The sequence below is a fragment of the Picosynechococcus sp. PCC 73109 genome, from assembly GCF_001521855.1.
In the GTDB taxonomy this organism is placed as follows: Bacteria; Cyanobacteriota; Cyanobacteriia; order Cyanobacteriales; family MRBY01; genus MRBY01.
Genome location: NZ_CP013998.1, coordinates 168,071 through 225,741, shown reverse-complemented (window position 1 = coordinate 225,741; position 57,671 = coordinate 168,071). Strand labels below are relative to the sequence as shown.

49 protein-coding genes and 1 tRNA gene (1 of these 50 cut by a window edge) are annotated in these 57,671 nt (G+C 48.2%); 24 read left to right on the top strand and 26 right to left on the bottom strand.

Annotated features, from left to right (window positions below):
• The 5 genes from AWQ23_RS01115 to AWQ23_RS01090 form a co-directional block, all read left to right on the top strand.
• On the top strand, positions 1 to 663 hold the 3' portion of the coding sequence (locus AWQ23_RS01115; RefSeq protein WP_062431807.1) for a PRC-barrel domain-containing protein. The gene continues 282 nt to the left of window position 1, outside the view; 663 of the gene's 945 nt are visible here — the last part of the coding sequence; its start codon lies off the left edge, out of view; its stop codon occupies positions 661 to 663.
• A gap of 235 nt (positions 664 to 898) precedes the next feature.
• On the top strand, positions 899 to 1,036 hold the full coding sequence (locus AWQ23_RS01110; RefSeq protein WP_012305823.1) for a chlorophyll a/b-binding protein: 138 nt from the start codon (positions 899 to 901) through the stop codon (positions 1,034 to 1,036).
• Between the two features lie 625 nt (positions 1,037 to 1,661).
• Positions 1,662 to 2,006 carry a hypothetical protein gene (locus AWQ23_RS01100; RefSeq protein WP_012305821.1) on the top strand — a complete coding sequence of 115 codons (345 nt, stop codon included), beginning with the start codon at positions 1,662 to 1,664 and terminating at the stop codon, positions 2,004 to 2,006.
• 187 nt (positions 2,007 to 2,193) lie between these two features.
• Complete coding sequence (locus AWQ23_RS01095; RefSeq protein WP_083500736.1) at positions 2,194 to 3,390, top strand: glycosyltransferase; 1,197 nt, start codon at positions 2,194 to 2,196, stop codon at positions 3,388 to 3,390.
• A 60-nt stretch (positions 3,391 to 3,450) separates the two neighbouring features.
• Positions 3,451 to 3,523, top strand: a tRNA-Thr gene (locus tag AWQ23_RS01090).
• A 44-nt stretch (positions 3,524 to 3,567) separates the two neighbouring features.
• Here AWQ23_RS01090 and AWQ23_RS01085 read toward each other — a convergent pair.
• Positions 3,568 to 5,151, bottom strand: coding sequence for a S8 family serine peptidase (locus tag AWQ23_RS01085; protein ID WP_062431803.1), 1,584 nt, complete (start codon positions 5,149 to 5,151; stop codon positions 3,568 to 3,570).
• Between the two features lie 95 nt (positions 5,152 to 5,246).
• On the opposite strand from AWQ23_RS01085, the gene AWQ23_RS01080 reads away from it, so the two are divergent.
• Positions 5,247 to 5,783: a hypothetical protein gene (locus tag AWQ23_RS01080; protein ID WP_012305818.1), complete on the top strand. Its 537-nt coding sequence runs from the start codon at positions 5,247 to 5,249 to the stop codon at positions 5,781 to 5,783.
• 117 nt (positions 5,784 to 5,900) lie between these two features.
• Here the strand turns inward: AWQ23_RS01080 and AWQ23_RS01075 are convergent, their stop codons facing one another.
• Positions 5,901 to 6,095 carry a hypothetical protein gene (locus tag AWQ23_RS01075; RefSeq protein ID WP_030007897.1) on the bottom strand — a complete coding sequence of 65 codons (195 nt, stop codon included), beginning with the start codon at positions 6,093 to 6,095 and terminating at the stop codon, positions 5,901 to 5,903.
• A gap of 209 nt (positions 6,096 to 6,304) precedes the next feature.
• Between AWQ23_RS01075 and AWQ23_RS01070 the strand changes: the two genes are divergently transcribed.
• The 4 genes from AWQ23_RS01070 (at position 6,305) to AWQ23_RS01055 (ending at position 11,417) form a co-directional block, all read left to right on the top strand.
• The gene (locus AWQ23_RS01070) at positions 6,305 to 6,565 is read left to right on the top strand and encodes a glutaredoxin family protein (protein ID WP_062431801.1); all 261 of its coding nucleotides are present in this window, start codon (positions 6,305 to 6,307) and stop codon (positions 6,563 to 6,565) included.
• Between the two features lie 103 nt (positions 6,566 to 6,668).
• Entirely contained in the window at positions 6,669 to 9,314 is a 2,646-nt protein-coding gene (gene mutS / locus AWQ23_RS01065) for a DNA mismatch repair protein MutS (RefSeq protein ID WP_062431799.1), read from the top strand.
• Between the two features lie 104 nt (positions 9,315 to 9,418).
• A complete protein-coding gene (locus tag AWQ23_RS01060) occupies positions 9,419 to 10,567 on the top strand; it encodes an alanine--glyoxylate aminotransferase family protein (protein ID WP_062431797.1) in 1,149 nt (382 codons plus the stop codon).
• 76 nt (positions 10,568 to 10,643) lie between these two features.
• Positions 10,644 to 11,417: a thioredoxin domain-containing protein gene (locus AWQ23_RS01055; protein WP_232308932.1), complete on the top strand. Its 774-nt coding sequence runs from the start codon at positions 10,644 to 10,646 to the stop codon at positions 11,415 to 11,417.
• An 81-nt stretch (positions 11,418 to 11,498) separates the two neighbouring features.
• Here the strand turns inward: AWQ23_RS01055 and AWQ23_RS01050 are convergent, their stop codons facing one another.
• The 5 genes from AWQ23_RS01050 to AWQ23_RS01030 all read right to left on the bottom strand — a co-directional run bounded on the left by AWQ23_RS01050 (position 11,499) and on the right by AWQ23_RS01030 (position 17,751).
• A complete protein-coding gene (locus tag AWQ23_RS01050; protein WP_062431793.1) occupies positions 11,499 to 11,900 on the bottom strand; it encodes a fasciclin domain-containing protein in 402 nt (133 codons plus the stop codon).
• 42 nt (positions 11,901 to 11,942) lie between these two features.
• On the bottom strand, positions 11,943 to 13,226 hold the full coding sequence (locus tag AWQ23_RS01045) for a CO2 hydration protein (RefSeq protein ID WP_012305812.1): 1,284 nt from the start codon (positions 13,224 to 13,226) through the stop codon (positions 11,943 to 11,945).
• A 59-nt stretch (positions 13,227 to 13,285) separates the two neighbouring features.
• Positions 13,286 to 14,782: an NADH-quinone oxidoreductase subunit M gene (locus AWQ23_RS01040; protein ID WP_012305811.1), complete on the bottom strand. Its 1,497-nt coding sequence runs from the start codon at positions 14,780 to 14,782 to the stop codon at positions 13,286 to 13,288.
• A 55-nt stretch (positions 14,783 to 14,837) separates the two neighbouring features.
• A complete protein-coding gene (locus AWQ23_RS01035) occupies positions 14,838 to 16,688 on the bottom strand; it encodes an NAD(P)H-quinone oxidoreductase subunit F (RefSeq protein WP_012305810.1) in 1,851 nt (616 codons plus the stop codon).
• 127 nt (positions 16,689 to 16,815) lie between these two features.
• Positions 16,816 to 17,751 (bottom strand): LysR family transcriptional regulator, encoded by a 936-nt coding sequence (locus AWQ23_RS01030; protein WP_062431791.1) that lies wholly within the window; start codon positions 17,749 to 17,751, stop codon positions 16,816 to 16,818.
• A 240-nt stretch (positions 17,752 to 17,991) separates the two neighbouring features.
• Here AWQ23_RS01030 and AWQ23_RS01025 point away from each other — a divergent pair, with 240 nt between their 5' ends.
• Positions 17,992 to 19,371, top strand: coding sequence for a cytochrome P450 (locus tag AWQ23_RS01025; RefSeq protein ID WP_062431789.1), 1,380 nt, complete (start codon positions 17,992 to 17,994; stop codon positions 19,369 to 19,371).
• Here AWQ23_RS01025 and aroA read toward each other — a convergent pair.
• Positions 19,359 to 20,699: a 3-phosphoshikimate 1-carboxyvinyltransferase gene (aroA, locus tag AWQ23_RS01020; RefSeq protein ID WP_062431787.1), complete on the bottom strand. Its 1,341-nt coding sequence runs from the start codon at positions 20,697 to 20,699 to the stop codon at positions 19,359 to 19,361. The two genes, AWQ23_RS01025 and aroA, sit on opposite strands and share 13 nt — an antisense overlap.
• A 320-nt stretch (positions 20,700 to 21,019) precedes the next feature.
• Between aroA and AWQ23_RS01015 the strand changes: the two genes are divergently transcribed.
• Entirely contained in the window at positions 21,020 to 22,321 is a 1,302-nt protein-coding gene (locus AWQ23_RS01015; protein WP_062436433.1) for a DUF4912 domain-containing protein, read from the top strand.
• A gap of 195 nt (positions 22,322 to 22,516) precedes the next feature.
• Here the strand turns inward: AWQ23_RS01015 and AWQ23_RS01010 are convergent, their stop codons facing one another.
• On the bottom strand, positions 22,517 to 22,870 hold the full coding sequence (locus AWQ23_RS01010; protein ID WP_012305805.1) for a c-type cytochrome: 354 nt from the start codon (positions 22,868 to 22,870) through the stop codon (positions 22,517 to 22,519).
• Positions 22,871 to 23,022: 152 nt separating this feature from the next.
• Here AWQ23_RS01010 and AWQ23_RS01005 point away from each other — a divergent pair, with 152 nt between their 5' ends.
• Positions 23,023 to 24,009: an ABC transporter ATP-binding protein gene (locus AWQ23_RS01005; RefSeq protein ID WP_062431785.1), complete on the top strand. Its 987-nt coding sequence runs from the start codon at positions 23,023 to 23,025 to the stop codon at positions 24,007 to 24,009.
• A gap of 13 nt (positions 24,010 to 24,022) precedes the next feature.
• On the opposite strand, the gene AWQ23_RS01000 is transcribed toward AWQ23_RS01005, so the two are convergent.
• Both AWQ23_RS01000 and AWQ23_RS00995 read right to left on the bottom strand, forming a co-directional pair.
• Entirely contained in the window at positions 24,023 to 25,483 is a 1,461-nt protein-coding gene (locus AWQ23_RS01000; RefSeq protein ID WP_062431783.1) for a GIY-YIG nuclease family protein, read from the bottom strand.
• A gap of 97 nt (positions 25,484 to 25,580) precedes the next feature.
• A complete protein-coding gene (locus AWQ23_RS00995; RefSeq protein WP_062431781.1) occupies positions 25,581 to 27,014 on the bottom strand; it encodes a phosphoglucomutase/phosphomannomutase family protein in 1,434 nt (477 codons plus the stop codon).
• Between the two features lie 270 nt (positions 27,015 to 27,284).
• On the opposite strand from AWQ23_RS00995, the gene AWQ23_RS00990 reads away from it, so the two are divergent.
• From AWQ23_RS00990 to AWQ23_RS00980, 3 genes are all read left to right on the top strand, one after another.
• Positions 27,285 to 27,827, top strand: a complete 543-nt coding sequence (locus AWQ23_RS00990; RefSeq protein ID WP_062431779.1) for an Npun_F5560 family protein — start codon at positions 27,285 to 27,287, stop codon at positions 27,825 to 27,827.
• Positions 27,793 to 28,521 carry a hypothetical protein gene (locus AWQ23_RS00985; protein ID WP_030007882.1) on the top strand — a complete coding sequence of 243 codons (729 nt, stop codon included), beginning with the start codon at positions 27,793 to 27,795 and terminating at the stop codon, positions 28,519 to 28,521. The genes AWQ23_RS00990 and AWQ23_RS00985 overlap by 35 nt, the downstream gene beginning before the upstream one ends.
• 184 nt (positions 28,522 to 28,705) lie before the next feature.
• Entirely contained in the window at positions 28,706 to 29,803 is a 1,098-nt protein-coding gene (locus AWQ23_RS00980) for an ATP-dependent 6-phosphofructokinase (RefSeq protein ID WP_062431777.1), read from the top strand.
• Positions 29,804 to 29,816: 13 nt separating this feature from the next.
• Here the strand turns inward: AWQ23_RS00980 and AWQ23_RS00975 are convergent, their stop codons facing one another.
• Entirely contained in the window at positions 29,817 to 30,371 is a 555-nt protein-coding gene (locus tag AWQ23_RS00975) for a COP23 domain-containing protein (protein WP_062431775.1), read from the bottom strand.
• A gap of 102 nt (positions 30,372 to 30,473) precedes the next feature.
• Positions 30,474 to 30,941: a Tic20 family protein gene (locus tag AWQ23_RS00970; protein ID WP_012305798.1), complete on the bottom strand. Its 468-nt coding sequence runs from the start codon at positions 30,939 to 30,941 to the stop codon at positions 30,474 to 30,476.
• Positions 30,942 to 31,127: 186 nt separating this feature from the next.
• Between AWQ23_RS00970 and AWQ23_RS00965 the strand changes: the two genes are divergently transcribed.
• The 3 genes from AWQ23_RS00965 to psbA all read left to right on the top strand — a co-directional run bounded on the left by AWQ23_RS00965 (position 31,128) and on the right by psbA (position 35,735).
• Positions 31,128 to 32,180, top strand: coding sequence for a fatty acid desaturase (locus AWQ23_RS00965; RefSeq protein ID WP_030006707.1), 1,053 nt, complete (start codon positions 31,128 to 31,130; stop codon positions 32,178 to 32,180).
• A 145-nt stretch (positions 32,181 to 32,325) separates the two neighbouring features.
• Complete coding sequence (locus tag AWQ23_RS00960) at positions 32,326 to 34,479, top strand: transglycosylase SLT domain-containing protein (protein ID WP_062431773.1); 2,154 nt, start codon at positions 32,326 to 32,328, stop codon at positions 34,477 to 34,479.
• Between the two features lie 173 nt (positions 34,480 to 34,652).
• Positions 34,653 to 35,735: a photosystem II q(b) protein gene (gene psbA, locus AWQ23_RS00955; RefSeq protein ID WP_012307032.1), complete on the top strand. Its 1,083-nt coding sequence runs from the start codon at positions 34,653 to 34,655 to the stop codon at positions 35,733 to 35,735.
• Between the two features lie 183 nt (positions 35,736 to 35,918).
• Here the strand turns inward: psbA and AWQ23_RS00950 are convergent, their stop codons facing one another.
• The 5 genes from AWQ23_RS00950 to AWQ23_RS00930 all read right to left on the bottom strand — a co-directional run bounded on the left by AWQ23_RS00950 (position 35,919) and on the right by AWQ23_RS00930 (position 38,803).
• Positions 35,919 to 36,767 (bottom strand): hypothetical protein, encoded by an 849-nt coding sequence (locus AWQ23_RS00950; RefSeq protein WP_062431771.1) that lies wholly within the window; start codon positions 36,765 to 36,767, stop codon positions 35,919 to 35,921.
• Between the two features lie 61 nt (positions 36,768 to 36,828).
• Positions 36,829 to 37,257 carry a dUTP diphosphatase gene (dut, locus tag AWQ23_RS00945; RefSeq protein WP_030006710.1) on the bottom strand — a complete coding sequence of 143 codons (429 nt, stop codon included), beginning with the start codon at positions 37,255 to 37,257 and terminating at the stop codon, positions 36,829 to 36,831.
• Positions 37,258 to 37,263: 6 nt separating this feature from the next.
• Positions 37,264 to 37,932: an energy-coupling factor ABC transporter ATP-binding protein gene (locus tag AWQ23_RS00940; protein WP_062431770.1), complete on the bottom strand. Its 669-nt coding sequence runs from the start codon at positions 37,930 to 37,932 to the stop codon at positions 37,264 to 37,266.
• Positions 37,933 to 38,035: 103 nt separating this feature from the next.
• On the bottom strand, positions 38,036 to 38,308 hold the full coding sequence (locus AWQ23_RS00935; protein WP_030006712.1) for a hypothetical protein: 273 nt from the start codon (positions 38,306 to 38,308) through the stop codon (positions 38,036 to 38,038).
• Between the two features lie 51 nt (positions 38,309 to 38,359).
• On the bottom strand, positions 38,360 to 38,803 hold the full coding sequence (locus AWQ23_RS00930; protein ID WP_030006713.1) for an SRPBCC family protein: 444 nt from the start codon (positions 38,801 to 38,803) through the stop codon (positions 38,360 to 38,362).
• A 191-nt stretch (positions 38,804 to 38,994) separates the two neighbouring features.
• On the opposite strand from AWQ23_RS00930, the gene AWQ23_RS00925 reads away from it, so the two are divergent.
• From AWQ23_RS00925 to AWQ23_RS00905, 5 genes are all read left to right on the top strand, one after another.
• Positions 38,995 to 40,614, top strand: a complete 1,620-nt coding sequence (locus tag AWQ23_RS00925; RefSeq protein ID WP_062431768.1) for a mechanosensitive ion channel — start codon at positions 38,995 to 38,997, stop codon at positions 40,612 to 40,614.
• Positions 40,615 to 40,889: 275 nt separating this feature from the next.
• Positions 40,890 to 42,641, top strand: coding sequence for a bifunctional UDP-sugar hydrolase/5'-nucleotidase (locus tag AWQ23_RS00920; RefSeq protein ID WP_232308931.1), 1,752 nt, complete (start codon positions 40,890 to 40,892; stop codon positions 42,639 to 42,641).
• 135 nt (positions 42,642 to 42,776) lie between these two features.
• The gene (locus tag AWQ23_RS00915) at positions 42,777 to 44,036 is read left to right on the top strand and encodes a hypothetical protein (protein WP_062431765.1); all 1,260 of its coding nucleotides are present in this window, start codon (positions 42,777 to 42,779) and stop codon (positions 44,034 to 44,036) included.
• 234 nt (positions 44,037 to 44,270) lie between these two features.
• Complete coding sequence (locus tag AWQ23_RS00910; RefSeq protein WP_083500672.1) at positions 44,271 to 45,671, top strand: glycosyltransferase family 4 protein; 1,401 nt, start codon at positions 44,271 to 44,273, stop codon at positions 45,669 to 45,671.
• A gap of 351 nt (positions 45,672 to 46,022) precedes the next feature.
• The gene (locus tag AWQ23_RS00905; RefSeq protein ID WP_083500671.1) at positions 46,023 to 49,253 is read left to right on the top strand and encodes a PAS domain-containing protein; all 3,231 of its coding nucleotides are present in this window, start codon (positions 46,023 to 46,025) and stop codon (positions 49,251 to 49,253) included.
• A gap of 91 nt (positions 49,254 to 49,344) precedes the next feature.
• Here the strand turns inward: AWQ23_RS00905 and groL are convergent, their stop codons facing one another.
• The 8 genes from groL to AWQ23_RS15935 form a co-directional block, all read right to left on the bottom strand.
• Positions 49,345 to 51,012 (bottom strand): chaperonin GroEL, encoded by a 1,668-nt coding sequence (gene groL, locus AWQ23_RS00900; protein WP_062431760.1) that lies wholly within the window; start codon positions 51,010 to 51,012, stop codon positions 49,345 to 49,347.
• 461 nt (positions 51,013 to 51,473) lie between these two features.
• Entirely contained in the window at positions 51,474 to 52,034 is a 561-nt protein-coding gene (locus AWQ23_RS15950; protein ID WP_157072177.1) for an SH3 domain-containing protein, read from the bottom strand.
• A 75-nt stretch (positions 52,035 to 52,109) separates the two neighbouring features.
• A complete protein-coding gene (locus AWQ23_RS15945; protein WP_157072176.1) occupies positions 52,110 to 52,583 on the bottom strand; it encodes a hypothetical protein in 474 nt (157 codons plus the stop codon).
• A gap of 63 nt (positions 52,584 to 52,646) precedes the next feature.
• The gene (locus AWQ23_RS00890) at positions 52,647 to 53,681 is read right to left on the bottom strand and encodes a hypothetical protein (RefSeq protein ID WP_062431756.1); all 1,035 of its coding nucleotides are present in this window, start codon (positions 53,679 to 53,681) and stop codon (positions 52,647 to 52,649) included.
• Between the two features lie 101 nt (positions 53,682 to 53,782).
• Positions 53,783 to 55,492: a hypothetical protein gene (locus tag AWQ23_RS00885; protein WP_157072175.1), complete on the bottom strand. Its 1,710-nt coding sequence runs from the start codon at positions 55,490 to 55,492 to the stop codon at positions 53,783 to 53,785.
• Between the two features lie 50 nt (positions 55,493 to 55,542).
• Positions 55,543 to 56,139, bottom strand: coding sequence for a hypothetical protein (locus AWQ23_RS00880; protein WP_157072174.1), 597 nt, complete (start codon positions 56,137 to 56,139; stop codon positions 55,543 to 55,545).
• A gap of 289 nt (positions 56,140 to 56,428) precedes the next feature.
• Positions 56,429 to 57,022: a hypothetical protein gene (locus tag AWQ23_RS15940; protein ID WP_157072173.1), complete on the bottom strand. Its 594-nt coding sequence runs from the start codon at positions 57,020 to 57,022 to the stop codon at positions 56,429 to 56,431.
• Positions 57,023 to 57,055: 33 nt separating this feature from the next.
• A complete protein-coding gene (locus AWQ23_RS15935) occupies positions 57,056 to 57,568 on the bottom strand; it encodes a hypothetical protein (RefSeq protein WP_157072172.1) in 513 nt (170 codons plus the stop codon).
• Positions 57,569 to 57,671 lie beyond the last annotated feature (103 nt).

Here is a 57,671-nt window from a genome sequence, read left to right as displayed (position 1 = left end):
GAAGTGATTACGGAAGCGGGTGAACCCCTAGGCCGGGTGCGTGATTTTCAGTTTGACCTCGAAAGCGGCACCGTCTCTTCGATCATTATCGCTTCCATTGGCTTACCCCAAATTCCAGAACAGGTGATCAGCACCTACGAACTCCCCATTGAAGAAGTCGTGAGCAGCGGCCCCAACCGGCTCATTGTTTTTGAAGGGGCCGAAGAGCGCCTCAGTCAAATTAGTGTGGGTTTCCTCGAACGCCTAGGCATTGGTCGTCCTCCCTGGGAACGGGAACAGGAAGATATCTACTACGCGCCCACTGCCCGCCCGGAAAATCAACTGGGTACTGGGGTGCCCCTCCAGCAGCCGATTTCTCGTCCTGTGGAAACGCGCCAACCGATTAATACCTGGGAAGATGAATGGGAAGAAGAGGCGATCGCCCCACCCCCACCCCAACGCCAGCAGGCCCGCGCCATGAGCTATGACGACTACGACGAAAGTAGCAACTGGGGCGACGACACAGCCTACGAGTACGAAGAATCAGCCCCTAGCTATCCCCAAGACGTCGCCGGTGACGTTTGGGACGACGACACCCTTGACGAAACTCCCTACCAACCTCCGGCGGTTAACATTCCGGAGAAAAAGAAAGAATACGAATACGAAGAAGAATCTGGCTATTAACCGCCAAACATGATTGTCCCTTGACTGAAAAGGCCGTAGCTTTAAGCCTACGGCTACTTTTTTGTCTGTTTGGCTCTCCTGCTTCACGGTTACCTAGGTCGAAATATAATTTTTGCTTATAAATTTCAAAACTTAAATCAAACAATCATGGCCCTAGAGTTGTGGCGGATCAACGTAACAGTTTGTTAAGCTGATACCAGCAAGCAATTTTATTTTCTTCACATAGGTACCCATCATGGACGACAAGAAATTTGGTTTCACCGCTTCTGCTGAAAACCTCAACGGCCGCATGGCAATGATCGGTTTCATCGCAGCGATCATTCTCGAAGTAGCAACAGGTCAAGGGGTACTCCACTTCTTCGGTCTCCTCTAAGTCTTTGCACTAACCTCTTCAATTTTCATTGTCAATCTCCGAGGGCTGGATACTATAGTTGGTATTCGGCTTTTTTTTGTTTAGGGCAGCATGGGGCGCGTTATTTGTTTTGTTATTTTGATCGGGCTTTGTTGGTGGGCAGCACCAGCCTACGGTGAGTTGTGCCGTGTTTATGGGGAACAACAAATTTGTTTGGTATCTCTGAAGCGCAGTGCAAAATATTATTGGGAGTATCGCGCTGTACTACGCATTAATGGCAAAAAAATTCCGGTACAAAAGTTTGATTGCCTCCACAACCTCGACTTGGCAAATGATCGACGAAAGTTTGTTTGTAGCTTGATTCCACGACGGTAACTACCGGATTAAGGTTAGTGAAAGTCAGTTATTTGAGTCATTTAAATCAAGCCTAAGAATTATTTAAACAAACCAAGGTAACTCTTCTTAAAAGAGAAAAAAGCAAAACAATAAATATTATTGATTGGCATTAATCTCTTACGTTCGATAGATGATGGCCTGTTATTGAATTGTTATAATGAAAGTGTTGATTAAAATTGAAATAAGCTTCAAAGCTTTGGGAAATCGTCAATTTTAATCTTTATTGCAAGAAAGCGAGGTATTTCATTTTATGGATAAGGATACCCAAAATATTTCTGTTCCTGAAAACCTAAAACCTGAAGATATTAGTAGTGGTGAAGAGCTTGTGCCGGCAGAAGTCGCAGCAAGGAAAGCGCGGGAAGGCGAATTCACCCCAGACCCGAAACAAGAAACAGATAAAAGCGTTGATACAACGGCAGGTTATACAGTCAGTGAGCAGGGTTTAGTCAATAATTACGCGGTAACGCCTGAGGTTTACGAAGAGGAAAAGTCCTCGGCGCAGAGACGACTGGATTACACGATGCTAGGGGTAATTGCCTTAGCTGTGGGAGTCCTATTAATCGGTGCGGCCATTACGGTGAATCTCTTAGCTTAAAGATTTTACAGGCGTAGCGCTGAGCAGTTGATTGACTAACTAGCTTTTGCTGAATAATTTCAAGATTCGCCTAGGGGAGGTAACTCCCTTATTTTTTTGTCTAGCGATTGGAAAAGAGAGTGAAGCACTTTCCGGTACAATTTGCCTGAATGTTGTATTGAGTTTGGGATGTAAACCAGTGGCCGCCATAAAAGATCGCTTAAGTTTGTGCATGATCGTTAAGAATGAAGCGGATGCCCTGGGGGATTGTCTCAAGAGTGTGCAGGATCTCGTGGGGGAAATCGCGATTCTCGATACGGGGTCAACGGATGAAACGGTGGCGATCGCCAAGGGATTTGGCGCGACGGTGGGCCATTTCGACTGGAATCAAGATTTTGCGGCGGCCCGGAACGAAGCCCTTAAGCTGGTGACGAAAGAATGGGTCTTGGTTTTGGATGCGGATGAGACCTTAAACCCGAAGGTAATTCCGGCCATCGAAGCGGCGATCGCCAAGCCGGATACTTTGGTTGTCAATTTGCTCCGCTATGAAATTGGTGCGAGTCAATCCCCCTACTCCCTGGTGTCTCGGTTATTTCGCCGTCACCCCTCCCTAGAATTTTCGCGGCCCTACCACGCGATGATCGATGACAGCGTGCAAACATTGTTGGCCACAGAACCTCAATGGCAGATCACAGAGTTACCCCAGGTGGCCATTTTCCATACGGGCTATCAACGGACGGCGATCGCCAAATTAGAAAAGAGCACCCGGGCCAAATTGGCGATGGAGACCTATTACGAAGGCCATCCCAATGACCCCTATGTCTGCAGTAAATTAGGGGGTATTTACTTGGGTGAAGGGTTACCCAAACAAGCCCTCAAGATTCTCAAGCAGGGTTTGAAATACAGCGCGAACGAAAGCGCCAACCTTCGTTATGAGTTGCATTACCACCTGGGTAATGCTTTCCGCCAAAACCACGAACCCGAAAAAGCGATCAAGCATTATCAACTCGCCAGGGAGCAACCCCTCCAAGACAAACTAAAAATTGGGGCTTACCACAACCTCGGCGCGCTTTTACAGACCCTCGGCAAACCCGACGCGGCGATCGCCCAACATCAGATCACCTTAAAAATTGATCCGACCTTTGCCCCTGGCTACTACAATCTCGGTTTGGCCTACAAAGCTCTGGGTCGGGTGGGCGAAGCCATTGACGCCTACGAAAAATCCTTAAAATTAAATCCCCTCAATCCCTGGGCGCATCAAAATCTCGCCGCGCTCCTGTTCCGCATTGGTCAAATCGCCGAAAGCCAGAAATTCTTTAAGCAGGCGATCGCCCTCCATGAGACCCAAAATCCCGCCGAAGCCAAACGCCTCAAGCAAAAGCTGGCCCAACTCATGCACCAATAACCGAAAAAATTTTCCCCAAGCGCCGCAGAAAAATGTAGTACAATAAATTCTCGCAAAAGCGCCAACATAGCTCAGTCGGTAGAGCAACGCATTCGTAATGCGTAGGTCGTGGGTTCAAGTCCCATTGTTGGCTTTTACATTAATCGACGGCCAAAATAGTTAATGCCTGTTGTTCTGTCAGTCCGGCTGATTTCCCTGGGCTAAGGTAACTGCTGCCAAGGCATTCACGCGGCCATAACCAAACCATGGGGAATGGCCCTGGGCGTCATAGGTGCCCAAGGTTAACTGCAATTGGCGATCGCCGCTTAAATCGACAATTTTTTCGGCTGTGGTTTGTAAAATCTCCCGCACGGCCCACCCCGTCAGCTTCGGATGCACTGACCAAACCAACGCCGCGACTCCCGCCACTAAAGTAGCAGCTTCTAAGGTGCTACCCTGCTGATTTAAAGCTTCAACCGGATCTATCTCGGCCCCCAAGTCATCACTAATTTCCGGTGGGACTGCGACCATCCCTTGTTCTGGTAGCCAAAGGGTTGGTGTACCTGGATTTGTTGGCCCACAAAGGCTGACCGCCTCTCCCCAGTTGCTATGGCTGGCTTTTTTATTCGCCTCAGTACAACCACTAACGGTCACAACTGCCGGATGATTACCTTTCCCGTCTAGCCAAGCGGTCGGCCCCTGAAAAAGTTGATTCGGCCAGTGGCGTTCGTAAATTATTCCGGCGAGGGGGCGATTGGCATCCCCGGCTCCCGTTACCAAAAGACAACCTTGACCCCGGTTTCCCTGGGTGGCAGCCCGGTGGAGAGCTAAACTTTGCCGCAGGGAGAGAGGCCCGTTGATCGTCGCCAGTTGCCAAGCCAAAAGAATCACTGCGGCCCCCTGGGCGATCGCCGCTTCGATGACTTTTTCGAGGAGTGCATCATCTAAGTACTGGGGCAGTTGCAGGAGCAATAGGGTGCATTCTGGGGCCACATCGATCGCTAACTGGGCAATGGTATTACCCCAGGTCGTGGGTCGAATTTCGGGAATGGCACTATAGGGAGTTTCGCTTGTTTCAGCGGTTGGCTCGGCAGAATTTTCTAGATCGAGGTCAGGGGCCAACACGGCAATGGTCGTCTGGCGATCGCCTTTGGTCATTTGCCAAGCTTGGGGGATTTGAATGGCGTCTAGGTACCAGTGGCGGCCTTGGGGATTTGTCGCCAAAGACATTTCTCGCACCGCGAGGGGCAATAAAACATTGGGTTCAGCGAGGGCGATCGCCGGATCTTGCTGGAGGATCTGGGTTAACCGGAGAGGATCGCAGTCAGTTTGCGCTGTTAGTTCATAAATAAACGTTTGATCGGCCCCCAGAAGCGGACGAATTTTTTTAAGGTGGTGGCGATCGCCAATCGCTTTTTGGGCTGCTGGGGAAACCTCCGGGGCGAATTGGAGGGTGATTTGCTGGGTCAGATAGACAAACCCCTCAGCCGAGTCTGCTAGCTGATAAACCGGGTAAGCAAAGAGAATATCGGGATGTTGGCGCGCGGCCCTCAAGGAGGTGGCGAAATCCTCTGGCGGTACAAGAATTTCTTCGAATAAAATATCTGGCTGCCCCGATGGTAAGGGACGATACATTAATCCTGGAACAATATCGAGAAGATCCACATCAGAACTGCGAAATGCCACCAGGAGGCGATCCTCTAACTGATGAAGTAAAAGTTCCGTATGTCCCCGTTGTAAAATAAGACCTTGTTGCTGTGGTGTCCCCCCTGGGCGTGCCATAGGCCTAAGCTCTCCTTGTCTGTTCCCACTGTGGGATCAAGATGTACAACATAATCAGTACTGTTATTGTGTCAAAACAAGACTTGACGAACATTATGAATTTTATCGACCGTTTGATTCCACTCGCTAGTTTGGCAATGGGGTGTTCCTTGGCCATGATGCCATCCGTTTCGGCGCAGCCTGAGGCTGTCCAAGGGAGTAGCAGCGAACTCCGCCCCCTCCAGAGCAGCATCCTCAGTATGTCCGGGGCTTCCCAGGTGATGGATGAGGCGATCGCCGCCATTTCTGCCAAAGATTACGAGGTTGCCGTCTCTAAACTCCAGGAAGCGCGTCAAGTTTATAATCAGCTTTCTAATTTTCACCTAGATCTAGCCAATAGTTTCCAAGGTTTAGACAATTCTGTTTATGATACAGAGCGACGTTCGGCGATCGCCGCTGGGGAAATGCGCGACACCGCCACCTACCGTTTGGCCCTCGTCCACCGTGTCCAGGAAAAACCCGAATTGGCAGTGCCCCTCCTGATCCAGGTGATTCGCTCCCAAAGTCCCACCAGCGACCTCGGCGAAAAGGCCTACCAACAACTGCTAGAAATTGGCTTTGTCAGTCGCGAATTTACCCGGCCTAACTTCTAAAAAACGACGTTTAGATCGCCGCTTGACCCGGGCTCTCTCTTTTTGCCCGTTTGCTTGGGTGGCGATCGCCTCGACACGACGGTTTTGTAATTGATGCAATCGTACTGTTTTAGTTTCTTAGGTACCAAGTACGGCGATATAACCCGCTTCGATGCCTTGCAACAACTGGTCTAACGCTTGATACAGAGCATCACTCATGGGAGTTTTCCAGAGCCATTGATTGATCACCCTTGCATCCTGCTTGGTTAAAGTACCTGAAGAAAATACATGATCAATGGTTTCTAATAAAGGGTTCATTTGCTGACATTCCATACTTCTCGCTTTAGCTTTGCCACCCGATTTCCCATGGAAACAAGGCCACAATTTCCTTAGATGTAAGATCAATTCAGTTTGTCAATAAGCTGAAATACTAAAAAAATTATCAAGGATAGCCAGGAACAATAATGTAATCACCCCCTAAATTCTCTACATTTCTCATCGGATCTTTACTTTTCTTAAACGTTTTTGTTACCGATCGTACTGTGAAGCAAATTATTTTTTACACAAAACCCGGTTGTCATCTCTGTGAGGGCCTCGCCGAAAAATTGGCCCAGGTGACCCAGGTAGAATTCCAACTCGAAATGCGCGACATTACGATAAATCCCCAGTGGTTTACACGCTACCAGTACGAAATTCCGGTTTTGTGTCTGCTCGAAAATGGACAAGAAAAAGAATTGCCCCGTTTTCCGCCCCGCATGGCCGTGGCTAAACTCGAAGAAAAATTAGCTGGATATCTGACTTAAAATTTATTGCCCAGGTTTTTGGGGCAATCTCCCAGGAGACTCCTAAGGAAAAAGGCGATCGCCGCTAAGATAGAATACTTGTCCGTGACTGAAGCCAAGTTTCATGCCTGCTGCCAACCGTAACCCCAGCGCCGAAGACATTCCCAACGCAGATTATCGCCAGCTCAATCGGGAACTCCTCACACCGATGATGCAGCACTACGCAGACCTTAAGGATAAGTATCCCAACAATATCTTGCTCTACCGGGTCGGCGACTTTTTCGAGTGTTTTTTCATGGATGCGATCACCGTTTCTCGCGAATTGGAGTTGGTCTGCACCAGCAAAGAATCCGGCAAAGGTATTGGTCGCGTCCCCATGACAGGGGTGCCCCACCATGCCCTCGAACGTTACAGCACTCAGCTTTTAGAAAAAGGCTATGGGGTCGTCATTTGTGACCAAGTAGAAGACGCCGCCACCGCCCACGCGGAAAAACGAATGGTGCGGCGGGAAGTGCAAAAGGTTTTGACCCCAGGCACCCTCACCGATGATGGGATGTTGCGGGCGCGGCAAAATAACTATCTTGCGGCAGTGGTGATCGCCGGCAACCATTGGGGGTTGGCCTATGCCGACATTTCTACGGGGGAATTTTGTACCACCCAGGCCCAGGATTTGGCAGCCTTAAATCTGGAACTCCTGCGTTTGCAGCCTTCGGAGGTGCTCTATCCTAGCGATGCACCGGATTTAAATCGTTTGATGCGTCCCAGTGATCGCCAAACATTATTACAAAACCATCTGCCTGATTGTTTGCCGTCGGACTTTTGTTATGCGTTGCGATCGCCCAGGGAATTTGACCTCAATGAGGCGAAACCCAAGCTTTTGATGACTTTCCAGTGGCGTTCCCTGGAGGGGGTTGGCTGCGAACATTTACCCCTGGCGGTGCGGGCGGCGGGGGGACTCTTGGCCTATGTGGAGGAAACCCAGCAAGCCTACAAGGTGCCCTTTGAAAGCCTCAAAACCTACAGCATCGACGCCTTTTTGCAACTGGATCACCAGACGAGGCGCAACCTCGAAATTACCCAGACGGTGCGGGATGGCAGTTTTTACGGTTCCCTACTCTGGGCGCTGGATGTGACCTGTACAAATATGGGGGGCCGCGCCCTCCGCCGTTGGTTGTTGCAACCTTTATTAGATCCAAAGGCGATCGCCAAGCGATTAGATTCCGTCGCAGAACTGGTAGAAAATACAAATCTCCGTCAAGATATCCGGCAGTTGCTGAAGCAAATTTACGATTTAGAGCGGATTGCTGGGAGAATTGGCTCTGGTAGTGCGAATGCCCGCGATTTATACGCTTTAGCGGAATCTTTAACGAAATTAACCTATCTCGCGGAATTGGCCACCGAGGGGCGATCGCCTTATCTCCAGGCAGTGAAAGATTTTCCGCCGGAATTAGAAGCCCTGGGACAGCACGTTTTGCAATACCTCGTAGATTCGCCGCCGATCCACATCAAAGAAGGGGGTTTAATTCGGGATGGGGTTGATGAAAACCTCGATTTTCTGCGGCGCTCCCAAGTGGAAGACCGGGAATGGCTGGCGAATTTAGAAGTTACCGAACGGGAACGGACGGGGGTCAGTAAGCTCAAAGTCGGCTATAACAAAACCTTCGGCTATTACATTAGTTTGCCCCGCTCCCAGGCGGACAAGGCCCCCGACGAATATCTGCGCAAACAGACCCTCGCTAACGAGGAACGTTATATTACGCCGGAGTTAAAGGAGCGAGAAAGTCGCATCCTCACTGCTAAGGACGACATTTGCAGCTTGGAATACGAAATTTTCACGACCCTCCGCGCCAAGGTCGCTGAACATACCGACCAAATTCGCACCACCGCCAAGGCGATCGCCGCCCTGGATGTATTGACGAGCTTCGCGGAAACCGCCGTGTACCAAGGGTATTGCCGTCCGGAGATTACCACCGAAAAAACCCTAGAAATTGAAGCTGGTCGTCACCCCGTCGTCGAAAAGTCCCTGGGTATGGGCCTGTTTGTGCCCAACTCCACTTACCTCGGTCGCACTCAGAATTCCTATCCTGATTTGATTATCCTTACTGGCCCCAATGCCAGCGGCAAAAGTTGTTATCTCCGGCAAACGGGCTTGATTCAACTGATGGCTCAGGTGGGGAGTTTTGTCCCCGCCCACAGTGCTGTAATTCCCATTTGCGATCGCATTTTCACCAGGGTCGGCGCTGTCGATGACCTTGCCACGGGCCAATCGACGTTTATGGTGGAGATGAATGAAACCGCCAATATTCTCAACCATGCTACGGAAAAATCTTTGGTTTTAATCGACGAAATTGGCCGGGGAACCGCAACTTTTGATGGCCTTTCCATCGCCTGGTCGGTATCAGAATACCTCGCCACAGAAATCAAAGCAAAAACAATTTTTGCGACCCATTATCACGAGTTAAATGAGTTAGCGTCGCTCCTTGAAAATGTCGCCAATTATCAAGTCACAGTTCAAGAAATGCCCGAAGAAATTATCTTCTTGCACCAAGTTAGCACCGGGGGGGCTGACCGTTCCTACGGGATTGAAGCTGGTCGTTTAGCCGGTTTACCCAAGAGTGTGATTCAGCGGGCGAAACAAGTCATGACCCAAATTGAAAAGCACAGTAAAATTGCCGTCGGCCTACGCAAAGGTATCCCCAAGAAAATCACGACCACCACTCCAGAAGATTCCCAAAGGGTATCGGAACAATTAAATATTTTCAAAGTTTAAATTCTTTAAACATCAGGCTCCTCTCGCTTGATGGCCCCGACAATATGGGAAAATTGAACCCGATAAAAATCTGATTAAATACAGTCCTTAGAGCTTAATTATCCATGAGCGATCGCCCCACTGTCCAAAATACTTACCGTAAGCCCGTTAAACAACTGGATTTACCGCCCCGGCTCCTCCTCGGCCCTGGCCCATCCAATTCCCACCCCAGGGTTTTAGCCGCCCTCGCTATGCCTCCCATCGGCCACCTCGATCCGAAGTACCTCGAAATTATGGAGGACGTCAAGGATCTCCTCCGCTACACCTGGCAGACCGCAAACCCCTTCACGATTTCTGTCAGTGGTACTGGTAGCGCTGCCATGGAAGCCACCCTCGCCAACATGGTCGAACCCGGCGATAAAGTCCTGATCGGCATCAATGGTTACTTCGGCCACCGCCTCGTGGATATGGCCAGCCGCTATGAAGCCGAAGTGCATACTTTCTCCACCGCTTGGGGTAAAGCTTTCACCCTCGAAGAAATCAGTGCTGCCGTTGCCCAGCACGAGCCGAAAATCCTGGCCCTTGTCCACGCCGAAACTTCTACGGGAGCCAGACAACCCCTCGAAGGTGTCAAGGAAGTTTGTGAAAAACACGGCACGATGCTCCTAATCGATACCGTGACCAGTTTGAGCGGTGTACCCTTATTCCTCGATGAATGGGGCGTTGACCTCGCCTACAGCGGCACCCAAAAAGCCCTCGCTTGTCCCCCTGGCCTTGGCCCCCTGACCCTCAGCCCCCGCGCCCTGGATGTCCTGAATAATCGCAAGACGCCGGTGAAAAACTGGTATTTGGATATGTCCATGGTCAGCAAATATTGGGGCACTGGGAAACGGGTCTATCACCACACCGCCCCGGTTAATATGAATTATGCCCTGCGGGAAGCGTTGATGCTCGTCGCCGAGGAAGGATTAGAAGCCCGTTGGCAACGGCACCAGGAGGCAGCAGATCTCCTCTGGACGGGCCTCGAAGAGATGGGGTTACAGTGCCACGTAGATCGTGAAATCCGTCTGCCGACCCTCACGACAGTCCGCATTCCCGATGGGGTTGATGGTGCCGCCGTCGCTGCTCAGTTGATGAAGGAGTACAACATCGAAATTGCTGGGGGCTTGGGGGATCTCGCTGGTAAGGTTTGGCGTGTTGGCCTGATGGGTTATAACGCCCGCAAGGAAAATGTGACGCTTCTGTTGGCTGCCCTAAAACAGGTTCTCTTTTAGATAGACTAGAAGCGCAATTTTTATTGAAGATCTAATGATTCTTTCGTTATCTATGGGGCAAGGTTTTTCCCGAAAAATGCTTGTCCTTTTTTCTGCCCTTTGTCTTGGGTTTGGTCTCTGGGGCTGTAATGGCGATCAAGAGACAGCCCAAGCGGATGTCAATGTCGATCCGGAACTGGAAGCGCAAATCCTCCAGGTGATTCGGGACAATCCCCAAGTGTTGATTGATGCGGTACAAAACTACCAACTCTCCCAACAACAGGCCCAACAGGAAGAACAACAAAAGGCGGCTGAGGATTTTCAACAGCAGGTCTTGACGGAACCACAGACGGTCATTGGCGATAGCCCCACCCTGGGTGCTGAGGATCTAAACGTGGTCTTGATCGAATTTTCTGACTTTGAATGTCCGTTCTGTGCCCGCGCCCATAGCACTTTGCAAACGTTTATGGCTCAAAACAGTGACACTGTTACTCTTGTCTATAAGCACTTGCCTTTGGCTCAAATTCACCCCCAAGCAATCCCGGCAGCAGAGGCATCCTGGGCAGCGCAACAACAGGGAAAATTCTGGGAATACCATGATCAGCTTTTTGAAAACCAAGACCGCCTTGGGGAAGAACTCTACCAAGAAATTGCGGCAAATCTGGGCCTGGATCTAGAAAAGTTTGAAGGCGATCGCCAAAATGCCCAACCGGCTATCCAACAGGATCTTGAACTGGCTCAACAGTTGGGTCTAAACGGTACACCTTTCTTTATTTTGGCATCGACGGAAACTGGGAAATTTGAAACCTTCTCTGGGGCATTAGATCTGCAGGAATACGAAGAAAAACTCGCCGCGATCACCACTCCTTAAAATCAGCTTAAATAGTCCAAAAAAAGAGGCTTCTTAATCCGTTATAGATAGAAGCCTTTTTGTTTTTTGATTCTAGAAAAATTAGCCCATCAAAATAACATTATCAATTACATGAATAATGCCATTGTCAGCTTCGATATCCGCCGCTAAAACCGTTGCATTTTTGACCTCAAAATCATCTTCGCCATTAATGGGAATGGGGGAACCTTCGATGGATTTTACTTCGCCCAATTTGATTAAATCATCCTTAGTTAACCGCCCCGCCGCGACGTGATAAGTGAGAATGCGTGCTAACTGAGGCGGATTTTGTACGAGGGTTTGTACTGTGCCCGGCGGCAATTTGGCGAAAGCGTCATCGTTGGGCGCAAAGACGGTAAAATCCCCTTCTCCAGCTAAAGTTTCCACTAAACCTGCGGCTTGCACGGCGGCCACCAGGGTCGAAAAACCCTCATTATTAACCGCAATATCCACAATACTTGGCATTGTTTAAGCTCCGATTGAATAAATAAAAAAATTCAAAATAGATTAACGATATTCTGCGTTTTGAATGTCCCGTAAGCGGGCTTCTGGCCGGAGAAAACGATCCATTTGGGCTTCAAAAAATTCACGATTTTTCTGTAAATGTTTCGGATTGGGATCATCCAAAGGATAAAGCAAGGCTGTCCGTAAAGCTTGAATCACCGCAGAGGTGACGTTATACATCGACCGTTGGAAGGTAATACCCAATTGGATCAGCTCATCATCCTCGCCCCGGCAATGTTCCTTGTAGTAATCCTTGAGGTATTGAGGGAGGAAGTGATACATATCATCCATCAACAATGTCGGCGGAATGCCGGCAGTGCCGACGGGGAAAACATCGGCGTACAAAATGCCGTAATGAAAGTCCTTTTGCGCGTCGGGCACTTCGTGGGCCTGGGCGTTGTAGGATTTTGTCCCCCGGAAAGGTGCGGTGCGGTAAAACACAGCTTCGACGTAGGGTAAGGCAGCCTCATAGAGCCAAGTAAAACCCTTCGATTTGGGGATAATTTCAAAACATTCGCCATCAATATAAACGTGATGGTAAATGGGGCGACCGGCGATCGCAAAAATGCCATTCACCAAAAAATTCATCGCATCGGGGACACCTTTAAAGCCGCCTTCATCATAGATGTCCGACATTTCAAAGAAGACGGGGGCCATCACCTCCCAAAAGAGACCGAGATTGGCGTAATAGGAGAGTTCGCGCACCTGCTCCAAAAACATATCGGGGAAAAGTTTATATAAGCCCAACATGACCGGGTTTTTCTTGAAGTAGGCTTTGATCGCGCGGTCGGCGTTGGCTTTATATTCGTCGGAATCGAGGTAGGCATCAAATTTACCCAGGCCCATGTCCCGCCCATGCCACAACATTGCCCGCATACAAGCTTCGGCGAATTCCATGTTGATCCGGTCATGGAACAAGTGATGGAAGAGTTTAGAGGATTTAAAGGTTTCTCCTTTTTTCATAAACTCTAGAAGTTCCGGGTGAGCTGACCCTGTGCCGCGCCAAATGCGAAGATCAGCTTGATCGCCGGCGTAATGATTTTGCCGCTCTAAATATTCGTCGGAAATGAAGTATTTAAAGAAGCGGAAGGGTTCAAGAAAAACTTGTTCCGCAATGTACAGCAGATCCCGCCAGTAGAAATCCATCGGCACGGCATAGGCTTTATAGATGCCGATAATCTGCATCAGGTTTTCGGGAGTGTCGGGCAACATCGAGCCCCCGGCTTCGAGGCGATGAATGACATCGGCATGGGGATGGGTTGAGGGGGGAATTTTGGTGGTGATCATAGTGCTTTGTTCCTTAAGAAAATGCTGGGCGAATCGGTTAAGCGAGAACGTCTGATTGACTAGGGTGCTTTCGACAATTCAGCGGGAGTCAAGGCAATGGTCTGAACCGTGGGAATGGCGGCAATGAATTGGCTGGTGGTCGGTTCAATCCAGCGGGTGAGCCAGGCGGGTTGCAAACCGAGGAAAAGGATAATGACCGTCAAGGCGATCGCCGGAATTTTTTCACTGGCAAAAACTTTGGGGTAATAAGCGGTGTGACTGTCGAGGCGACCGAAACAGGTGCGGTTGAGCAAAATCACAAAGTAAACCGCCGTTAACCCAGAGGCAATGATGCAGAACAGCGTCGGAATCGGAAAGCGGCTAAAGCTACCTTGGAACACCAGGAATTCCGCGACAAAACCGACCAAACCGGGAATCCCGGCACTGGCCATTCCTGCCAAAATCAACAGGCTACTGGTCAGCGGCAAACCCCGTACCGGATTCATCAAACCATTCAACACATCAAGATCTCTTGTGCCGACTTTGCGTTCGATAATGCCGACGAGGTGGAACAACAGCGCCAGAATTAAACTGTGGCTAATCATTTGCGCCACGGCGCCGAGCAAACTTAACTCTGTTCCGGCTGCCGTCGAAACCAAGATATAACCCATGTGACCGATGGAACTGTAGGCCACCATCCGCTTGAGATCCCGTTGGGCGATCGCCGCCAGGGAACCATACATCACACTCACCGTACCGATGACTGCGAGAGCGGGGGAAACCGTAGACCATACATCCGGGAACAGTTGCAAACCGAAGCGCACCAAGCCATAGGTGCCCAATTTCGCGAAAACACCACCCAATAGAACTGTTACCGCTGGATTTGCTTCTACATAGGCGTCGGGCAACCAGGTGTGTAAAGGCACAAGGGGAATTTTAATCCCAAAGCCAATCAACAAAATCGTGAGCAAAATCACTTTGGTGTTGAACTCTAGGTTTTCTAGGGTTAAATTCTCAAAGTCAAAATTACTCGATTGACTGAGCCACACAATCCCTAAAAATGCCGCCAATACACAGAGTCCAGAAATGGCAGTGTAAATCAAAAATTTAGTCGAGGCATATCCTTTTTTTTCGCCGCCCCAAATGGCAATCAGTAAATAAAAAGGAATCAACTCAATTTCATAAAAGAGGAAAAAGAGCAACAGATTATTGGCAATCAAGGCCCCTGTAATCCCACTATTAATCAACAAAATGAGGGAGTAATAAAGCTTCGGACGGTGGTTGCTTTCACCAATGCTATAGATCGCGACCAATGTCAGCAAACTATTTAGGACAATCAGCGGCAAAGATAAACCATCCACACCGAGATTATAGTTGAGACCCAGGATGCTTAACCAATTATGGAATTCGGTATATTGCATACCAGCATCTTGGAGGTTGAGGTTAATCAATAAGCCACTACTGATCGCCAGGGTGACAACCGTAAACACCGTTGCCACAATCCGGGTCAGGGGCCTGGGGAAAAGGGCGATCGCCCCAATGCCGACGAGCGGTAAAAACAGTAAGAAACTCAGCATAATCTTTCGGAGAAGGTCATAAATATTTCAGCGAAAATCGTTAACTCATCCCCCTTTAAAATTGCCAATGCTTCAGCAAGGGATACGATAAAGCGGCAATAAAGAGGAGAATACCGGCCACAATCGAGAGGGCATAGGATTGGCTTTGACCAGAGTTGTTATATTTCAAACTTTGGCCACCGAAAAGGGTTGCTAAACCGAGAAAGTTGATCACCCCATCGACAAAATAGCGGTCTAACCAGTCAATGATTTTGGAAATCAAGGCAACGGCAAAAATAACTGTGTTTTTATACAACTCCGCTGTGTACAAATCCTTGGCGAAAAATTCCCGCACCGGATCTGAAAAAATATGAATCGGTTTACTGATTTTTTCATTGAGATAAAGATACATCGCGGTACCGCCACCGACCATGGTCGAAATAATCAAAACTGCAGCTAGGGGCAGATTCAACTGGTGCCAATCCGGTAGAAAATTCAGTTTCGCCAGAATAAAAGGACTGTGGAGGGCGAAACCCGCAAGAATCACCATCGGCAGAACCAAAGCCCATAATCCTTCTGGCGATCGCACGGTCATCTGCTTCGGCTTACCGCCAAAAATTAGGCCAAATTCCCGCATGATACTAAAGGAAGTCAAGGCATTGACCGTAATCAAAATCACGGCCAGAATCGGACTTGTTTTCCAAAAATTTGTTGTCAGTTGGGCCAGGCTCCAGAATCCACCAAACGGCGGTAGGGCAACGAGGGAAGCAGCACCGACAAGGTAGCAAATCCCCGTAATCGGCCGCCGCGACCAGAGGCCGCCATATTGGGTTAAATCTTGGCTGATATTGACTAAAACAACGCCACCGATCGCCATCACGAGAATCGCCATCGCCACGCCATAGGTGAGTAGCAAGACCAATGTCGTTTGATCCTGTTGGGAACCCACCGCCATAAAGACCATGCCCATGTAGGCACTGACGGAATAGGACAAAGAACGTTTGATATCAATCTGGGCGATCGCCACCATGGCCGCCCCCAAGGCTGTCGTTGCCCCAATCGCAATCATAAAAGTAGAAGCAAAATCCGAGAGGGCAAAAATCGGCTGCAACTTAATCAGCACCCAGGCTCCAGTACCAACCACGAGACTATTCCGCACCACCGTTGCCGGGACAGGACTTTCCATCGCCTCATCAAGCCAGAGGTGTAAAGGAAATTGAGCGCATTTCCCCAAAGGCCCCGCAATTAAGGCCAAGCAAAGCAGCGTTGCCAAAGTCGGATCGAGTTCTGCCGTTGCCGCCCATTCAGCCAGACCATCAAAATTCCAAGTACCAGCAAGGGGCAACAGAGCCACAACCCCCATCAGCAAGAACAGATCGCCGACCCGTTTTGTTAAAAACGCATCCCGCGCCCCCGTGACCACCAGGGACTGGTTAAACCAATAGCCAATTAACAGATAAGTACCGAGGGTCAAAATTTCGAGTACCACATAGCTAAAGAAAAGGGAATTGCAGAGCACCAAGGCACACATCCCCGCTTCAAATAAGCTCATGGTCGCGAAAAATCTCGCCCAGCCCCAATCCATTTCTAAGTAGGCCACGGCATAGAGTTGGGCGAGTAAATTAATCCCGGCGATCAGAATCAGCGCCCCGATGGTAATGCTGGAAATATCGAGGTCGATGCTGAGGGTCAAGTCCGCCGCCTGGAGCCAAGTTAACGATGGTTTTAGGGCGGGCTGTTCCCACCGCTCAATAAAGGCAAGACAACTATGGACTAGGGCCATAAAAGTCAGCAACATATTGACGTAGCCCGCAGGCCGTGGCCCTGTTTTTCGGGTGATGCTCGGCATCCATAGCGCCGATAGACCCATTCCCAGCAAAGGATAGCAGGGAACAAGCCAGACACTCTGACTGAAAAAAGTATTCATATGACGATGACGCTGAAATAATTTGCTTAGGGAAAAGCGGGCTGATGACCCATCTTTTTTGCTGGTTGGGCAATTACCAACTTCGACCTACCAAAGGCACGGGAAATGGCCCAACAATTTTGAGCTTTTAGGGTTGCAGAGCAAGCGATCGCCGCCCTGAATTTTCGAGAGTTTTCTGGCTAGACCGGACCATAAACTCCAAAAAGGCTTGGGCAATCACCGACAGTTGTTTCCCGGCGAGGTAGGCAACATACCAATGGCGCTGGATCGGAAAATGCTCCACATCCAACACCGTTAATTCGCCGTGGGGAGGCTCTGTGATCAAAGTATGGCGGGACAAGACAGAAATCCCTAGGCCACCGGCGATCGCCTGTTTAATCGCCTCATTTGACCCCAGTTCCAAGCGCACCTGCACCGACACATCATGTTCTGCCAGGAGTTTTTCGACCGCGAGTCGTGTCCCCGACCCCATTTCCCGCGTTACAAAATCGGCCCCGTCCAACACAGACAGAGGGAGATTTTTCTGGCGAGCCAGGGGATGATCGGCGCGGGCAACCACCACCAAGGGATTGTCCAAAAATGCTTGCGCATGGACATCAAGATCATCGGGCAAATTACTCAGGATGTAGAGATCATCTAGATTATTCGCCATCCGATCATGGAGCTGTTGGTGATTGATTACCTGCAAAGACACGTCAATATCTGGGTAATCTTGGCAAAATTCCCCCAGGATACGCGGCACAAAATATTTAGTTGTGGTGATTACCCCAAGGCGGAGTTGACCCCGTTTCGCTCCCTGCAGGGCGGCCAACTTCATCTCAAAGTTATCCAACCGTTCAAAGATTTCTTGGCAGGTTGCGAGGAGTTCCTCACCTGCTTCTGTGAGATATAGCTTTCTGCCAATATGTTCAAACAGTGGCATGCCGATGGTCTGGGTCAGTTGTTTCACTTGTCCAGAAACCGTCGGTTGGGTGATTGATAATTCCTCCGCTGCCTTGGTAAAACTGCCGTGGCGAGCTGTGGTTTCAAACACCTTCAGTTGGTGGAGAGTTGCAGGGATCAAGGGTTTACTCCTGAACTTGTGCTGTTATGCCTGAGTTTAGCAATACCATAGACTAGAGTCAATACAAGAAAATATCGTCATAGTTTCGGTTCTATATAAGAAAAATTTATAAAAATTCCCTTGGGCTTCCCGTCAAACTCTGATTTTTTCTGGCTTAGGGACGTTTTTAGCGAGTATGGTTCTCTGGACAAAAGTGTCACAATAGGGAAACAAGGCCCTTCACCCTATCGAGTCAAACCTATGGCGATCGCCACTGAATTCAAGTCCATTCCGCGTTTATCTACGGGAAAATTTCAGCAAAAATTACAATCGTTGTTGAATCCTGTGGGGTATTTGACCCGCTTAGCAAGTTTGGCACCGGATCTCGCCTATATGCCAGCGGCAGGCTATGACCAGCCCCTGATTTTGGCCTATCATCCTGAGGCGATACGGCAGTTGCTCAGTAATAGTAACCAGGCTTTTGCGGCCCCTGGGGAGTTAAACGGCATTATTGAACCCCTGGTGGGGCAACAGTCTTTGGTGAGTTTGAGCGGCGATCGCCATCGGCAAGAAAGAAAGTTGATCATGCCAGCCTTCCACGGGGCGCGGATGCACAACTATGGGGCGCTCATTACCCAAATTATTGAGGAGGAGTTGTCTCAGTTAAAGCCGGGCCAAGCCTTCCAGATGCAGGACATTACCCAAAAGATTACCCTGCGCACGATCATTGAGGTGGTCTTTGGGGTGCAGGGGGGCGATCGCTACGCGCCGATTATGGCGATGACCCGCAAGATTTTGAATCGGTTTACCTCGCCCATCGCCAATAGTTTTCTCTTTTTTACGTCGTTGCAAAAGGATTTGGGAGCCTGGAGTCCCTGGGGCAGTTTTATCCGCGATCGCCAAGCCCTAGATGAGTTGATCTACGCCGAATTGCAGGAACGCCGCGCCCATCCCGACCCGGAGCGGACTGACATTTTGTCTCTGCTGATGGCGGCCACTGACGAAGCGGGCAACACCATGGACGATCAACAGTTACGCGATGAGTTGATGTTGCTCTTGTTTGCGGGCCACGAAACGACGGCGATCGCCATGGCCTGGGGCACCTATTGGCTCCATACCCACCCGGAGGTGATGGCAAAAGTCCGCGCCGAAATTACAGCCTTGGGCGAAAATCCTGACCCGATGGACATTTACCGTTTGCCTTACCTTGCAGCCGTTTGTAATGAAACCCTACGGATTAATCCCGTGGCGATGTTCACTTTTGCTCGCCAGGCTGTTACCATCACCCAGTTGCTCGATTATTCCATTGAGGGGGGCACGGTGCTGATGGGGTCAATTTATCTGCTTCACCAACGCCCGGATCTCTACCCCAACCCCAGGGAATTTCGCCCTGAACGGTTTCTCGAACGGCAGTTTACGCCCTACGAATTTATGCCCTTTGGGGGCGGTGTGCGTCGTTGTGCCGGGGAAGCTTTAGCGATGGTGGAGTTGCGCTTAGGTCTTGCGGCGATCGCCACCCAAGCCGATTTAACCCTACTCGATCAAGTGCCCGTCGCCGCCAAACGCAAGGGGTTAGTTTTGTCTCCTGCAACGGGGGTGAAAATGCGCTTTAATGGCAGCAAAATCTACTATTCAAACTGACAAACGTTGGTGAGGGTTTCGACAAAGGTGGGATAGGAAATGGAGGCGGCTTCGGCTCGGTGGATGCGGGTTTCGTCCTTGGCATTTAAAGCGGCGATCGCCAAACTCATGGCAATGCGATGGTCAGTATAGCTATCCATTTCTGCTCCGTTTAAAGAGGTGCCCCCAATGATCTCTAGGCCGTCGGGATGCTCGATAATATTCGCGCCCATTTTCGCCAATTCTGCGGCCATCACTGCGAGGCGATCGCTTTCTTTGACCCGTAACTCCTCAGCATCTTTAATAATCGTTGTTCCTGCTGCGAAACAGGCCGCCACCGCCAGGATCGGAATTTCATCAATCAGCCGGGGAATAATCTCGCCGCCGATGGTGCAACCCTTGAGGGGAGAATATTGCACCCGCAGATCCGCCACCGGTTCTCCGGCCACTTCCCGCGCATTATCAAGGGTCATGTCCGCCCCCATCATCTGCATCGCTTCGATAATCCCAGTGCGGGTCGGATTAATCCCCACATTCTCAATGGTCAAATCGGAATCGGGCACAATCGCCGCCGCCACCATCCAAAAGGCCGCCGAACTAATATCCCCCGGCACCACCACTTTTTGGCCCCGCAACGTCGGGTAGGGGTCAAGGGTCACGCTGTGGGTTTCGGGATCAATGGTGAGATTTGCGCCAAAGGCCCGGAGCATCCGTTCACTGTGATCCCGCGAAAGGGCTGGCTCGGTGACGGTGGTTTGCCCCTCTGCCAAGAGTCCCGCCAACAATACGCAGGATTTGACCTGGGCTGACGCAATGGGCGAGTGGTAATGAATTCCCTTGAGTTGTTGTCCTTGAATCGCCAGGGGAGCGAGGGTATTGCCTTTTTTGCCCCAAATTTGTGCCCTCATTTCCTTTAGGGGATTGACAACCCGGGACATGGGGCGCGATCGCAAAGAACCATCCCCAGTCACGGCAAAAAAGCGATCCGGCGACGAAGCCAGCAGACCCATCATCAAGCGCATTGTGGTGCCGGAGTTACCCGCATCAAGAACATTATCTGGTTCTTGCAAATTACCAAGACCGACCCCCTGCACCCGGACTTCCGTTTCATTTAATTCTGAAATATTGGCCCCCATCGCTGCGAAACAGGCCGCCGTGCTGCGGGGATCTTCGCCCAATAGCAAGCCTTCGATGATCGTTTCGCCTTCGGCGATCGCCCCCAACATCAGCGCCCGGTGGGAAATGGACTTGTCCCCCGGAATCCGCACCTTTCCCTGCAAACTGAGGCCCGATGCAGGCGGCGTAATCACAAGTTGCTGGTGGGGAGAAACCGTTTCGAGACGAATCATAATGTCGGGATGTTACAAATGGGCGATGTCATCTTAGCGGATTTCCAAATCCCTTGCCTATGGCCCGGGGCAGAATCGATAAAACTCGTCTTTTTAGCCAAGCATAAATACTTATTCCAAGCACAAAAGTTATAATTTTATGACATAAAAAATAACTGAAAGCCATTGGATTCGTTAAATGTCAAAATTTTATGACTTTTGGGATCACAAAACCCAGGGTTCTCTGCTAAAACATGAAACAACAGGCGATCGCCAAAAAAACCGATGCAAGCGCCTACCCTGTATCAGTCCAAAATTCGCGCAACGGAGGAGCCCATCCCATGACCACCACAGTAGGCAATGGATTCGCAGACAACCCAGAAGATATGACCCTGAGGCAACTACGGAAGCTCGCCAGCAAACTCGGCATCAGTCGCTATAGTCGGATGCGCAAAGATCAACTCCTCGCTGAGGTGAAAAAACGCTCAAGCTACGACAACCCGAAAGCCTCAGTCACCCCCGACAGAACTGAATCCATCACCCCAGTCAATAGCCAAGAGGAGGAAACTCAAGTGGAAGCAGCAAAATTTGAAGTTGGTCAAGATGATCCCATCGAGCTCGATCTCGCCAGTGTCGATGAAGACCTCGGTGACCTCCCCGGCGGCTATGGCCAAAGTCGCATCGTCCTCTTACCCCGTGATCCCCAATGGGCCTACGCCTACTGGGATATCCCCAACGACCACAAGCAATACCTGCGGAACCAAGGGGGCCAGCAGATCGCCCTGCGTCTCTATGACGTCACGGACATCAACCTCGACTACCAGACCCCCCACAACGTCCAAGAATATTTGTGTGATGAAATGGCGCGGGAATGGTATTTCCCCGTCCCCGTTAGCGATCGCGATTACGTTGTCGAAATCGGTTACCGTTGCGCCGATGGCCGTTGGTTAAGCTTGGCCCGCTCCACCGCAATTCGCATTCCCCCTGTCTATCCCAGCGACTGGGTAGAAGACATCTTTGTGACCGTCCAGTGGGATGAAGAACTGAAAGGAAAAACCGTTTACAACCTGGTGCCCCCAGCCAAGAAACAAGCAGAAGCTGCTGCCGCCGCTGCCGAAAGTACCTCTAGTCCCATCTACGACGAAATCTTTGGCGATCTCCAATCCCTCGAAGCCCAACGTATTGCTGGGTCTCTGTTTGGTTCGATGCAACATGTGGCTGGCTCAGTACCGCCCCAAGAATCCATCAGTTCCTATGTCTTCCCATCTGGGGCAGGACTATGGGCAGCCCCCAACGTTTCTGGTCTCAATATGTCCGGCTTGAATATGTCCGGTGCTGGCTTTGCGTCGATGCCACCAGCGCGTCCCCGGAAATTCTGGCTCGTGGCTGATGCAGAGTTGATTGTTTACGGTGCGACGGAACCCGATGCCACTGTCACCATTGGTGGTCAACCGATCAAACTGAATCCAGACGGCACATTCCGCTTCCAGATGTCTTTCCAGGACGGCAATATCGATTATCCAATTGTGGCCGTGGCTGCCGATGGGGAACAAACCCGTTCGATTCACATGACTTTTGACCGGGCGACTCCTTCTCGGAATACCAACACCAAAGAACAGGCAATGGACGAGTGGTTTGTCTAGGCCACTGTTGCGGTAAATCTCAAAAACGAATCTTTGATTTGATTAATTTATTTCTTGACCTCTCCATCTGGGGAGGTTTTTTGTTCTGCAGTTTATCTGTCGAGAGGGTTAATCGCCATAAAAAAACCAGTTATTTTGCTTAAATAACTGGTCTATGGGGAATGGATTGCAACTGATTTTGAGGCAATCAGTCGTTTACCATTTGTTGTTTTCTGCTTGGTCAGCGATGTAAGCGGCAACGTTAGCAATGTCAGCATCGCTTAGACGACCACCGAAAGCAGGCATTGCCCCTTGTCCGTTGGTTACTTGGTAGGCAACCGCTTCTTCGAGGGACTTGCTGCCATCTTTGTAGCCAGCGAGGTAAGTTTTTAGGGCATCAGCCTTTAGGGTTTTGGTGGGCATGACTGCGTTGTTACCACCAGCATGGCAAGCGGCACAGTTAGCAGCAAATACCTGGGCACCAGCAGCAGCATCAGCGGCAAATGCAGGAGTCCCGAAGGCAAAAACAGTAGCAAGTACGGTTAAAGCAATAGCAAGTAATTTTTTCAAAGGAGTTTTCCTCTCAATGCTCTCAACAGAAAAAGAATTTGGTTAAAAGTTTAATATAATCAACCAGACTATATTTTATCGATCTTGTCGTTTGGTTCAAACGCTTAGCCTGAAATTCCCTAAATTGTTTCAATTTGTCACGAAATTGCCCTATGCAGTCCGCATCTCCTTCCTCCGATGGTACGGCAGTGGTCAAGACCTGGGACCTTTGCAAAACTTACCGTACCGGCTTTTGGCTCAACAAAACCAGTGAATCCCTGAAAAGTTGTTCCCTCGAAGTCTTGGGAGGAGAAACCTTTGGGCTACTGGGGCCGAACGGAGCGGGAAAAACCACCCTTTTAAAAATCCTGTTGGGGATTATCCGACCGACGGCGGGAAATGCGACGCTGTTGGGGAAACCGTTTGGCGATCGCCCGACTCGCCAGCGCATTGGCTATCTCCCGGAAAATGCTTATTTCTATGACTTTTTGACGGCCTGGGAATTTCTAGATTTTACGGCGGGTTTATTTCAGATTCCGCGCGGCAAGCGACAAAAGCGCATTAAATTACTGCTGGATACGGTAGGTTTGGCCCAGGAAGTGGCGAAAAAACGGCAGCTCCGCAAATATTCCAAGGGGATGCTCCAGCGGGTAGGGATGGCCCAGGCGTTAATCAATGATCCCGATTTAGTCTTCCTCGATGAGCCGATGTCGGGCCTCGATCCCCTCGGACGCTACCAAGTGCGAGAAATTATCTTGTCCCTAAAGGCCCAGGGAAAAACGATTTTCTTTAATTCGCATATTTTGGCGGATGTGGAACTAATTTGCGATCGCCTGGCGATTTTATCGAAGGGAGAAATTATCTGCCAAGGTACTTTAGATGGGCTTTTGGGGGCAGCGGATCGCTACCAAGTCGTCATCGAAGGGGGCACCGAGGCAGCATTACGGTCTTGGGTGCCGGATTTAGTCCGCAAGGATCACCATTGGATCGGCCATTTAGAGGGAGATCCCCAGAAATTTATTGCTTCCCTGGGTTTAATTGGAGCAAAATTGCTGGATCTGAAGTTAGCGCGGGTTTCTCTAGAGGATTTCTTTATTCGTCAAATTCGCAGCCATGATCCCCAGGCGCACATCGAGGAAAATTTCAAGGCGATCGCCTAATATCACAAAAAATCTAGCGTCTTCCTTTGGTTACGATTTTCTCTGGCGTAAAAGTCAGCTTAAAAGGCGGTAAATCTGCATCATGCAAACGGCGAGTGATTTCTGATTTTACGGCTTCAAAGGTTGTGAATTGCTGATGAATATCCTGACCAAATGGAATTCCAAATCCACTTGATAATCCTTCAAACTTGATTGTCACCCTAGCAGGTTGTATATATTTTCTTGGCGACACCCAAACACGTTCTGTGCAAGCATGATTATTTGGGAAATTTGGTGATTCTATACGATATCCAAGATAGCTAAAATCACCAATAAATTCCTCAAAAAGCAACCAGATTTTACGATTTACACCTGATATTAAACCAATCACATCTATATAATTTATTTGATTATCAACTTTTCTATAATATGTATTGAAGGAAGCTTTTTTTCTTAATTCATCAAATTCAAAAAGATGAATATACAAGCGAATGGTATCATTGCCACGGTATGGATAAACATCTGGCAAAGGCTGATCCGGCTGAATTCCCCTTGAAATCAATAATTCATCTAGGGATAAGATTGTTTTCTCAACAGCTATAATACGACTATTTTTGCCTCTTATTCCTAGTGAATACTGCTCTTGAATTTTTTTAAGTTCTTCTTTAGTCACCCAAGAAGGTTTTATCTCTTCATTAAGAATCACTTTAAATTCAGAACTTTGATATGGGCGTAGCTTTGAAGTCGTAAAATTATAGACCTTCAAATCTTCTTGACTAAGCAAATCAAAATCTTTTTGACTCAAAGTGCGAATTTTTTCGCCTGCAAACTCTACCTCTTGAAAAGATAAACAAATATTTTTCTTGCTTAAAACTTCAAAAATATTCTTTCTATTCTGAATGTCAATTTTAAAGTTGTTTACTTCTATTTGTGTATGTATATTTGCGAACTTGACTCTTCCATGCCATTCCCACTTTTTAATATGATTTTTACGGGATACAAAAACTTCTTTGATTAATCCAATTTCTTCATCAAGAGACTGTGTTGAATATTTTCTCGTAAATGCCTGATAGTCAAAGTTTAGATAAATGGTTTTGTACTGTTCTGAAACGCCTAGGATAAAGATAAAATCATTTATTTTTCTAATTGTTTCTCTAAGCAATGCCTCAGCAGACCAAATTGTACTTTTTTTAACTGGTGTATCATTCAATTCTGGTCGATATTGTTCAATAAGATTTTTCTCAATTTGATCTAAATTGTATTGAGGCACTTTTTCATAATGCAAGTAGAATTGATGCCCTTTTGTGCGTTTTAGCTGGTCAATTCGATGGTGTGAGTTGCCTTGCCAACGTTTCTGGAGATTTTTGGCTTTGCCGATATACATCACCACATTGTTCTGATCGACAACATAATAAATGCCTGAATATTCTGGTAATAATTCCTTTGTTTCGAGACTAACTTTCGGTAATCTTAAAATTTTTTCGTCGGCAAGCATAGAATGTTTTTGATGAAAAGTATTTTCCAAAATATCTCATGTACACGAAAAATCCCCCACTACGCAGCGGAGGATTTACAAAATGAATTAAATCAATTTACTTGGCGGGATTAAGTTTGGCGATCGCCGCTTCCATTTCTGAGGCAATTTTCGCTTCAAGGGCCGCAGAATCCGTTTCCATATAAACCCGCATCAACGGCTCTGTACCAGAAGGACGCAGGAGCACCCAACTGCCATTTTCGAGGTACAGTTTCACACCATCTTTTAAGCCCACTTCCTTGACCGCTAAACCAGCCACGGTTTCCGGGGGCGTCGCCTTATAGAAGTCCAAGACAGCCTTTTTGTGGGGTTCTTCCAGGTGCAGATCCAAGCGTTTGTTGAAGAGCGGCCCAGCGGCATCTTCGAGGGCTTCTTTGACTAACTGAGACAGGGGCTTACCTTCGTAGGCGATCGCCTCGGCCACGAGCATATCCGCCAAAATGCCATCCTTTTCCGGGATATGACCGAGCACACTCAAACCACCGGATTCTTCACCGCCAATGAGGACAGCAGTTTCGCGCATTTTTTCGCCGATGTACTTGAAGCCGACCGCCGTTTCAAAAATTTCTAAGCCATATTTTGCGGCCAAATTGTCGAGCAAATGGGTTGTGGCCACCGTGCGGACGATCGCCCCTTTTTGACCTTTGTTTTTCAGCAGGTGCCGCGCAAGCAAGAGCAGAATTGTGTTGGGCGTTAAAACATTCCCCAATTCATCCACAACCCCAAAGCGATCGCTATCACCATCGGTCGCCAAGCCTAGATCCGCTTGATCGGCTTTTACCGCATCCACGAGGCCCACCAACTGAGAGCCTTTCGGTTCTGGCATCCCACCACCAAACAACACATCGCGACTGGTATTAAATGATTCCGTTTCGCAACCGCAGTGGGCCAACACTTCATCTAAATAACCGCGAGAGGTGGAATACAGCGCGTCATACTTGACCTTCAGGCCCGCTGAGCGAATCTTGTCCACATCCAGAAGGGTGTAGATAAATTTTAAATAGTCAGGTTTCGGATCAAAGCGAGAAATCTTGTCGCCATTTTTGCCCGTAGGCATCTCCGCCGAAGCACTGGCAATGTTCGCCACAATCGTGTCGGTGATTTCTGGGGTCGCTGGCCCGGCGTAATCGGGAATATATTTGATCCCGCAGTAGGGGGCCGGATTGTGGCTAGCCGTAAACATCAACGCGCCGGCAGAATTAAGAAACTTCGCATTGTAGGCAATCACCGGGGTCGGGCAATCCCGCTCTACCACCTGCACCGTCCAACCGAGATCCGCGAGCACTTCCGCCGCAGTCTGGGCAAATTCGTCTGCAAAAAAACGGGTGTCATAGGCCACCAGCACCGGACGATCCTTCCCATAGGCCGTCTCTAGGTAGCTGGCGATCGCCCGGGTCACTTTACAAACATTAGCGAAGGTAAAATCATCGGCGATAATGCCACGCCAACCGTCAGTGCCAAACTTAATCGGGGGATTGCTTGCAATACTCATGTGAAGAAAAACAGGGCTTGTTAAAAATCCCCTTTATCTTATCCGCAAGGGGGAAACCACGAATGGCGATTTTCTTACAAAATTTCCCCGAAGACAGGCATTTTTCCAAAGCATTAGATATTATTAGGTCTATACTGGCCAGTTCCAGTAAAAAGTCATAGGCGAAAGACTGTCTTTTCTATCCTTTGGGCGGTGCAAATTTTGTCTAGATTGATGTACATATCGGACGATTTAACCCCAAACCCTTGATCAATGGAGTGATGAATAACCGTGGCAACAACCGAACCCCGTCAATCCCAACCCCTCGATGTCGCCCAACTCCAGCAGGAACTTCAACTGCGGGATCAACTGGTGCAGCAACTGTCCCAGGAGTTATTTCGTCTCGTGAAGGGCAATGATGACCTGGCCCCGGAGCTAGAAGCCCAGCACCAAGAAGAACTCCAGCGCCTCCGGGAGCAGTTCCAAGAGGTTGAACAGCAAGTCGTTTTTTATCAAGAGCGTTTGACCCAGAAAGATCAAGAAATCTCCCAATTGCGCCAATCTGTTAAAGAATTAGGCGATCGCAGTCGGCGCTTAGAACAGGTGGTTCAGGAACTACCGCAGATTTATCGGCAGAAATTTGCTGAGAGAATGGCAACAGTTCGCGATAAAGTAGAGAAGCTGCAAAGGGAGAATCGCCAACTCCACGCCGACTTACAAAGTGTGAGTTACCGCCTTGCAGTGAAAAATCGTCGTCATAGCCTGTCTGAGATTGAATTACCCACATTTAACCCCAAAGGTGGCAGCCCCATCCCGACGTTCAGCACCCTCTAAGGTCATCATCTTAGTCAATGCTGAATTAAAGCATTCTGGCAAATTTATCTCTGCTTCCCCCGTTACGGAACGGATGATTAAGGCATTTAAAACGGCAATTGTGCAGCAGGCCGAGGGCACAGAAGTAGAAGTGCTCACACCGGCGATGGTTCGACACGGGGGCCAGTCCCAGGGTCGCGACGTCCTCGTTTGTCCCTTGACGATTGATTTACCAGAGCCTTTTTCTTTCACGCACCAAAAAGTATTTCAAGCCTGTCGCAAAATTGAAGAGCGGCGTCAGTGGGTACAGAAACACACAACCCACCGGGTCTGTAACCACAATTATTTAGGTGATCACTGGCTACCAATTATCTACACGGCGAAGGGGCCTTTGTACGGCGAAGTGATCGGTGAAGGGGTAATGCCCAACTCCTACCACCAGCCCATCGACCTCCGGGATGAACAGCGCCAAAGCTTGTATTATCTGGGCTACCAACTCCTCGATTCCATTGGGGCTACGCCTGGGGTTTACCTGCTACAGTTTTCCTTCTCGCCGGAAAAGCGGTTGATTTTTGATCGACTCTGGCCTTTCCCGGCAGCACCGGCGATCGCCTCTCTGCGCTGCCAACAACCAGACCTGTTTACCTGCCATTGGCATTGTCTGACGGGGCAAAGTATTCCTGATGTGATTATTCCCCATTACCTCGCATCCTAAAGTTTCCCTGAAATTTCCCTGGGGATGTGAGCGATCGCTGACTTATCAGCCATATCAGTAAATAACTGTCAAAAAATTAAACGAATCATCTCAGAGGCTGTGGCGATCGCCGTTTCCTGATTAACAATAGGCCCAATGGCCCCAGGTCATAAATGCTTTAGGACAACGGTAAACAGCATCAGTTATGGGAAACGTAAAAAAAATTGGTGTACTCACCAGTGGCGGCGACTGCTCCGGCTTGAATGCAGCGATTCGGGCTGTAACTCGCTGTGCCCGACATCAATACGGTTGGGAAGTGATTGGTATCTGTCGAGCGACCCTAGGCCTGCTCCAGGAGCCACCAGAAACCATCGTCCTCACCGAAGATCAAGTCGATACTTGGTTAACGATGGGGGGCACCATGTTAGGGACAACCAATAAAGGTAATCCCTTTGCTTTTCCCATGGAAGACGGTTCCCTAAAGGATCGCTCCCAGGAAATTGGCGAAGCTTATCACCGCTTGGGGCTGGATGCACTGGTCGGGATTGGCGGCGATGGTAGCTTGGCGATTCTCCAGAAATTAGCCCACCTGGGGGGCATGAACCTCGTGGGCATTCCCAAGACCATTGACAATGATGTGGGCATTACAGAGCGTTCCATTGGGTTTGAAACAGCGGTCAATATTGCCACGGAAGCTTTAGATCGACTGCATTTTACGGCGGCAAGTCACAACCGAGTAATGATTGTGGAAGTCATGGGGCGAGATGCCGGCCACATCGCCTTAAATGCGGGGATTGCTGGCGGTGCCCATGTGATCTTGATTCCAGAGATTGCCTACGACTTACAGACGGTGTGTGAGTTTATTTGCGATCGCCAAAATTCCGGTAATGATCATACCCTTGTCGTTGTTTCAGAGGCGGTCTGTACCACCTCTGGGGAAACCCTCAAACATGAATTGCAATTTGGGGAATGTCGTCTGGGGGGCATCGGTCAATACATGGGCGATGAGGTAGCCAAAAAGACTGGCGCAGAAACGCGGGTAACGGTATTGGGCCACATCCAACGGGGGGGCATCGCCTCGCCCCTAGACCGTTTGTTGGCTTCGGCCTTTGGGGTCGCGGCGGTGGATTTGATCGCCCAGGGCAAATTTGACCATATGGTGACTTGGCAAAATGGCCAGGTGTCTAGTGCGCCCATTAGTGAAGCCATTGAGATCAATCGGGTTGTTGATCCGGAGGGAACTTTGGTGAAAACCGCGCGGGGCTTAGGGATTTGTCTCGGCGATCGCCCAGGCGAAATTTAAGCCGCCCAGAACTCTAGGGAGAAGCTGGCTCCAGCAAGGGCTGTAGGTCGAGGGGCACCTGGTTTGCGGTTTCTAATTGCATCCCCTCTCCCCATTGGCGTAGGGGCAGGGTCAGATCCGCAAAAAACTGCGTTGGGTCTGTCTCTGGCTTCAAAATTAGAAGCGTCGTACAAGGGCCGCCTTTCGTTTGAGTCAGAGCACAAATTGCTTCCCGTTCTGGGGTGGCTGGGTTGGGCTGATAGGTGAGGGCGCGGAGTTGCTGTGGCACTAGGGAATCTAGGCGCTGGGCGACCTGCTCACAACGACTTTTGGGGGACACATCCCCTTCCATGCCCGGCACCATTTGCAGCCAAGGTTGCGGTTGCCCTTGGCCCTGATGAAAGACTGTCCACATCAATTCTCCTGTTTGGGGTTCTATGACGGGCTGACAGGTAAACTGCCGGGGTTTAAGAATATTGCGCCCCAGGGCATTGCTGACCCCCACCGTCAGGCCCACCGTGAGAAAGGCGATCGCCACTACGCCGCCCAACAATAATTGATAAGGCTCTAACATCATCAACTTCGCCATTGTGTTTCCCTAATACTTCACCATGATTATCTGTCGGGGATGACCCCAAAAAAGTTTCCCGATTAGAACCTAAATTTCCAGAATTTTGCCTATTTCGTCCGATTAATAAGGTAATTGGGAATAGGCGGCCTGGGAAATGGTCGGCAACTCCGCATATTTGCCGAGGATCGATTGCACCATTGCATAGAGGCAAGCCACTAAAGTACCAAGAAAGGCAACATTTGAAAGGGTTTCAACGAGAAGACTGCCGCCCCCAAAGCCAAAAAAGCGAATTAAAATCCCGAACAACACCAGGGCAATGTCAATCAAGATCGCCTGGAGGGTATTGAAGCGAATGAAGTGGCTAATTTTGCTGTTGCGTACCACCGCAGCATAGAGAATGAAGAAAATAATCAGCCCCGCAAAGGGAAACGAATAAAGGCGGATTAGGGGTTGTAAAGGCACGTAGATCACCGCCAGAATCGGAAAGCGCATTAAAAACGGCAGACCGAAGGGCAAAGCGTAGACGAGGGGTAATAGGTAAGGCAAGGCCCCAAATAAACGATCTGTGGGTTCAGTGGTAGTGGACATAAAACTTTTTGTGCAATGGACTAGCTCCTATTCTACAGAGAAGTCTTGAAGAAGTTCTGTGGCGATCGCCAGGGCCAAACAATGGGAAAAATTAAACGAAATTCAGGAATTTTGCGGCGATTTCCCCTGCATCCTGACAAAAGGCAGTAGAATTGTAAACATTTGTTAATCTCTTTTTGAAACTGAATGCAAAGTACAGTCCGCTCCCCAGGGAGTCGCGAGTCTCTACGGCAAGATCTGCCCTTCACCCTCAAGGATGTGAAAGCAGCCATCCCAGACTACTGTTTTCAGCCTTCTGTCTTCCGTTCCCTCGCCTATTTTTTTCTTGATATTGGGATCATCGCTGGCCTCTATGCGATCGCCGCTTATTTAGATTCTTGGTTTTTCTATCCCATTTTTTGGTTTGCCCAGGGCACCATGTTTTGGGCTTTGTTTGTGGTCGGCCATGATTGCGGCCACGGATCTTTTTCTAAGTCCAAATGGCTCAATAACTTGATTGGGCATTTGAGCCACACGCCGATTTTGGTGCCTTTCCATGGTTGGCGTATTTCCCATCGCACCCACCACTCCAACACGGGCAACATTGATACCGATGAGAGTTGGTACCCAATCCCAGAGTCAAAATACGACCAGATGGGTTTTGCGGAGAAACTTGTCCGTTTCTATGCGCCCCTGATTGCTTATCCGGTTTATTTGTTTAAGCGATCGCCGGGTCGGGGGCCTGGTTCTCATTTTTCGCCCAAAAGCCCCCTGTTTAAGCCTGCCGAGCGCAACGATATCATCGTCAGTACCGCCGCGATTATCGCCATGGTCGGTTTTCTCGCGTGGTTTACAGTGCAGTTCGGGCTTCTTGCCTTTGTGAAATTCTATTTTGTGCCCTACGTCATCTTCGTGATTTGGCTCGATCTAGTCACTTATCTGCACCATACTGAGGCGGATATTCCCTGGTACCGGGGTGATGATTGGTATTACCTCAAGGGTGCCCTTTCCACCATTGACCGGGATTATGGCATTTTTAACGAAATCCACCACAATATCGGCACCCACGTCGCCCACCACATTTTCCATACGATTCCCCATTACTATCTCAAGGATGCGACCGAAGCGATTAAGCCCCTCCTGGGAGATTATTACCGGGTGAGCCATGCTCCGATTTGGCGCAGTTTCTTTAGATCCCAAAAAGCTTGCCATTACATTGCGGATCAAGGGTCTAACCTCTACTACCAACCGAAAAAGTAACGCTATTATTCTCAACTGCAATCTTTTTTATTGATCCTAATTTCCCCTGGAAGTTAGGTTTTTTTGCGGCGATCGCCTGGGGAAAGCACCGGATTTTTGAGAGATCGCCTATGATCGAAACCGTTGAATTTACGACAGCACCACCATGAAGCGGGTTCGGGTCAAGTACAGTTCGCCAACCTTTTGGATTGGCCTTGGTTTAACGGGGATCTTGGGTCTGGGGGCGATCGCCGCCCGGCAACAGATACCCTTATTGTCCCAGAGCGCTGGCCAGGTGGAATCCTCTGAAACAAGCGATTCTGAAGTACTGGCCTTGGTAGAACAGACACCAGAGGAACGTCGGGAACGGCTTGAGGCGATCGCCAACGGGAAAAAAAATAGCCTTGACCGCAGTCGCGCCCGTTACCTATTAGGGATGGACTATCTCGTTGAACAGGATGGTGCCGCTGCCCTGGCCGCCTTCGAGAATCTAGAGCAAGATTATCCGGTGTTGACGCCCCATATTTTAATTAAACGGGGCCGCGCCTACGAATTAACGAACAACCCCGAACAGGCCCAGGTGATTTGGTTTGATGTGGTGCAAAATTACCCAGAGGATGCCGCCGCTGCCGAAGCTCTCTTTCGCCTCAGTGCCTACGACCCGAAATATGCCGATCAGGCGATCACCGAATATCCTGCCCATCCGCGCACCCAAAGCTTGATCCAACAGCGCCTTGCAGAAAATCCAGAGCAACGGGATCTGTTGGAATTACGCCTCAAATATGACGCCGATGCCCCAAATATTGCCGCAGTCCGTCAAGCTTTAATTGATAATTTCGCCGATCAGCTATCCCCAGAAACCTGGCAGGCGATCGCCGATAGTTTTTGGGATCAATGGCAATATGCCGACGCCGCCACCGCCTACCAAAAAGCCCCCGAAACTCCTCAAAATTTATACCGTCTCGCCCGCAGCTTCCAGGTCAATGACCAACCGGAGCAAGCCCGACCTGCCTATGAAGCTTTAATCACAACTTTCCCCGACGCCCCAGAAACAGGCCTTGGCTTGCGTCGCCTCGCCAGTTTAGTCAATGACACCACAGCGCTGACCTATTTAGATCAAGCCGTTGAAAAGTTTCCAGAAGAAGCCCCCGAAGCTCTCTTTACCAAAGCCAACCTTTTAGAAAAGCTCGGTAGCAATAGTTCCGCCAACCAAACCCGCGAAAAAGCCCTCAATACTTATAAAGACGGCACTGCAACCACAGAATACCGCTGGCAACAGGCCGAACGCTACGCCGCAGAAGGAAATTACACCCAGGCCATTGAATGGGCCAAGGCGATCGCCCCCTTGACCCCCGACCATTCCCTTGCCCCCGAATCTATTTTTTGGACAGGGAAATGGCAACAACAGCTCGGCCAAACCCAAGCAGCAAAACAAGCTTATCAACAAGTCCTCCGCGACTACCCCGAATCCTATTATGCTTGGCGATCGGCGGTACAGCTCGGTTGGGACGTGGGAGATTTCACGTCGGTACGCAGTCTCCAACCAGAATTAATGATCCCCGAAACTCGCCCTGTGCCCCCGGCGGGTTCGGAAACATTTCAGGAGCTTTATCGCCTCGGCCAGGATTTTGACGCCTGGAATACCCTCCAACTCGAACTCGCCAGTAAAACAGAACTCACTGTCCCCGAAGCCTTTACCCAAGGTCTGTTAAAACTGGCCCAAGGTCGCTATCTCCAGGGGATTAATACCATTTGGAATCTCAGCCAACGGGACGAACCCGGCGATCGCCAAGCGTGGTTAGCACTCCGGGAAAACGAAACCTATTGGCACGCCCTTTTCCCGTTCCCCTATGCTGAACCGATCCAGCGGTGGGCCGCCGAAAATGACCTTAATCCCCTGCTGGTCGTTTCTTTAATGCGTCAAGAATCTCGCTTTGAGAAAAATATTGAGTCCCCCGTGGGAGCAAAGGGACTGATGCAAGTGATGCCCAGTACCGCCGAATGGATTGCCCAACAGACAACCGGGAACGCCTATGCCCTCGATGAACCAGAGGACAATATTAAACTCGGTACCTGGTATCTGCGCTACACTCACCAGGAATATGACGACAATTCCATGTTGGCGATCGCCAGTTACAATGCCGGCCCTGGTAACGTTGCCCAGTGGCTCCAACGCTATGGCCTTAACGATCCTGACACCTTCATCGAGCAGATCCCGTTTAATGAAACGAAAAATTACGTCGAAACTGTCTTTGCAAACTATTGGAACTATAAACGCCTTTATAATCCCGAACTTCAAGCCAAGCTAGACTCTTTGTAGCAACTTCCTTGGCTGTTCGTGCGAATTATGATGCATAAACCTAAAGCAAATGTAAAGATCTCTCCAAAACCCTTTACAAAACTTTATTTTGTTGCTAGTATGGACACATACATACAAAACAGTTCTGGTTTTTCCAGAGCGCACCTTGATAATTTCATAGCAATCATAACGATATGACTACTACACTACAACAGCGTGGAAGCGCTTCCTTGTGGGAGAAGTTCTGTCAGTGGATCACCAGCACCGAGAACCGCATCTATGTCGGTTGGTTCGGCGTCCTGATGATTCCTACCCTTCTCACTGCTACTACCTGCTTCATCATTGCGTTCATCGCAGCTCCTCCCGTTGACATCGACGGTATCCGTGAGCCCGTCGCAGGTTCTCTTCTCTACGGTAACAACATCGTCTCTGGCGCAGTTGTACCTTCTTCTAACGCAATTGGTCTCCACTTCTACCCCATCTGGGAAGCTGCTTCCTTAGATGAGTGGTTGTACAACGGTGGCCCCTACCAGTTGGTAATTTTCCACTTCCTCATTGGTGTTTTCTGCTACATGGGTCGTGAGTGGGAACTTTCTTACCGCCTCGGTATGCGTCCCTGGATCTGTGTTGCATTCTCTGCTCCCGTAGCAGCAGCAACTGCAGTATTCCTCATCTACCCCATCGGTCAAGGTTCCTTCTCTGATGGTATGCCTTTGGGTATCTCTGGTACGTTCAACTTCATGATCGTATTCCAGGCAGAGCACAACATCCTGATGCACCCCTTCCACATGCTTGGTGTGGCTGGTGTATTCGGTGGTTCTTTGTTCTCCGCAATGCACGGTTCTCTCGTAACCTCTTCTTTGGTACGTGAGACCACTGAAACCGAATCTCAGAACTACGGTTACAAGTTCGGTCAAGAGGAAGAAACTTACAACATCGTTGCAGCCCACGGCTACTTCGGTCGTTTGATCTTCCAATATGCATCTTTCAACAACAGCCGTTCCTTGCACTTCTTCTTGGGTGCATGGCCTGTAGTCGGTATCTGGTTCACTGCTCTTGGTGTATCTACCATGGCATTCAACCTGAACGGTTTCAACTTCAACCAGTCCATCCTTGACTCTCAAGGTCGTGTAATCAACACCTGGGCGGACATTCTGAACCGTGCGAACCTCGGTTTTGAAGTAATGCACGAGCGTAACGCTCACAACTTCCCCTTAGACTTAGCAGCTGGCGAGCAAGCACCTGTGGCTCTGCAAGCACCTGCAATCAACGGTTAATACCGGATTGAGTCATAGGGCTTAGTTGAGAAAAGATGATTGCTTTGACAGTAAAACTGAATAAGTAATGATTGGCGAAGGCCCCTACCAAAGATGGTGGGGGTTTTTGCTTGCTTTTTTTGGGAAAATTTCAGATTGTTGGTATCGCAATCGCAGTTGAAAAAATATCTTCTTGGTCAATCATTAACAACTACTTTGATTTTTTAGCCATTCGTAATCTTGATCTTGGCTTTTTTGATTTTTCTTGGGTGAAATTAATACTTGATAGCCTGATGTTTTTTTACATTTTTGATAATAAAGGCGCATCAAGTTGATATGGGGCACCCGGCATTCTGTCCATTTGTTATCGGTGGCGCGGACTTTTTTGGCGGCGTAGGCTTGGCCTTCGAGAATATCTTTCAGGGCTTTGATGAGGGCGGCGAGGTTTTCGGGCTGGTCTACCAATACATTCAGGGAGTCCCGCAGAAGGGTGATTTCTGGTAGTAGAGTACCCACAAGGGTTTGTATTTGTTCTGTATTGAGGCGATCGCCTTGGGTCTTTTGTTGGGAAGCTGACTGCTGTTGGAGATTAAATAAATCAACTTTTTGTTGTTCTAAGTCAACTGCATATTCTTGTAATTGGGCTTTCAGTTGGCTGATTTCTGCTTCTTTGTGGTGCAGGACATCCTGTTGTGATTGTTCTAAAGATTCAAGAATTTCGTCAATGTCGCGGTTGTTTTCGCGGAGTTTTTTTTGGCTGGCAAGGCTTAATTCTTTTTCCCGCTGGAGTTTTTGTTCAAGGCGTTCTTTAATTTGAGTTTGGCTGGCAATGCGTTGTTCGAGGTCGGCGATCGCCTGTTGAAAGTCCTGGGCCTGATTCGCCATTTCTAAACTGTAGTTTTCCGCCTGGAGCTGGAGCTGGGATTCATAGGCTTCCTGTTGGGTGGCAAAGTTTTTTTTGAGCTTTAAAATTTCCTGCTTTTGGACGGTGCGCATCGTAAAAAACAGGCCAATTCCCCCTAACCCTAAGCCCCAAAAAAAAGAAAAGTCCATAGCCGCAAATGTTGCCTACCGTAGTTACCTTTCTTCCAATTTAGCGTAAGGCACTTTGGATTTAAGTGCCCGTAGAGCCGAACCCGCCCGTACCTCGACTCGTATCGCTGACTTTGTCAACCACCGTAATATCCAAATGCATCACGGGAACCATCACCATTTGGGCAATGCGCATCCCGGCTTTGACCTCAAAGACTGTATCGCTATGGTTGATTAAGATCACGCCGATTTCACCGCGATAGTTGGCGTCGATGGTGCCAGGACTGTTGAGAACGGTGACACTTTGTTTGAGGGCCAAACCGCTGCGGGGGCGAATTTGAAGTTCGGTGCCAATGGGAATTTCCGCCGCGAGGCCCGTTTTAATCAAGGCTGTTTTGTGGGGGGCGATCGCCACGGGTTCAATGGCATGGAGATCAACGCCAGAATCCCCATCATGTTGATATTTAGGAATAATCGCGTTGGGGTGGAGCTTGAGGAGGCGGAGGTGCATAGAAAGCTAGACGGTGGTGGTTTGTAAACGATGTTTGAGGGTTTGGGGATCGCCTTGGTCAACAACTCGGCCATTTTCCAAGAGGAAGGCCCCATCACAAAAGTCTAATTCATCGAGGCGATGGGTCACCCAGAGGGCCGTCATCCCTCGGCTTTTAACCAGATGTTGCACTTGTTTGACGAGATCGAGTTGGGTATCACCATCCAGGAGGGCCGTGGGTTCATCGAGGAGCAGCACTTCACAATGTCTGGCGATCGCCCCGGCAATGGCGACCCGTTGTTTTTGGCCACCACTGAGGGCATAGATCGGCCGACGGGCCAAATTACCTAAACCCACTGCTCTCAAGGCTTCGGCCACCCGCTGTTGGATGGTGGGGGTTGGTAAGCGTTCAGAAACCAGGCCAAAGGCGACATCTGCGCCCACGGTAGGCATAACCAACTGGTGATCTGGGTTTTGAAAGACAAAGCCGACGGGTTGGATCAATTCAACGGTACCCGAATCGGCCGTTAGGAGTCCCGCCAGAATCCGTAGCAGAGTCGATTTGCCACTGCCATTGGTGCCCAAGAGCATCCAAAATTCTCCCTGAGGGACGGCTAAATTGCAGTGACTGAGGATTTTTTTGTCCGGTTGCCAACTGAAATTTAGGTTTTCGACGGCAATGGCAGAACTAGACATGGCTTTGGGAGTGGTCACTGGGGGCCATAATCACAACGACACAGTAAACGTAACAAAAAAGAGGGCAGTGATCGCCCCCGTGGGTTGAGGCCAGAGACCTTCGTTATTCTGCCGCTTGGGTCGCAAAAAAGCCTGGTACCCGTCCGCCAGCGGCTGCACCACTTTTTTTGTTGAGGACAACGGCACTAATTTGATCACTGAGGAGGGCGATTTTTTTATCCTCATCCTTTTCGCAGGTGAGTTCGAGGAGGGTAGCGTGGTCGCCTTTCATCGCCTCTAGGACAGATTGATAGAGTGCTTGGGCAGTATCGGCTTCTTTACGTTGGACAGAAACGGGGATCGGGCTATATTTGAGGGTCAAATCCAGACTATACATGCAGGTTTACGGGTTATTTTTCCTGTTATTTATCTTAAACGGTTTGGGGGGTCACGGTTGGGTCGCTTCGGCGATCGCCTTGATCCGTCGCAGTTGGGCCTGCATATCTTTCTTTGTCCAGCGGGCGGCAAAGGTTTTAAAGCCCCAACGCACCAAAGGATTGGGAATTTCAAACTGAAAGCGGTTTACCAACTGGGTTCCTGTGGCATTGGGGATGCATTCCCAACGGTCTCGCCCCCGGAAAAAGCCCGTGAATTGCCAGACAATTAAACCTGGTTCCCGTTCTACGACGCGATTATTCAACACCAGGTTAACCAAGGGAATTTTTAACCAAAAGCGACTTTGACTTTCGAGGGCTGTGCTCCAGCGATCGCCGAGGGGTTCACACCGCAGCAGGGGATTTAACCAGCGGTGCATGGTTTCTAGATCCGTAAAACACTGCTCAACACAGGTGGCACTGGCCCGCACTTGAATTGATTGCTCAAAAATTTCCATCAAAATTCTATCTAAAGGTGGATTTTCCCAAAGTTATGAAAAGAAATATAGCGAATTTATCCTTTTTGCGGGTGAAAAATCCGGAGGATCTTTGTAGGGTGGAAGAGGCAACGTCTTGCCGTAAATTAGCGCAAAAACGCCCATTATGGCCGTGATTAGCGATGTAGTTATTTGATTTTAATTCTGAAACAATGTCACCTTTAATCAATACCTTGGGGCCTCCTGTGGGTGACCCCTATGCTGTTTTAGCACTCCAATTACCGGAGTCTCTACAAACCCTCGTCGGGGAAGATGTCGCCAATATCATTAAGGCGATCGCCATCTTAATCATCGGTTGGATCGTTGCCCTGGTGGTGAAAGCCATCGTCAAAGGGTTGCTGAATAAAACCGATGTCGATAATAAAATTGCCGCTTGGATCACCGGTCACGACGGCAAAAGTGATCTGCCCATTGAAGTTTGGGCGGCGAATATCGTTTATTGGTTCGTCATTCTCTTTACGGTGGTGGCTGTTTTAGAAACCCTCCAGCTTGACGGGGTTTACACACCACTGAATGAACTGCTTAGTCAAGTCACAAACTTCTTGCCCCAACTGTTTGCGGCGGGTTTGTGGTTAGGGGTTGCTTGGTTGGTGGCCACCATTGCCAAATTAATTGTGGTCAAAGGCCTAAATACCTTTCGCCTAGATGAGCGCCTTAATCCGGCGGACACTAGCGCTGAGACCGAGGCGACAGAAGCAGAAACGGCACCGCAATCCCAGACCACGAATATCAGTGAAACCATCGGCAATGCGCTGTATTGGTTTATTTTCTTCTTTTTCCTTACGCCGATCCTCGAAACCCTGGGCCTAGAAAACACCCTCGCGCCCCTACGGGATGTCGTGGATGAAGTATTGCTAATCCTGCCGGATCTCTTTGCGGCGGCCCTGATTGGGGTTGTGGGTTGGTTCATTGCCCAGGTGGTGCGCCGCTTGGTGACCAATCTGTTGAAGGCGACGGGCGTAGATCAAATTGGTGAAAAATTTGGTCTATCTAGTAGTGCTGGACGACAGTCCCTGTCTTGGGTGCTCGGTACCGTTGCTTATATTCTGATCTTGATCCCTGTGGCTATTTCTGCCCTAGAGGTAGCCCAGATTGAAGCGATTTCTCTCCCGGCGATCGCCATGTTGGATCAAGTGTTGATGCTCTTGCCCAAGATTCTCGCCGCTGCGATTATTCTCACCTTTGCCTATGTGGTGGGTGAATATGTGTCTGAGTTTGTGAGCAATGTGCTGACGGGTTTTGGCTTTGATAATGTTCTAACTTGGCTCGGCCTAGACGGAATGGTTAGTGCTGCTCCGAGGGAAGGCGAGGGCGAAACCGCGAAACCGGGTAAAACCCCTTCCCAAGTGATGGGGACGATTTCCCTGGTGGTCATTATGTTGGTGGCGGCGCTTACTGCCGTTGATGTGCTGCAAATTGAAGCTCTCACCAGCGTTGTGGGGGTCATTTTGGCGATCGCCGGACAGGTGTTAGTTGCCCTTTTGATCTTTGCGTTGGGTTTGTATTTCTCCAACATTTCCTACAAAGCCCTGGCTGCCTCTGGCTCTAGGCAGTCGAAGATCCTCGGTCAAGCGGCACGGGTCATTATCCTGGTGCTTGTTGGCGCGATGGCGCTGGAACAAATGGGCATTGCGACAAATATCGTCAATCTTGCCTTTGGGCTACTGGTTGGTGGGATCGCTGTGGCAATCGCCATTGCCTTTGGTCTGGGTGGTAAAGATATCGCCGCAGAACAGGTCAGAAATTGGCTTGATTCGATGAAAAACGACTAAATGCCCTTAAAAACGTAATTACTCTAGACATGGTTGCGGCCATGTCTTTTTTTTCGGTCACTTTGGCAGAACTTTACAGCCCACTAACGGAACCTTAACGCGCCGATTAAACAACTGTGCCACGCTTCCCATAGAAACTACGTTTCGTCATTGTGGCGATCGCCTCTCCCTGTGTCGTCATCCTTTTGGGAAGTCCTGTGAACAGCCAGCCAAACCTTCCACTCCCAAAGCCTTCTGCCCGATCAAAATCTGCGTTTATCCCCAATCCGCTACGTTTGGTTGCGGCTCCCTATCTTGCCAAAAATCAGGGGCGATCGCGGTTTTTGTTTATTGGCGATGCCACCCAGCCCATTACCGCGATTGACGTTGATCCCAATATTTCCAGTCGCTACCAAATCCCCCACGCCGCTGACCTGCCGATTGTGACCCCCTTTCGGTTAAAAATTTTGCATTTTAATGATCTACATGGACGAATCGCCCACCTTGCTCCAGAGGGAAATATCCCTGTTTTTTCGCGGCTTGTCTCCCGTTACCACCAGCAACAACGCAAGTATGCCAACAATCCCCAAGCTGGGGTGTTACTCCTTTCGGCGGGGGATGACATGGTGGGAACCCCCTTTGATGCGCTGGTTTCTGAATGCAACCATGCCTACGATCTGTATCAAACCTTGGGGGTCGATGCCGCCGCTTTGGGGAATCACGATCTCGATTTAGGCACCCATGCCCTCGCCAAAATGATTCAACGGTCGGGGGATTTTCCGGTGTTGTCGGCGAATCTGTTACCGCCAGCCCAGCTAAAAAAGGTCATTTATCCGGCGGCATTACTGGATGTGAAGGGGGTACGAGTCGGCATTATCGGCTTAACCACCTCGGCGCAAATGAAGGGTTCCGATGCGCGTCATTTAACCTTTGTCGATCCGGTGCAAGTTGTCAAAAATCTTTTACCTGTGTTGCGTCCCTATTGCCACGTGCTGATTATCCTCAGTCATTTGGGCTATGACCTCCATTCGACCAGTGCCACGGTAGAGGGTTACGGCGATCGCCAACTGGCGGAACATTTACCCTCTGGCGCAGTGGATTTGATTATCGGCGGACACACCCACCACATTTTGAATGAAACCTGTCTGAATCAAGAAAACATCGTCAACGGTATTCCCATTGTGCAGGCGGGAACTTTAGGGCGGTTTTTAGGGGAAGTGACCATTACCCTGAGAGATGAGCAGCAGCCCGCCACTGTGACCAATGCCAAACTGTCTGTGACTGCCGATCTGCCCGTCGAGCGAACCTTTGAGCAAACCCAGATTGCCCCGATCATTACCTCCCTACACCAAAAACTGAATCACCCCTTGGGCATGGTCGCCGATCACCCCGATTTAGAAACCGATGTCGTTTTAAATGATTTTGCCAGCCATGAATCCGCCTTTGCCAATTTCATCACAGCGGGCATGGTGGCACAGGCACAGAAAAACGGTTATGAAGTAGATTTTGCCCTGACCGATGCGGCGGTGTTGTGCGCAGGTTTACCCCCAGCAACGTTGGTCTATGGCGATTGGTTTGCGGTGATGCCCCATGCCGATACGTTACGGTTTTTCCAGATTACAGGGGCACAACTTTGGGATCTGTTGCAGGACAATGCACGGCGGGCAAATCGCTACGGTGAAGCCCACCTAGAACGGGGTTTTGTGCAATTTAGCGGGCAAATTCGTTACCAGATTCGGCTCGGTGAAAATCGCGTCGCGGCTCAGGTAACGGATATTTTGGTGCGGGGTACACCGTTAAAAGATCAACTGGCGCAAACTTTTACCTTTGTGACCCATAGTTTTATCCGGCAACCTGCCTGCCACTGGGAAGCTAAATTTACCCAAAAGCATCTGGATATTGCCCTGTTTAATCTTGATGTCTTGCCCAGCAAAGATACGGAATTGCTGCTGCGGGAAGCTTTGATCACCCACATTAAAACCTATGGCGGCGTGACAAAAGCGGGCGGGGTTGTTCGGGATGGACGCTTACGGATTGATGATATTTAATAATTCTTGGCATACATCAAGATCTACTCAATAACAGGCAATACTTTCCTTTTTCCTTGTCTCTTTTTATAAACCCTTATAACCCGCTCTAAAATCACAGATAACATGATAAAAGAACATAGTTAGGTCGAGAAAATGCGCACCCTGAAGTTGCTATTGTTTGCTTGTCAAATCATTGTTTTCGGAACATTTCTGCAGAGTGTAGCACATGCTGAGGACTCAACCCTTAACAGAAGTGTGCTCGACCTCTTGTCGAATTCAGGCCCTAATAGGAGGTGGTCAGATCGTTCTACAACTTATACTACAGAAATTCAGGGCTTTTACGACCGGTTTAACGATCAGCGAGGATGGAGTGATCATGTTCAAGGCATCACGATGACCGGCGATCGCCGGATTGTGATCAGCCATTCACTAGAGAATAGAGGTGAAAATAGTCAAGCCTGCGGCATGATCGCCTATTCGACGCCCTGGTCGGAAGGCATGGATGCAAAAAATCTTACCTGGAAGACCGAATGTATCTTTGATTATTACCACCCCAGTATTTTGCAAGCCCATGGGAATTATATCGTTGCTACAGATAACGACGATAAAAGAGGGATAGGCAATATTCGCGTATACAATTTAGCCAATAATCAATTAAAAGAATTACCAGATCTCCGCATCGAAAAGAAAACTAATTCGGTAGGGATTACGAAGTTTGGTGATCATGGTATTTTTCTCGTTCGGTCAGATGTAGCTGAATATGCACCTTCACAATTGGAAATTTACCGCGCTGAACGTGAAATATATTCATCTCCTGGTCAAGAGAATCTTGATCCATGGGTGCCACGGTCTTTCAAATCGGTAAAGTGCGATGATTTAGATCAACCAGGTTGTAAATGGCGACTAATTAAGACTTTTGATAATGTTTGGTCATCGTCGTCTGGTATGAGCCTGATCCAGCAAACTGATCGATTGGTTTTAGCGAGTATGTTTAACCAAGGAGAAATCGATTATATTGTTCTGCATGAAATTCTTTTAGATAGTGACGTTAGAAGTGTCCCGACCGTCCGCCTGGTCACTGACACTCTAACTACAAGCGATCCGAGAAACAGAGATAGGGATCCGCGAGGCCGACCAGGTGTAATTAGTAGAAGCACTTATCAACGCCCTGAAATTGTGGAAGTGGACATCTTTGATTTTAGAGCTTCAGATGTTTTTCCGAGGGATGCGAGAGCAGGCATAAATCTAGGACGAACCCAATTTGAATCTTTTTTAATGCGACCAAGTTGTCGATTCGGCTGCAGCCTACAAGTCATTGATGGAGATCTTTACTACATAGCAGCAGCACGAAATATATCTGTGGTACTTGGCAGCCGCGACTGGTTCGAGTTTTCCGTACATAAGGTTCCGTAAAGCGATGATCTCCCAATCGGAGAACGAGCATACCTTAGATAATTTTAACGCTGCTAAATCGGCATCAAACGGATTTACTTAGTATGGGCTTGTATCTTCTAAGTCACGTGAGGATCAAGATACAGAGCTCAGCAATGCAGTGATGCTATTTCCTAGTGAAACCTTAAACTAAACTTCACCTGGTTCCCGTTAAATAGGTGATGTTTTTTTGCTGTTTATTGCCCCTTGCCACCGATGAAAATTGTCATGTTCTCGATTAATCCCCTGTTCCGTGACCATGTGACCGGTGGCGCACCGAAACAGATTAAAAATATCTCGGTGTATCTGGGGGAAATGGGGCATGAGGTGGTGATTCTCTCGACCCGTTGTGCCGATAGTTGCGTTGAATTTCGCTGGCATGACAATGTGCTGGTTAAACCGATTTTGCGGTTCCATCAACCCTTTCCGCAGCCCTACGCCATCCCTGCCTATGACATTGCGAACATGATGCAGGATGTGGCAGCCCACCTCGACGGGGCAGATCGCTTCTATATGCACGACGGAGAATTTCTGTTTCCCTATGCCTATCAGCACATTCCAACGGTGGTAGCCCTGCGGGATAACGTCTATCCCGAAACAATTTTAGGGGGATTTCTCTTTCAAGGCGATCGCCTGATTGCGGTGTCGGAATATTCACGGCGATTTTATGGGGAGACAATGGGGCGATTTTTACCGGAATTACATGAGCGGTTATTAGTCGTTTCAACGGGCATTGATTGGGATATTTTTAAACCGACTCCACCGCAAGAAATTTTGGCGATTGTGCCTGTTGACCCGGAAAAAGATGCGATTGTGATTCATCCCCACCGCCCTGAACCCAGCAAGGGTTTACCTCAAACGATCGCCGTCGCTGATTTACTCGTCCACAAATACGGCATTAAAAATTTAAAAGTGTTGGTTCCCCGCTGGTTAGAGGTGGGCATTTCGCCGGAAGTGGCAGCCTTTTATCGGGAGATGGAAACGGAAATTAAAACCCGCAATTTAACGCAAAATTTCATTTTTCATGAATGGATTCCCCAGTCGTTAATGCCGCAATATTACAGTTTGGGTGCTGTCACCTTGGGCTTGGGTAATTTTGTTGAATCCTTTGGTAATTCCCCCTATGAATCCTTGGGTTGTGGCACACCAGCGATTGTGTCCCGTGTCTCGACCCATCGGGAATTATTGCCGGATCATTTAATTGATAAAGTCCATTTTGGGGATGCCGAAACCGCAGCGGCGATCGCCGCGCAAATTATTACAAAAAAACGCAAAACTTCCCCCAAAACCCTCGCCTATCTTCACGAAAATTACGGTGTGCAAGGTCAATTAGAAGGCTATGCTCAAGCGATTTTAAACGCGAAATGTCGTGACCCCCTCGCCTATCGTTATACGCCCATCACGGAGGAAACCAATTACCGTTTACCGTCGTGGTGTTACCTCTGGAAAGGGGGCATTTACCACGATTTTCTCGCCAAACACCAAACCATTCCCGCACTGCAAACTTTGCTCAGTGAATATCCTGAAGGGTTTACCCAAAAAGAGGCGATCGCCAGCGGCATTTCCCTTGCACAGCTTGAAACTTGGTATCATGACGGTTATTTGATTGTTCAATAGTCCGCAATTTCAGCACTGATAATCTAACTGAAACTTAAAAAATAATTAATGCATTTCAAGATGGAAAAAATTCATAGCAATTTAATATCAGCTGGATCTGCTTGTTGACATTTTTAGACTGTAACTGAGTTGAGAGTTATTATCAATTACCACAGAAACTGGGGGCGTCTTTTTTACATTGTGAAGTTATTTTTTTTAATTTCAAATCAAAAAATATTTGTTTCTTTTCCCTTCATAAACGAAGCCATAAGAAACATCGCTTGATATTATAAAAGGTAGCCCCCAAAGAATTAACACACAAAAGTTTGTTTTTGTGGCTCGCCATCGCCGCTATTGTTTCGCCTGTGTGCCATGTCAGCAGCACGTCCGCTTCGGTTTTCAACACCTGAAATTATCGCCAGTTTGCTGCATCAACCGGTTATTGTTTCGCCTGATCTATCTCTCATCGCATTGAGCGATCGCCTTTGTGCCGATCCTCAACTTGTTGGTGTGCTGGTTATGGCTAACGAACAGCTCCTTGGCACCGTTTCTCCTGGGGATATTTTACGGGCGATCGCCCAGGGGGAAAATCCCCAAACGGCCACCGCCGCAGAGATTATGCAACGGCCCGCCCCGACCTATCCCGTGGCCGCCCTCGACCAAATTGAATCATTATGTCAATACTTCGCCGAGCAGCAGCTTGCTTGGCTGACCCTTGTGGATGAGCAAGGGAAACCAGTGGGAATCTTGCCTGGCGATCGCCTCGCCGAATTACGCCAACACCTCGACCCAGAACCAGCCGCAGCACCGGAATACAGTCACCATGAACTGAAATTTTTTGAAGAAATTCTTGAAAATGCCTTTGCTGGCTATTGGGACTGGGATTGTATTAACAATATCGAGTATCTCAGCCCCAGTTTTAAGCGGATGTTTGGCTATGCAGATCACGAACTGCCTAACCGCCCAGAATCCTGGCAAAAACTGATTTTTCCCGAAGATCTCCAGAAAGTTAACCACAACCTGCAACAGCACATTGCTAGCCACGGCGAAATTCCCTTCTGCAACGAAGTCCGTTATCGTCACCGAGATGGCTCCACTGTCTGGGTGCTTTGTTCAGGTAAGGTCATCGAATGGGATGCACAAGGTCAACCGCTGCGCATGATTGGCTCCCACATTGATCTGACTCCCTACAAACGCTTTGAAGAACGCCTCAAACGCAGTGAAGTCTCCCTCCAGGAAGCCCAACGCCTGGCCCATATCGGTAGCTGGGAAGTCGATCTTGCCACCGGTAATCTCTCCTGGTCGCCGGAACTATTGCGGATGTTTGGCCTTAGCACGACCCAGGGGCCACCCACCTACGATGAACATTGGGCTTTAATCCACCCCGATGACCAGGAACGCCTCAAACACTGCGTTGAAACAGCGATGCGCACGGGCGAAAGCTATATGGTGCAATACCGTGCCCAACTGACTAATGGCCAAATTTTCTACCATGAGGCGAGGGGGAGTAGTCAAAAAGATGCCTCTGGCAAAACCATTCGTTTTTTTGGGACTGCCCTCGATATCACGGAGCGGGTCTTGGCAGAACAGGCTCTCCGGGAAAGTGAACTCCGCTGGCAATTTGCCCTAGAGGGTTCTGGGGATGGGGTCTGGGATTGGAATGCCCAAACAAATCATGTCTTTTTCTCGCGGCAGTGGAAAGCGATGTTGGGCTACGGCGAGGCAGAAATTGGTGACACCCTGATGGAATGGGAAAGTCGTGTCCACCCAGATGATTTGGCAATGACTTATCAAGCCATCCAGGCTCACCTTGATGGCCAGACAGAAACCTATCGCAGTGAACATCGGGTGCGGTGCAAAGATGGTTCCTACAAGTGGATTTTAGACCGGGGCAAGGTGATCGAATGGACGCCGTCAGGGGAACCCCTGCGGATTATTGGTACCCATAGTGACATTGGCGATCGCAAACAGGCGGAGCAGGCGTTGATTGATGCCAAAGAAGCAGCAGAAGCGGCCGCCCATGCCAAAAGTATGTTTTTAGCCACCATGAGCCACGAAATTCGGACGCCCATGAATGGCATTATCGGGATGCTCAATTTACTGCTCTATAGCGAAGAGCTCACCACAGAACAGCAAGAACACGCCCGCATCGCCCTTTCTAGCGCTGAATCTTTACTGATCTTGCTGAACGATATTTTGGATTTCTCAAAGATGGAAGCCGGCAAGCTGCAACTAGAAACGGTGGATTTTGATCTCCATCAATTTTTTGAAAATTTTGCCAAGTTGATGGCGTTTGCGGCCCAGGAGAAAGGTCTCAATCTCATTTTTGATTTACGAGGTTTGCGGCACGGTTCTATCCAAGGGGATCCTGGGCGTTTACGACAAATCCTGACAAATCTGGTAAGCAATGCCATTAAATTTACCAACCAAGGGGAGGTGGTGATTCGCTGTCAAACGGAGCGGGTTGGCGATCGCCTCGATTTTACCTGCTCAGTGACGGATACTGGCATTGGCATCGCCGCTGAGAAATTGAACGATCTTTTCGAGCCTTTTACCCAGTTAGAAGCAGGAACCACCCGGCGTTATGGTGGCACGGGTCTCGGTTTGGCGATTACCCAGCGTCTTTGTCAAGTGATGGGGGGCACCATTGAAGTGGTTAGTACCCCAGGGGAGGGGAGCTGTTTTACCTTTACCCTAGGGTATGGGGCGGGGCGATCTCAACTGTCGCGGATGACCGCCGATAGCTTGCAGGGATTAGAGATCCTCATCGTCGAAGAGCAACAAACCCAACGGGAAATTTTGCGCGATGAGCTCCAAGCCTGGGGCGCCACTGTCCAAGCCGCAGCCAATGGCCAAGAGGCGATCGCCCTTTGGCAAACCCAGCCCCCCACCACCGCAACGCCCCTCCTGATCTTGGATCATTCCCTGAGGGAGATCGATGCCCTGACCCTCGCCCAAAATCTCCAACAGCTTTACCCCCAAAAAACCTGCCAGTTACTGCTGCTCACCACGTTTCCCTACAGCCCCACCGATCCCCAAAGCTTCCCCCAACTCACGGCAACCCACCACCTTGTCAAGCCGATTTTATCCCGTCCCCTGTGGCAGGCCTGTCGGCGTTTCTGTGAAAATTTCGCCCAGCCAAACGCTAGAACCTCAGATTCTGGTTCCCAACCTAGTGGAAGCAAACAGGGCCAAAAAATCTCGGCCCGCCTCCTCCTCGTGGAAGATAACCCCGTCAATCAAATTATTATTCGGGGCCTCTGCCAACAGTTTGGTTTTTCCGTCGATGTTGCCCCAGGGGGCACAGAAGCCCTACAAATGCTCCAAACAACCCCTGAAAATCAACCCTATTGTTTAATTTTGATGGATTGCCTCATGCCCAAGATGAATGGCTTTCAGACGAGCCAACATATTCGCCGGGGTGGTGGCGGCGATCGCCACCGGCAGATACCGATCATTGCGCTCACCACCACCCTAGGAGAAGCCAACCAAGAGCAGTATTTGGCAGCAGGCATGAACGACTACCTCAGTAAACCCCTCAATCCCCAAACCCTTCGGGAAACCCTCAATCACTGGTTACAAGAACAGTCCCCGACGGGCTAACTTAACCCAAGATTTTCGCCCAGAAAACAAAAAAAGCACCCCGGAGGGTGCCCAATGCAGATATTGAATTTTTAAAAGGGTTCAGGAAAAATTACATCATTCCCATGCCAGGCATTCCCATGCCGCCCATGCCACCCATACCGGGCATACCACCACCCATGTCAGGGGCGGGTGCTTCGGGTTCGGGCTTCTCAACAACGAGGGCTTCGGTTGTGATCACCATTCCAGCGATGGAGGCTGCATTTTGCAAAACAGAACGGACAACCTTCGCCGGGTCAATGATGCCAGCGGCAATCATATCAACGTATTCGCCAGTGGCCGCGTTGTAGCCAACGTTGAAGTCACTGGTACGAACCCGTTCTACAACCACAGAACCTTCGGCACCCGCGTTATCAGCCAATTGGCGGAGGGGCGCTTCTAGGGCGCGGGAAACGATATCGACACCGAGCTTCTCTTCGTCGCTACTGAGGCTTGCCTTTACTTCAGCGACCTTTTCAGCGAGGTGAATTAGGGTCGTGCCACCACCAGGAACAATGCCTTCATCGACAGCGGCTTTGGTGGCATTGAGGGCATCTTCGATGCGGAGCTTGCGGTCTTTGAGTTCAGTTTCGGTGGCTGCACCAACTTTGATCACGGCGACACCACCAGCAAGCTTGGCGATCCGCTCCTGGAGTTTCTCCATGTCATATTCGGAGTCGGTTTCAGCCAGTTGCTTACGGATTTGGCTAACGCGGGCGTCAATGTCAGCTTTGCTGCCGCCACCGGAAACGATGGTGGTTTCTTCCTTGCTGATGGTGATCTTTTCGGCATTACCGAGCATATCAAGGTCAATGGCTTCGAGGCTGAGGCCCACTTCTTCGGAAATGACCCGACCGCCGGTGAGGACAGCGATGTCTTGGAGCATTTGCTTACGGCGATCGCCAAAGCTGGGAGCCTTGATTGCAGCGGCATTGAGGACACCACGGGCTTTGTTCACAACGAGGGTCGCCAGGGCTTCCCCTTCAATGTCTTCGGCAACAATCAGCAAAGGACGACCAGAACGGGCTACCTGTTCGAGGGCGGGCACGAGGTCGGCGATCGCCGAAATTTTCTTGTCGGTGATCAGGATGTAGGGATTTTCAAATTCAACGATTTGCCGTTCCTGGTCGGTGACGAAATAGGGGGAGATATAACCGCGATCCAGTTGCATTCCTTCGACTACATCCAGTTCGGTGGCGAGGGACTTGGACTCTTCAACGGTGATCACACCATCTTTGGTGACTTTGGCCATGGCTTCGGAGATCATCCGGCCTACTTCTTCGTCATTCCCAGCAGACACAGCGGCTACCTGGGCGATCGCCTCTCCTTCAACGGGCTTGGCGATCGCGACAACTTCCTTCACGAGGAACTTCACTGCCGCATCAATACCCCGACGCAGGGCCACAGGGTTCGCCCCAGCCGTCACATTTTTCAAACCTTCGCGGATCAATGCTTGGGCCATGACGGTGGCAGTGGTCGTGCCATCCCCAGCGCTATCGTTAGTTTTCGCTGCCACTTCCCGGATTAACCGCGCCCCCGTATTTTGGAGCGGATCACTGAGTTCAATATCCTTCGCAACGGTGATCCCATCGTTCACAATTTGAGGCGCACCATACTGCTTTTCGAGGAGTACATTCCGACCCTTGGGGCCGAGGGTGATTTTTACCGCATCGGCAAGGGCATTAATCCCTGCTTCGAGGGCGCGTCTAGAGTCATCCTTGAAAGAGACAATCTTAGCCATAGGAGTTTGCGTTATAAAGTTTACGTCACTAGCAAATTTAGCACTCCTAGGGGGCGACTGCTAATGTTTTCTGGTTTCGGCGACGCAAACGGGCCAAAAGCTTTGAAAAAAGGCTTTTCAAGCAATTTGTCTTCTGTGTCTACATATTTTCTTTAAAAAATCAAGTGAGGGATCTCATACCTTTCCCCCCAATGAACCGAAACCCTACCCCCTACTTTTTCTCGGACTGATCTATTGATTGGGTGAATTTGGCGATCGCCTTTATTTAGGCAATGAAGGTGGGTTTTTGGCGACATCCCCAAAAGCCGATTCGCATCATCAAAACTCATGGCCGTCGGGCTCGTAGTCTATTTTGCTATGGCTTTGACTGATTTGTTCTTAATTTCCATCAACCCCTCTCTCTAAACGTTTCACAATTTTTGTCCTGATACTGAGGTATTTTTCTTATAAAAAAGAATGCTTCAGTCGCAGACTAAATATTGACTTGCTACAAAGCCACGCCGTCCATCAGTAGTTGATACTTCATGCCAATATCCGTCGAAATTACGATACCGAACTAATTCTCCAGTTTGCAGTGGCTTAACCACCTGGCTGGTCAACCATGGCTCAGATCTTAAGTTCACAATTCCGCCATCAAGGGTATGTACGCGCATGTATCCGTTAAAAGAAGAACTACCTATTGAACTGGCAGCCAAAGCATTAGTCAAAACCCAACCTGTTGTACCACCCGGGATAGTAATTTCAGTCCACCGGCCTGTGGAATCTCCCATATTAATCATAACTTCGGTGCCATTTTTTAAGACGCGAATAATAGTCGAAGCATTGTGACTAGGATATCCATTATTATCATAGGATGGTGTCGAATATAATCGGAGTCTTATATTGTCAGAGCTTTGAATTCTTCTAAAGTGATTGTCACAGATGTTAGAAGGGATAGAAGCTCTTGAGTTTGCCCAAGCAGCTTGAGGCGTTAAAACAGGGAGCAAACTTGATAAGGTCAGTAGAAATAAGAATTTTTTCATTTTTTATCATAAATTGTAAACGACGGGAAAAATTTAATGACTTTGACTGTGATGTAAAATCACTATGGCTTATAGCTAATCACTAATAGAACAGGCATAATCTAGGGCTTGACCAATATAATCATTGACAGGACGGTATGCATTAGGATTAACGAAAGCATCTGAAGCTAAAATGATAGCGTAGACTCTGGTTTTGCAATTTGCACTGTAGCGAATATAACCGGCTGAACTGCGGAAATCAAAATTAATAGCATTACCATTTCTGGAAATTGTATTAGTTCCAACCCACGTATAACCTTCATCGTAGCCACCCATGAAATGTCTTGAATTCGAAGTTTTTTCCCATTGCACTCCCTTGTAACAATTTTCAATCCAGACAGAATTGTGATCTCGGCATCTTCCATTTAGTGAGGGGCGGTTTATTTGAGCAACGAGTGTTGCTTCTACTCCGGGAGGCTGTAAATTTGCCCTAGTAACTTGAAAAGAAATCCCCCACAATAAAGATGACGAAATAAATAAAGACAATGCTTTTTTTGTATTCATGCTCATGGTTTAAGTTGAATATGCAAAAAGATGTGCGAAATAGTATGGCAATTAAAACTTAGATTTAGACTACAGATAATCAAATGAATTTAAAATCATTTCAGCAATCCCAGAGTTTTCGCGATCATAAACTGTCACTTGTACTGAATTTCTATTTGAAGAACTAATTACACCAATAGATTGCCCGGTACCACCGACACGATACATATTAATCTGATGGCCATTTCGATTAATTCGACTCACATCAGGAGTTTGACCAATTGTCCACATGAGTTCCGCATCAAAAATAGCGTTTATATTCACACCCAAGGAACGATATTGAGTCGGATTTTTTTGCCATGATTGATATTCTTCTGGACTAAGAATCACAATATTGACATCATTATACCGGTTGCCTTCAACGTACTTTACTCCTGCTCCCTGAGTTACTGCTCTATAACCAGAAGGAATCTCAAAGGAAGTTAGACCAGTATTTTCTAGCCAAGGCCAGCGATATTCAACTGTCCGAGTAGATGCTTGGGAAATATACTGTAAACCCTTCCAAAACAAAGTAGGACTATTTTCGATTTCTTTGCTTTTAGATGCTTTATATAGATCTTTATTAAGCGCAAGACTTGTTGATTCTGTTCCATAGGATTGTCTAGGATTGCTTATAGAACAGGCAAAATCTAATGCCCGACCCCAAAAATCACCGACCGGGTAATAACTATCGGGCTCTACGCCGTATTCTGAAGTCAAGATAATTGTATAAACTCTGGTTTTACAATTTGCGCTAAGACGAGAATATTGAGCAAAGTCATCATAGTGATCGAAATTTATCGCATCACCATTTCTCGAAATTGTATTAATGCCCACCCACTGATAGATAGAGTCGCCGAAATGGTAAACATTTCGGGCTGGAGAGCCTAGATTTTTCCATTGAACATTTTCATGACAATTTGGTAGAACCCTCGGATAATTACAAGAACCCTTTGGGGGCGGAGGCTCAACTTGAGATAGAAGTTTTTCACCTGTCATGGAAAGCTTTAGGGTTGCGAGAATAGCTTCCGGCTTTAAGCCCAAAAATAAAATTGATAGAGTCATCAAAGATAAAATTTTGTTCATTCTTCTAGACATATAGACAATTAATTTAAAAACTATTTTTCTAAATAAAACAACCTAAAAACATCAAAAATCTTCTCCTTATTTAAAACTTTAGTAAGTCCTCAATCATACAAAGCAACGCAATCATAACTCTGCTCGATGGGTGAACCAATGCGTAACCAAGCTTCAGGGCTACGCAGTCCAAAAATTATGCTTCCGTCTGCATTGCCGTAACTAGGGGTATTTCCTACTAATCCTGGGAGTTGATACGTTTTCCCATCGACATTAATGACAACTTCTCCGGTATGAGGCCCAGGATTTTCATCATAGAAGGAAGCCTCTAATTGTGTAGTTCTGCCGCTTGAAGTGGTGCATCTGTATGTCGATTGGGCAACAGGTGTTCTGATAGATCCTTGGGAGATATCTTGTAAGCCGTTCTGTGGAGAATTATACAAAATATAAGGAATATAAGTGTTGCTATTGCGAAGATGTGAAGCTTGTACTTCCGAACTGAATAGCTCCTCGATATAACTAACTTGATCGGCAACGTCTTCTGCAACGACTAGCAATGAAGGCTTAGGAACTTTAAAGGCTCGTAATAAAACATCTCTCATTAACGGAATGTTATCCAAATCCATTAATGTTTCTGCCACAATATCGACAACAACTTCTTTTCCTGGTAGTTCGTCACCATTTAATTCCGCTTGTCTAAAGATATCCCATAGCTTTTCATTAACACTTTCCATAACTCTTTTAGTGAGGTCTTTTTTTAATGGACTAAATGAACTAAAGCTAGAATCAAAGCCCGTTTCTAATATTTGCAAAACTACTATTTCAGCCATAGAACTCATTTGTTCGCCATAAACATACAAGCCAGCATCTCTGCCCTGGTGCGTAATTACAAGTCGGCCTCCTGGTGGAATATCTATATTTTTCAGCGTCGTTACCTGAGAGTTCGTGACATTCCTTGGATCAATAGGAGAAAACTTTTTAGAAAACACATCCCACAAACCAATAATAAATGCTTTCTGAGCTGCATAGAGTCCTGATTCGGGAACATGGGGCCGTATAAGCCGACTTTCAATCCGTTTTCCAGAACTATCATAGACAAGGGCTGCTGCAGCTACTCTAGTCAGATTATAGACATTAAAACTATTTCTAATAGTTCCATCTTCTAAAATATGGCCTGAATAATTATCAATAACAAATAAAGCTCGGTTAGCACTAGAGCCAACATATTTAGGGTCTTGAGATGATTCCTCTTTAAGGGGAACATCTAATGATGATGTGGTAGAGTCTGAATTAAAATGTACTCTTGAAGCGTTGAGAACCCAACCGTCATCATAGATGCCCATCCATTGACCATCAACGATGACTTTCTCCCCGGAAAGTTTAAACCCTCGTCCTGAAGGACAAAAGAAACCCCACCAACCTATAGTTGAGCCATCATCAACTTTTTGGCCGTTACTATATATTTCAGTGCTGCCATCATATGATAATCTGACGGAAACTTTTTCCCCACTAGCAGCAGATTCAAATGCAGCGAGACGATTGCCACACCAATGAGCTACGATGGTTAATTCAATTGAGTCTTTCCCCTTTTGACGCAAACGAGAGCTATTTTGCTTAACGGAAACAAGCCTATCTTCAGCTTGATTCAAAGAATATTTTTTTGTCTTTATAAGACTTGGATTCGATAAAGCTATTCGAGGTATTAGGACTGGCAGAAAGCCAAGCAAAGCAGCTAAAAGTAAAATTTGCCTCATCGAATTAGATGAATTAGATAAAATTGATTTCTTTGATAAATTGCGAAAAAATGGCTTGATTTTCATGATTCTAAATCAGATGTTTGTTTGGATAATCTATACTCAAAAAAAAATCATTAAAGAGTATTTAGTGAACGAATTCTAGATAGCAAAGAAGTAATAGCTTCAACGTCTAATGTGCAATCGCAGCCAATATCTACTTTAAGAAGTTTATTTTGCCCTGTGACATTACCAAGAAAGTGATAGGTATAGCCTCCGTCTGACACAATAATATGGCCAGACAAGTGGCTATTTTTGTATTCCATTACATGTGAACCCTTAGGGATTTGGCGTCCCCTATTGTCATACATATAGCCAGCAGATTGTATGGCTTGTTGCCTCAAACTCAATGAAGAATTTCTATTGACCATACTTAAGATTTCACCATAGGAACCAGAACCCCCAATACCGCCGCGTGCAACACACTGTACTATTTTAAAAACATCAGGATGTAAAATTTCAACGCTGCCATCTTGCCGTAGCATCGTCCTATAATTTTCAGGAATATCTACTTTTATGCCGAATCGTTCAAGCACAACTTCCCGAAAAGAAGAAGATCTTCGTTCTGTTATTTCATAATTACACCTAGAGTAAGATTGTGCTTTCACAGGAGTAAGTGGGGCACCCAACAAAATCAACAACATCAATGGTAAAAGTGAAATTTTAATCTTCATTTTTATGCCACCCTATAATTTATATGAAACTACCAAGAAGAGAGTGTTCTTACAAAGAGTACTTGCTGGACTTTTAAAATTCAAATCTTGCAACTTATCTTGATAAACAAGATTTTCAACCAAAAGAATGTTGATTCAACCCCATACTTGAGTATGGTATCTATATATTTTTTCTTGGCAGAAAGATTAATCATAAATATATTAATTCTTTACTTTTTTATTTAAATAGTAATCAAAAGTAAGCATAGTAGTCATAACAAATATTGATGCATCGTCCAAGTCTCAATATCTAAGCTCCGCCACATAAATGCTGGGAATCATACATCCTAAAATTACGATTTGTCCTCAAATTCTGAACACTATAAAATCTTCCTCTATCATCTCCTGGAGGACAATGTTGAGGGATAGAAATTAAACAAATTCTTACCGGATCATTGATTCGGGAATTTTGGGCAGCAGGAACTATGTCATAAGAAACTAACCCAATACCATTAGCAAACGTTATGTCTGTTCCTGATCCAGGAGAATTGACTAACCTTGATGTAATCCGATAAACCGAACTTATAGTGCATTCTCCGACTTCCTTAAAGGAGTCTTGAAAGATCAAGCGTCCGTGATGATATACTGCCACTCTAAAATCATCAACTGTGTAGACATAATTGCCGTTTTTCCAATGCGAAGGCCAAGAGTTTTTGTCTTGACTTAGAGAGATACATCCCGTGTTGTAAACACAACCTCTATAAGTTCCTGCTTGACGGTTTATTGTATATTCTCCTTTACTGCCTCGATAAGTGATTTCTGCACCATTAGCAGATAAGTTGTCTATATTAAATAAGCCGATGACACCTGTCAGTATTAGGGTCTTCAATATTATTTTCATCATCTAAAAACCAAGTTTTTTGCATTGTTTTAGCGGCTAGTCATAACATTCTTCGTACCAGGAAATCCTGTCATAATTCGAGCAGTTAGAAGCTTGTTTCCGATGAATGGCTTTACCTTCTGGAGAAACAGCAAAGGAAGCAATACAATCAGATTGCGGTATGCAAAATGTTACTACAGCTACATTATTACAATCTCTCATAATCATGTTGGCCCAGAAATTCATCAAAACAGGAGAATTCAATATGTTACTGATGCGATTGTAACTAGTTTGGGAGAATCCAGTATTAATGTTGTCTCCTGTTGATGGCCATGGAATAACCGTTATTGCATCGTTTCGAGTAGTTGGATTACCTCGACGGTTATTCGCACCATTCTGGGTGGTTTGGAAAAAAGTCTTTTTTGCTCCTTTCTCAACAATTTCATTGTTGATTCTATCTATTGTATTTCGACAACTAGAGTTGGATTGTGCTCTAGTTGCAACAGGTACATTGATTAATAAAGTCAAAAAAATCAATGCCGGAAATAATGACTGATTTTGTACTTTCATTTTATTTCTCTCCAAACTTCACTCAAGGCAAACTTTTGTTGAGTCAAGACTGAGTGAGGGCTTATAATGGCTAGTAAAATTGCGGCCAAATCAGTTGATTTCA

Coding starts and splice junctions, on each gene's coding strand:
- AWQ23_RS00950 (WP_062431771.1), bottom strand. CDS start 36,767: ATGGACTTTTCTTTTTTTTGGGGCTTAGGGTTAGGGGGAATTGGCCTG.
- AWQ23_RS00965 (WP_030006707.1), top strand. CDS start 31,128: ATGCAAAGTACAGTCCGCTCCCCAGGGAGTCGCGAGTCTCTACGGCAA.
- AWQ23_RS00980 (WP_062431777.1), top strand. CDS start 28,706: ATGGGAAACGTAAAAAAAATTGGTGTACTCACCAGTGGCGGCGACTGC.
- AWQ23_RS15950 (WP_157072177.1), bottom strand. CDS start 52,034: ATGAAAAAATTCTTATTTCTACTGACCTTATCAAGTTTGCTCCCTGTT.
- AWQ23_RS00910 (WP_083500672.1), top strand. CDS start 44,271: ATGAAAATTGTCATGTTCTCGATTAATCCCCTGTTCCGTGACCATGTG.
- AWQ23_RS01035 (WP_012305810.1), bottom strand. CDS start 16,688: ATGAATACTTTTTTCAGTCAGAGTGTCTGGCTTGTTCCCTGCTATCCT.
- AWQ23_RS00890 (WP_062431756.1), bottom strand. CDS start 53,681: ATGAACAAAATTTTATCTTTGATGACTCTATCAATTTTATTTTTGGGC.
- AWQ23_RS00995 (WP_062431781.1), bottom strand. CDS start 27,014: ATGAGTATTGCAAGCAATCCCCCGATTAAGTTTGGCACTGACGGTTGG.
- AWQ23_RS15935 (WP_157072172.1), bottom strand. CDS start 57,568: ATGAAAGTACAAAATCAGTCATTATTTCCGGCATTGATTTTTTTGACT.
- AWQ23_RS01110 (WP_012305823.1), top strand. CDS start 899: ATGGACGACAAGAAATTTGGTTTCACCGCTTCTGCTGAAAACCTCAAC.
- AWQ23_RS00905 (WP_083500671.1), top strand. CDS start 46,023: ATGTCAGCAGCACGTCCGCTTCGGTTTTCAACACCTGAAATTATCGCC.
- AWQ23_RS00915 (WP_062431765.1), top strand. CDS start 42,777: ATGCGCACCCTGAAGTTGCTATTGTTTGCTTGTCAAATCATTGTTTTC.
- AWQ23_RS15940 (WP_157072173.1), bottom strand. CDS start 57,022: ATGATGAAAATAATATTGAAGACCCTAATACTGACAGGTGTCATCGGC.
- AWQ23_RS01040 (WP_012305811.1), bottom strand. CDS start 14,782: ATGCTGAGTTTCTTACTGTTTTTACCGCTCGTCGGCATTGGGGCGATC.
- AWQ23_RS00960 (WP_062431773.1), top strand. CDS start 32,326: ATGAAGCGGGTTCGGGTCAAGTACAGTTCGCCAACCTTTTGGATTGGC.
- AWQ23_RS01080 (WP_012305818.1), top strand. CDS start 5,247: ATGAATTTTATCGACCGTTTGATTCCACTCGCTAGTTTGGCAATGGGG.
- AWQ23_RS01100 (WP_012305821.1), top strand. CDS start 1,662: ATGGATAAGGATACCCAAAATATTTCTGTTCCTGAAAACCTAAAACCT.
- dut (WP_030006710.1), bottom strand. CDS start 37,257: ATGCACCTCCGCCTCCTCAAGCTCCACCCCAACGCGATTATTCCTAAA.
- AWQ23_RS00880 (WP_157072174.1), bottom strand. CDS start 56,139: ATGAAGATTAAAATTTCACTTTTACCATTGATGTTGTTGATTTTGTTG.
- AWQ23_RS15945 (WP_157072176.1), bottom strand. CDS start 52,583: ATGAGCATGAATACAAAAAAAGCATTGTCTTTATTTATTTCGTCATCT.
- AWQ23_RS00940 (WP_062431770.1), bottom strand. CDS start 37,932: ATGTCTAGTTCTGCCATTGCCGTCGAAAACCTAAATTTCAGTTGGCAA.
- AWQ23_RS01055 (WP_232308932.1), top strand. CDS start 10,644: ATGCTTGTCCTTTTTTCTGCCCTTTGTCTTGGGTTTGGTCTCTGGGGC.
- AWQ23_RS01000 (WP_062431783.1), bottom strand. CDS start 25,483: ATGCTTGCCGACGAAAAAATTTTAAGATTACCGAAAGTTAGTCTCGAA.
- AWQ23_RS00935 (WP_030006712.1), bottom strand. CDS start 38,308: ATGTATAGTCTGGATTTGACCCTCAAATATAGCCCGATCCCCGTTTCT.
- psbA (WP_012307032.1), top strand. CDS start 34,653: ATGACTACTACACTACAACAGCGTGGAAGCGCTTCCTTGTGGGAGAAG.
- AWQ23_RS01050 (WP_062431793.1), bottom strand. CDS start 11,900: ATGCCAAGTATTGTGGATATTGCGGTTAATAATGAGGGTTTTTCGACC.
- AWQ23_RS01045 (WP_012305812.1), bottom strand. CDS start 13,226: ATGATCACCACCAAAATTCCCCCCTCAACCCATCCCCATGCCGATGTC.
- mutS (WP_062431799.1), top strand. CDS start 6,669: ATGCCTGCTGCCAACCGTAACCCCAGCGCCGAAGACATTCCCAACGCA.
- AWQ23_RS00885 (WP_157072175.1), bottom strand. CDS start 55,492: ATGAAAATCAAGCCATTTTTTCGCAATTTATCAAAGAAATCAATTTTA.
- AWQ23_RS01015 (WP_062436433.1), top strand. CDS start 21,020: ATGACCACCACAGTAGGCAATGGATTCGCAGACAACCCAGAAGATATG.
- groL (WP_062431760.1), bottom strand. CDS start 51,012: ATGGCTAAGATTGTCTCTTTCAAGGATGACTCTAGACGCGCCCTCGAA.
- AWQ23_RS01025 (WP_062431789.1), top strand. CDS start 17,992: ATGGCGATCGCCACTGAATTCAAGTCCATTCCGCGTTTATCTACGGGA.
- AWQ23_RS00970 (WP_012305798.1), bottom strand. CDS start 30,941: ATGTCCACTACCACTGAACCCACAGATCGTTTATTTGGGGCCTTGCCT.
- AWQ23_RS01005 (WP_062431785.1), top strand. CDS start 23,023: ATGCAGTCCGCATCTCCTTCCTCCGATGGTACGGCAGTGGTCAAGACC.
- AWQ23_RS00930 (WP_030006713.1), bottom strand. CDS start 38,803: ATGGAAATTTTTGAGCAATCAATTCAAGTGCGGGCCAGTGCCACCTGT.
- aroA (WP_062431787.1), bottom strand. CDS start 20,699: ATGATTCGTCTCGAAACGGTTTCTCCCCACCAGCAACTTGTGATTACG.
- AWQ23_RS01075 (WP_030007897.1), bottom strand. CDS start 6,095: ATGGAATGTCAGCAAATGAACCCTTTATTAGAAACCATTGATCATGTA.
- AWQ23_RS01060 (WP_062431797.1), top strand. CDS start 9,419: ATGAGCGATCGCCCCACTGTCCAAAATACTTACCGTAAGCCCGTTAAA.
- AWQ23_RS00925 (WP_062431768.1), top strand. CDS start 38,995: ATGTCACCTTTAATCAATACCTTGGGGCCTCCTGTGGGTGACCCCTAT.
- AWQ23_RS00975 (WP_062431775.1), bottom strand. CDS start 30,371: ATGGCGAAGTTGATGATGTTAGAGCCTTATCAATTATTGTTGGGCGGC.
- AWQ23_RS01085 (WP_062431803.1), bottom strand. CDS start 5,151: ATGGCACGCCCAGGGGGGACACCACAGCAACAAGGTCTTATTTTACAA.